The organism is Paractinoplanes lichenicola (assembly GCF_016785085.1).
Lineage (GTDB): Bacteria > Actinomycetota > Actinomycetes > Mycobacteriales > Micromonosporaceae > Actinoplanes > Actinoplanes lichenicola.
Window position 1 is genome coordinate 109,849 of sequence record NZ_JAENHO010000014.1, and the last position, 57,671, is coordinate 167,519.

A 57,671-nucleotide genomic window follows, 5' to 3' on the forward strand; every position below is an offset into this window, starting at 1 on the left:
GCGTCCCGCGCGTCGTCGCCCTCGGCGAGCCGGCGGAACTCGGCGATCTGCTTGTCGGTGGCGCTGCGCTGATCGAGCAGGGACTGCGAGACCGGGCCGGTGGCGGCGAGGTATTCCACGCTGAACAGCCGCTCACGCTGCAGCTGGCCGACCAGCTCGATGCCGGGGTTGCCGACGTTGTCCAGCACCGTGCGGGCGGACAGCAGGTTGAACGCCGGTCCGGCGGTGAGCGCCGTCGCGAAGAGCCACAGCGCCAGCAGGGCCGTCAACGGGACGGCCGCCAACACGATGATCTTCGAACGGATCGACCAGTAACGCTTCTTCATCAGGCTCCGCTCATCTGCGTACGCCCTCGGGAGAATACGTAAAGACTTCGGAGCGAGCCACCACGGCGGCGTACCTAAAAACTCGCTTAAGTCCTTTTTAACCGGTGAGATTGGCATGCATCGGCCGGTCGTGCTTATGACACTGTGACCAGGCGGTTACCGAGCGGAACTCAGGATCGCCCGCCCGGCCGGACTCGGGATCAGCGAAACCGGATCCGCGGGAGGGGATTGACGGGACCCGGTGGGTGGGAATACCGGAGGGCGGAAAGAGGAGGCCCGATGTCCACCACAGCCACGATCATCCTGATCGTCGTCATCCTGGTTGTGATCGCCGCGGTCGTGTACGGCGTCCAGGTCGTACGGCGCAAGCAGCTGCAGAACACCTTCGGACCGGAGTACGACCGCGTGGTCGCCGACTCCGGGAGTCGCACCGAGGGCGAGAAGGAGCTTCGCGAACGCGAGAAGAGGCACGCCTCGCTCGAGCTGAAGCCGCTCTCCCCCGAGGCGCAGAGCACGTACGCGGCGAACTGGGAAGAGGTTCAGATCCAGTTCGTGGACAACCCGTCGGAAGCCGTCACCGCGGCCGACGAACTGGTCACCCGGTTGATCGCCGAGCGGGGCTACCCGACCGGCGAGTACGACGAGCGGCTGGCCAACCTCTCCGTCGAGCACGCGCGCACGCTCGAGCACTACCGCAAGGCGCACGAGATCAGCCGGCGCAACAGCGCGGGCGAGACCACCACCGAGGACCTTCGGCAGGCGCTGGTGCACTATCGGGCGCTCTTCGCCGACCTGCTCGGAACCGACCCGGTGCCGTCGATCGGCACCACCTCTCCGGCTCCGACTGGTACTACTACTCCCACGTCCACTTCGGACGACCCGGGCGCCGCTCCTCGCACGGCTCCCGCTCCTCGCACGGACGCCGACTCCCGTACGGCTGCCGGCGAGCCCGACGCCCCCGCCCGCGACACCAGCCGCTAGGAGAGCCACCGCGATGAAGTTCTTCTCGAACGAGAAAGAGAACGAGACCCAGGAGATCAACGACCGCGACCGGGCGGCGACGGATCCGGCGGTCGTGCCGCCGCAGCGCGCCGGGTCGCCGTGGAGCGACGCCCCTGGCGAGAGCGCCCCCGCCTCCGCCTCCGCCTCCGCCTCCGGGGACACGTCTACCGACGCCGTCCCGGCCTCCTCCACCCCGGCCGATCGCGACGGCTTCGACGAGTCGTCGAAGACCGCCACGACGTACGGGCCGGACGGGACCGTCGTCGAGGACGGCGACTACCGGGGCACGCACGCCGGCGACTCCGACAGCACCCAGGTGATCAGCACGGCCGACTCGGCGAAGACCGACGACGCCAAGGTCGACGAGGACAAGGTCGACGAGGACAAGGCGCTCAAGGACGACGGCACCTTCGACAGCCCCAAGGCGGTCGACCCGGCCACCGACCTGCCGCTCGACGACGGCAAGGCGGACGACTACCGCGACGGCGAGGAGTTCCAGCCCACCGCCACGCCGGTCGCCGCGGCCGCGGCCGTGCCGGCGACCACCCCGGCGGCCTCTGCCCCAGCGGCCTCCAGCCCGGCGGCTTCGGGCAAGACCGGCGAGCGGCTGCTGCCGGACGGCGACTCGTTCGCCGAGCGGTTCCGCGACATCCAGCTGCGCTTCGTCGACGAGCCCAAGGAGGCCACCGCCGAGGCCGCCCAGCTGGTCGAGGAGGCGGTCGACAAGCTGACCAGCGCGCTCAAGTCGCAGCGGGACAGCCTGGGCGGCAACGCCGACGACACCGAGAAGCTGCGGGTCGAGCTGCGCGCGTACCGGGACATCATCAACCGCCTGACCGCTCTCTGAGCAGACCGTGAACCGAAGGGGGAGCCGCCGGCTCCCCCTTCGGCGTTAGCGTTCAGGTGTGCGCGCCGACCGTCTGCTCTCGCTCCTGCTGCTGTTGCAGACCCGTGGGCGGATGACGGCGCAAGACCTGGCCGACGAGCTCGAGGTCTCGGTGCGCACCGTCTATCGCGACGTCGAGTCGCTCGGGGCGGCGGGCGTGCCGGTCTATGCCGACCGCGGCCCGGCCGGCGGCTATCAGCTGCTCGACGGCTATCGGACCCGGCTCACCGGGCTGACCTCGGACGAGGCGGGCACGCTGTTCCTGGCCGGGATGCCCGGTCCGGCCGCCGAACTGGGCCTCGGGTCGGTGCTGGCGGCGGCGCAGCTCAAACTGCGGGCGTCGCTGCCGGGCGAGCTCGCCGACCGGGCCGACCGCGTACGGGAAAGGTTTCATCTCGACGCACCCGGGTGGTTCCGCGGCGACGAGCCGACCCCCTACCTGTCGGTCGTGGCCGACGCGGTGTGGAGCGGGCGCGTGCTCGAGGTCCGCTACCGCCGCTGGAAGACGCCGCGCGAGGTCACCCGGACGCTGCACCCGCTGGGCGTCGTGCTCAAGGCCGGACGGTGGTATCTGGTGGCCGCCGCCGGCGCCAGGACCACCGCCTATCGCGTGTCGAGCATCCTCGAGGCGGAGCTGCTGGACGAGACCGCGTCGCGGCCCGCCGACTTCGATCTGGCCGGCTTCTGGCGGGAGTGGACCGAGCGCTACGAGCAGAGCGTCTACACCGCGACGGCCACCGTCCGGATGACGGCCGCGGCGCTGACCCGGATGGCGTACGTCTTCCCGCCCGAGATGTCGCGGGTCGCGCGGGCCGAGGCCGGGCCGCCCGACGACTCGGGCCTGCTGGTCACCCGGGTGCCGATCGAGTCGATCAAGCACGGGCACATCGAGCTGCTCAAGCTGGGCGCCGAGGCCGAGGTGCTCGACCCGCCCGAGCTGCGCGAATGCTTCGAGGCGACGGCCCGGGGGCTGGCCACGACCTACTTGCCGGAACGCTCGCCGGCGAAGCCCGCGTAGGTGCCGTCCTCGTCCGGGACGTCGTCGCCGGGCGTCGCGGGCGGGCTCGTCTCCTCGTCGACCGGGGGCTCGGTGGTCTCACCGGTCTCGGACGGCTCGCTCGTCGGCTCCGTCGTGGACTCGGTCGGCGGGTAACTCGGCGTCTTGGTCGTCGTGGTCGGCTCGGCCGCCGGCGACGTGGTGGACGGCGCCGGCTCGGAGCTGGCGCTGGGCGACGGCTTGGCCGAGGGTGAGGTGGTCAGCGGGATGACGTGGCCGCGTGGCTCGGTGGCCGGGCTCGTGCCGGTCTGCTCGCCCGCGCCGGTGCCGCCCAGCAGCTCCTGGCCGGTCTTCTCGGTCGTGCCCTGCTCACGCACCACGGGCGGACGGACCGGGCTGTCGCCGTCGATCGCGCCGAGCTGGACGCCCATCCACAACGCGGGGCCGAGTCCGACCGCGACGATCGCGCCGAACAGCGCCAATGGCCCCCGGTCCATGTCTGGCCTCCCCGCCTCATTGGGATCATCCCGCCGGCTTCGGGATTTTCTCTACCCGTTATCGGGAGCGGTAAAGCGAACGTTCCACATGGATATTGTGACCTCACGTGACGAATCGTTCACTCTTTGGTCGCCTATGCGACCCCGCCCGCCAAGTAGCACGGACCGCCGGCGCGAGCAGTTCACTTTGATGATGGGCGGGCTCAGCGGGTGCGAGTGAGGAACGCCACAGCGTCGTCGAGGGCGGCCCAGCCGCCGGGCAGCTCCTCGGAGTCCAGAGTGGAGCGCACGGTCAGGGTGCCGCCGTCGCGCAGGTTGATCTCCCACGAGCGGCGGCCGTTGCGGGTGGCCGAGGCCGTGGCGACGTCGGCGAACGGCACGAACCGGTTGTCGGTCTTCTCCAATGTCGCCGTGGCGGTGGCGGTGGCGGCCGGAGCGGGCTCGGGGGCCGGGGAGCCGTCGGGCAGGACGCCGTCGGTGGCCAGCCGGGTCAGCCGGCGCTTCGACTCGTGATGGCGGGTGCGCGGCAGCGCGGGCACGAGCAACAGCCCGGTCTCGAGCACCAGCAGGTCGGTGCGGGCGCCGTCGACCTGCACGCCGACCACACCGCCGAGCACCGGGACGCGGGCCGAGTGGTGACGCGCGGTCGACGCCGACGCCGTGAGGTCGACCCCGATCGAGGTCAGCCAGGCCCGGACCTCCCCGACCGTGGCCGGGTCGCCGGCGGCCTCGGCGGGCTCCTGAAGCTCCAGATAGGACCCGTCGATCACGACCAGCTCGGCCGTGCCCGTCCAGCTGTGCCGCCAGCGGGCCACGCCGCTGTGCAGGGCGGCCAGCGCCAGCAGGAGCGCGATCAGGTCGGTGATCCGCCCGGACACCTCGTCGGCCGGCAGGTCGTCGAAGACCGTCTCGGCGACCTTGCGCAGGCGGCCGTCGGCGGCCAGGTCGAGCACGTCGGCCGCCCCGGTCACCGGCGCGCCGGCGGCGCGGGACAGCGCCCGCAGCGACGCGTCGGCCTCGCGCTCCATCTCGGCGATGCGGGCCACGCCGAAGAACTCGTCCCACCCGACGACGGCGCGGGCGCCGACCGGGAACGCGACCGCCTGCAGCGCGCGGCCCAGGCCCGGCAGGTCGGGCACCAGCTCGCCGGCCGGCCGGCCGGGCTGCTCCGGCCCCTCGGGGGTGATCTCGGCCAGCGCGGCCAGGCGCTCGGCCAACGGCGGATGCGGATCCCACTCCCCCGGCGGCTCGGGCTCACGGCCCCGCAACGCGGTCATGTCGTCGCCGCGGGCGGCCAGCATCCGCAGGAAGCCGCCGAAGACGTCGTCGGGCACGAGACCGGTCTGCCAGCCGGGACTGAGATATTCGGCGTGGAAGAGCTGCTGCATCGCCTCGAGGGCGGGGCCGTCGCGGAGCACGGCGGCCGCGGCGTGCGGACCCGCGAAACCGGCCGCGACCCGGTCGGCGGCCAGCTCCTGCGCGTGGCTGAACGGGGTGTCAACCGCCCTGTACCACCGGGCCCACGCCCTGAGCAGCGGGCCGGCCGGGCTGCGGCGCGGGATGCGCGGGACGATCCGGCCCAGGGCCAGCCGGCCGCGCCGGGCCATCGGGGCGAACCGGCCCCCCAGCGCCGGTGAGCCGTGGGCCAGCTCGTGGGCGACCACCGCCCGGACGCGGGACTCGTCCCACGCCTGCAGCAGCGGCAGGCCCAGATAGAGCTCGCGGGGACCGCCGGCCAGACCGCCCAGGCGCAGCCGTTGCGCGACGGTGGCGGTGGCACCGGCCACGATCGTCACGCCCGCGGGCGGCTTCACCCCGGCGGCGAGGGCGGCGTCGTCGATCATCGTCCACAGGGCGGGCGCGTGCTGGCGCAGCACGGGCACCCCGGCCGGGAGCGGGCGGCGCAGCCGCAGGGCGCGCACGGTCGCCCACCAGAGCAGGCCGGCCACGGCGATCACCAGCGGCACCGCGACCTGCAGGGCCAACTCGCCGGGCAGCGGCTCGAGCACCAGCAGCACGACCACCAGGACGGCGGCGACCTGCGCCCAGGCCACCGCCAGGAAGCCGGCCAGCATCGCCGCGGACCTCAAGCCTGGTCGCACCTTGCCCCCATTTCATCGACGCGCGCCTAGGTCCTGTCTCGCAGTTGGGGTGGGTGCGAGGCCGGGTCCAGATTTCGTCTGGTGGTGGCCCGGGGAAGCCTGGCTCCCGGTGTTGGAACCTGGCTTTCCCGGGACGCCGCCAGGCGGGATCTGGGCCCTGCCGCAGCCCCGCCCCAACTGCGAGACAGGGCCTAAGGGTAGGACGGCCCTCCGACGGAAACCGCAGACGCGGAGTCCGACAGCGGGAAAAATAAGGAAGATTTTTGAGCCTGTTTCGCGCAGTCACGCGGGGGGATACGGACTGTATGGCGCTTCTCGACCAGACCCTGGCGTTCGGGACGAAGGGGTATGCCTGGCTCCCCGACCTTCGCCGCCGCAGCCACGGCCGGCCCGTGCCGATGCGGTTCGGCGGGCAGCCCGCCGTCGCGATCAGCGGCCCCGACGCGGCCCGGTTCTTCTACGACCGCGGACACCTCGAGCGGCACACAGCCCTGCCCGCCCCCGTGGTCGACACGCTGTTCGGCCGGGGCGTGCACACGCTCGACGGTGAGGCCCACCGCACCCGCAAGGCGCTGTTCGTCGAGCTGCTGATGCACGAGGACGGCGTCGACACGCTGGCCTCGCTGGCCGGCAAGATCTTCGACGAGGCGGCCGACGGCTGGCGCGGCGGCGGCCCGGTGTCGCTCTTCGACGAGACGACCCGGGTGCTCGCCGACGCGGCGGCGCGGTGGACCGGCGTACCGGATGATGATGGGCTGGCCGGTGACCTGGTGGCCATGGTCGACGGCTTCGCGACGCTGGGGCCCCGTCACCTGCGGGCCCGGATCGCGCGGCTGCGTCGCGAGCGGCAGCTGGCCAAACTCATCGACACCGCACGCCGGCAGGAACCCACGGACAACCCGGTGTCGCGGATCGCCCACCACCTCGAGAACGGTTATCTGCTCGACTCGCGCAGCGCGGCCGTCGAACTGATCAACATCATCCGCCCGACGACGGCCGTGGCATGGCTCGTGGCGTTCGCCGGACACGCGCTCGACCGCTGGCCCGGGACGCGGGCCCGCCTTCGGGCCGGCGACGAGGACTACACGCTGGCCTTCGTGCAGGAGGTGCGGCGGTTCTATCCGTTCGCGCCGTTCCTGGGTGGTCGCGCCCGCCGTGACCTGCACTTCCAGCGTACGGAGATCCCGAAGGGCACGCTCGTGCTGCTCGACGTCTATGGGCAGCACCACGACCCGCGGGTCTGGCCCGAGCCGTACGAGTTCCGGCCGGAACGCTTCCTCGACCGGCCGGTCGGGGAATTCGAGCTGATCCCGCAGGGCGGCGGCGACCCACGGGCGGGCCACCGCTGCCCGGGCGAGAAGATCACGGTCGCGGTGCTGGGGACGCTGGCGCAACGGCTGGCCAAGCTCGACTACTACATGCCGCCGCAGAACACGGGCATCGACCTGAGCCGCGTGCCGGCCCGCCCCCGCAGCGGAATCGAGATCGTCGTCCCCCAATAGGCCCTCCCCACCGCACCACAGGGGGCTGGCCAAGAAAATACGCCCCGCAAACCCGGCAAATCGACTTATCCACAGGCGTCGGGCCGTGATTTGCGGGACATTTTCCGAGTCGATCTCGCCGCTGCGGGATCCAGGCGTGATCGCAAACCATGAGCCGACCTCGCGGCCGTGCGACCCCCGGCGTGATCGCGAAACCAAGAGCCGACCTCGCAGCCGCGCAACCCCCGGCGTGATCGCGAAACCAAGAGCCGACCTCGCAGCCGCGCAACCCCGGCGTGATCGCGAAACCATGAGCCGGCCGCGCGACCAGGCGTGATCGCGTACCGCGCCGATCTCGGGGCGGCGAGATTTGGGCACGGTCGCGAGCCGGGCTACTTCCAGTCGATCTCCGGGGAGCGGTGGAAGTTGACGCCCTGCGCCGCGAAGCGGGGCCCGAACTCGGCCAGCCGGCTGCGGAACGACGGCCAAGAACGGTCGGCCCGGGGCGTCCAGCCGATCTCGGCGATCGCGGCCAGGCGCGGGAACGCCATGTACTCCACGTCGGCCAGGCTGCGCAGTGTTTCGGACCACAGCGGGGCCTCGACGCCGAGCAGTGACTCCTCGCCCACGCCGGGCAGGCGGTCGGCCGGGTCCCACTCGTACGAGCGCTCGACCCCGAGCAGGCCCGCCCAGTCCAGGCCGAGCGGGCTCGACTCGTCGTACTTCATGTCGAGGTAGCTGCGGTCGGCCGGCGACATGATCACCTGATGTCCGCTCTCGGCGGCCCGGGCGACACCGTCGTCGGCGGGCTCGATCCGCCAATACTGCGGGACCGCGCTGGGCGGCAGCTCGACCGCGGCCATCTCGTGCCAGCCGATCGCCCGCTTGCCGTATTTTCCGGCCAGCGGCAATACACGCGTCATGAACGTCCGGTAGTCCTCGGCCGTCGTGCTCAGCGCCTCGTCGCCGCCGATGTGCAGGAACGGGCCGGAGGTCAGGCCGGCCACCACCCGGATCACGTCCTCGACGAAGGCGTACGTCTCCTCCTTGTCGGCGCACAGCGAGGAATAGCCCACCTCGGCGTCGGTGCGCGGCTGCACGGGCTCGCCGTCGCAGGTCAGCTCGGGGTAGGCGACCTGAGCGGCGTTGACGTGACCGGGCAAGTCGATCTCGGGCACGATCGTGACGAACCGCGTTTCCCCGTACGCCACCAGGTCCGCATACTCCCGAGCGGTGAGGAAACCCGGGCCCTGGCCGTCGATCCCGGTGCCCTCGCCCCCGCTGACCTCGGTGAGCCGCGGCCAACCCTCGATCTCGAGCCGCCAGCCCTGGTCGTCGGTGAGGTGCAGGTGCAGGTGGTTGATCTTGAACTGGGCGATCGTGTCGATGTAGGACCGGATGTCGGCCGGGCCGTAGAAGTGCCGGGCCAGGTCGAGCATCGTGCCGCGGTAGGCGAAGCGCGGCTCGTCCTCGATCCGCCCACCGGGCAGCACGACCTCGACCTGGACAGCCGTCTCGGGCAGCAGCTGGCGCAGCGTCTGCAGGCCGGCGAACAGGCCCTGCGCGGCGGGCGCGCTCAGGGTCACGCCGTCGGCCGCGATGTCGAGCCGGTACGACTCCGGGGACTTCGCCTCGTCGACGGTCTCGTCGAGCCGCAGCCGGATCGCGCCGTCCTCGTCGCGGGGCACCGGGAAGCCGGTGACCCGGCGCAGCAGCCCGGCCAGTTCGTCGGCGACGGCAGCGGCCGCGGGGGCGGCGCTCACCGACACACCGGCGGTGACCCGGAAGTCGGCGGTCGCGTCGGGCCGGACCGACACGGGCAGCGGAATGACGTCACCGAGTTGTCTCATCGTGGGAGCGCTCACGATGACGAACAATAAACTGTCTTTCCATGTCGATCACGACCCGTCGCGCCGGAGATGCCGACACCGAAATGCTGCACGATCTGGCCGGACGGACATTCGGCCTGGCCTGCCCGCCCGGCACCCGGCAGGAGGACATCGACGCGTTCGTCGCGACCCACCTGTCAGTAGCGAGCTTCCAGGGCTATCTGGCCGACCCGGGACGCGTCCTGCTGCTGGTGCTGCGGGACGGCGTACCGGTGGGCTATTCGATGCTCGTCAGCGGCCCGATCCAGGATCCGGACGTGGCCGCGGTGATCGACGACCGGGTCAGCGTCGAGCTGAGCAAGTGCTACGTGGCGCCGGAGCAGCACGGCTCGGGCACCGCCGCCGCGCTGATGACCGACACCCTGGCCGCGGCGGGCGAGACGGGCGCCGCGTTCTGCTGGCTGGGCGTCAACCAGCAGAACGTACGGGCGGCCAAGTTCTACGCCAAGAACGGCTTCGAGATCGTCGGCACCAAGCGCTTCCTGGTCGGCAGCGAGTGGCACAACGACCACATCCGCCGCCGGGCGCTGCCCTGATTCACGCCGGGCTGACGTCGGCCCAGTCGAGAAACTTGCCCGTACGGAAGTCGCCGGACGACTGCCCCCGGATGCGGCGGGTGAGCCAGGGCAGCACGTGCTCCCGGTAGTAGCGAGCCTCGGCCAGCACCCGGCGCGCCTCGGCCGGGCCCGGATCGATCACGTGCGCGGCCCGCTCGTAGCCCAGCGCGTTGAGCACCAGGCCGGCCACCCGGGTGTGCCCGGCCGTGTTGAGATGCAGGCGGTCGGCCGACCAGTAACCGGGCTTGCGGAGCTCGGCGTCGTGGAAGGCGTCGACGAGCGTGATGTCGTACCGCTTGGCCAGCGCGATCGCCGACTGGGTGAGCTCCTCGCCGCGGCGGCGCATGCGGTTGCCCATGGGCAGGCGGTCGGACGGGTCGGCCCCGCTGAGCAACACCATGCGCACGCCGGCCTCGGTGCAGCGCCGGACGGCCTGCTCGGTCAGCCCGGCCAGCCGTTGCATGTCGCCACCGGGTCGCATCATGTCGTTGCCGCCACCGGCCAGCGTCAGCATCGTGGGCCGCGGCGACAGGGCCAGCGCCGCCTCGAGCTGCTCGTGAACGATCGGCCCGAGCAGCCGGCCCCGGATCGCCAGGTTCGCATACTGCACCGTCTCACCCGTCCCGGCAGCCAACCCGGCGGCGACGAGGTCGGCCCACCCGCGCACCGAGCCGTCGGGCTGCTCGTCGCCCACACCCTCGGTGAAACTGTCCCCGATCGCCACGTACCGCATCCCGCCGCACCTTTCCGCCGCGACCCGCCCCCGCGAACCGCTCCCACTACGCATCGCCCCGGCCGAACTCACCCGAGGCACATCGGCCGAGGCTATCGAAACTCTTCGTGCCGAACCCGCCTTCGCGACCAGAGTCATACCCACCCGTGCACCCCGGCCCCGACCACCCGAGCCGCACGCGGGTTGACGGGGTGGCGCGGGTGGGACGCCCCGTCGGCCGAGCAGCGCGACCGCCGCCGCGGACCATGTGCAGCTCGCGCCGGTCGGGCAGCCATGGGCGCGGCCGCTATGCGGACGGGGCTCAGCCGACCAGGGGCTTGACCTCCTCGGCGACCCAGCGGGCGTAAGCCGCGGGGTCTTCGCCGGGCACCGGCTGCAGGATCACCTTGCTCGCGCCGGCCGCTGCGAACTCGGTCACCCCCGCCGCGATCTCGGCCGGTGAGCCGGACAGGCCGGGATAGTCGGTTTTGTAGACCTCGGCGTCGCGGGCCAGCTTCTCGGCCGCGCCCGGGCCGGTGAGCGCCGGGACGAACACGACGATCTGCGCGTCGGGGGCCGCCTTGGCCGCCTCGGTGACCTTGGCCGGGGTGGTGCCACCGGAGAGCACGACGGCGTCGCCCACCTCGCCGGCCAGCGCGATCGTCTTGGGGCCGCCGGCCGCGATCGAGAGCACCGGCGGCACCTCGGGCGGCCAGTCGAGCCGGACGTTGTCGAGCTTGACGTAGCGCCCGTCGACCGTGACCGTCTCGCCGGAGAGCAGGGCGCGCAGGGCCGTCGCATACTCCCGCAGGAGGGTCAGCGGCGACGCCGGGCGGGCCCCGACCTGGCCCATCCACTCCTGAACGCCGTGGCCGATGCCGGGCAGCGCCCGCTCACCGAACATGCGCCCGAGCGTGGCCAGCTCCATCGCCAGCGAGGCGACGTTGCGGAACGGCACCGGCATGATGCCGACGCCGACGCGCAGTCGCTCCGTCGAGGCGAGGGCGGCGGTCATGGCGGTGAGGCCGCCGTTGAGAAAGCAGTCCTCCCAGATCCACAGCTCCTCCAGGCCGGCCTGATCGGCGGCCTGGGCGACGGAGCGCAGGATCTCGGGTGGGTTGCTCGGCAGGAAGATCGCACCGATCGTCGTCATGGGCCAGATTCTGCCCGGACCCCCTGACATTTTCCGGCCGTCCCGGCCCACCAAGATATCCGTCAACTCTTATATAGGTCTCGGCTTATGCGGCTCGGAAAAGTGTCGGAGGGGACCGATAGCTTCATTCATGCGGATCGGCGCCACGGGGGCGCCGATCCGTCCAAAGTCGTCGCGCCGGACACCCGCGACGGCAGAGATGGCAGGGCGCGCGTGGCGGCGACGCGGAGAGATGCTCGGCGGCTGGGCGTGTCGCGGCGGGGCCGGGCTGGACTGGGCGACGTGACGCGGACGGGGCTAGGCGGCTTCCGGGGCTGTGGTGGCGCCGCGGAGCAGGGTTTCGGCTGTGGTTCGGATGCTGTCGCGTAGTTCGGCCGGGGACTCGACGGTGAACGGCACGCCCATCACGCCCAGCACCATGACCGGCCAGCCGAGGTCGTCCGTGTTCATGTGCATTCGGCAGGATGTGTCGGTCAGTTCGTCCACCGCGCCGTATTGGCCGACGAAGGCGCGCAGCGAAGCAGCCGGCGTCTGCAGCACCACCGAGACGTCGTACCGGGCCGGGATTTTTGACATGCGGGAGCGCAGCCAGGCCGCCGGGTCGCCGCCGGGGATGTCGCGGGGGCGGAAGCGGGCGCCGGTCAGTTCGGGTGCGGCCATGCGGTCGACGCGGAAGCTGCGCCAGTCGCCGCGGTCGAGGTCCCACGCCACCAGATACCAGCGGCGGCCGATCGGCACGAGGTGGTGCGGTTCCACGTAGCGCGTCGACGACGAGCCCTCGCGCGGCGTGTATTCGAAGCGCAGCCGTTCCTCGCCCCGGCAGGCCATCGCGAGGGTGGTCAGCACGGCCGCGTCCAGGGTCGGGCCGCCGCCGAAGGCGCCGGGCGCGGTCACCGCACGCAGCGCGTCGATGCGGCGGCGCAGCCGGGGTGGCAGCAGCTGGATCACCTTGGCCAGGGCCCGTACGGAGGTCTCCTCGAAGCCCGCCACCGCCGACGTGCGCAGGCCGACCGCGATCGCGACCGCCTCGTCGTCGTCGAGCAGCAGCGGGGGCACGGCCGCACCCGCCTGCAGCTGGTAGCCCCCGGCCACGCCGCGGCTGGCGTCGACCGGATAGCCCAGGTCGCGCAGCCGGTCGACGTCGCGGCGCAGGGTTCGCGGGCTGACGTCGAGCCGGCCCGCGAGCTCGGAGCCCGGCCAGTAGCGGTGGGTCTGCAGCAGGGAGAGCAGTCGCAGCATCCGGGCACTCGTGTTCGCCATGACTTCAGACTCCGCCGCATTGAGGTCAGAAAGTGGCCGCAAACGACCCTAGCTTGAAGACATGATTGAGACACAGGGGCTGACCAAGCACTTCAAGGACGTACGGGCCGTCGACGGCATCGATCTCACCGTCGCCCCGGGTGAGCTGGTCGCGCTGCTCGGGCCGAACGGCGCCGGCAAGTCGACGACGTTACGCATGCTCACGACGCTGATACCGCCGACGTCGGGGACGGCCCGGGTGGCCGGGTTCGACGTGGTGCGGCAGCAGCGTGAGGTACGGCTGCGGATCGGCTACATCGGGCAGGGCAACGGCGCGGGCCACAGCCAGCGGGGCCGGGACGAGCTGATCAGCCAGGGCCGGGCGTACGGGCTGGGGGTGAAGGACGCCCGGGCGCGCGCGGCCACCCTGATCGAGTCGCTGGGCCTGGCCGAGGTGGCCGACCGGAAGGTCTCGAGCCTCTCCGGGGGCCAGCGCCGCCGGCTGGACATCGCGATGGGCCTGATCCACGCGCCCGACCTGCTGTTTCTCGACGAGCCGTCGACGGGGCTGGATCCGCAGAACCGGGCCAACCTGCAGGAGCACATCCTCGACCTGCGGGCCCGGCACGAGACGACGATCGTCTTGACCACCCACTACCTCGACGAGGCGGACTCGATGGCCGAGCGGGTGATCGTCGTCGACCGGGGGCGGATCATCGCCGACGACAGCCCCCAGCGGCTCAAGGCCGAGCACGTCGGCGATCTGATCACGCTCGGGTTCGGCCACGAGGCGGATGCCGCGAGCGCCGCGTCGACTTTGAGCGGGCTTCATCCCGTACGGGAAGGAACTCGGCTTTTGATCTCGACTCAGGGGGCACCGCGGCGGGTGACCGGAATGCTGGACGACCTGCGGGCCGGTGGCAGCCCGGCGGTCGAGGTCGAGGTGACCCGGCCGACGCTCGACGACGTCTTTCTCAAGCTGACCGGTCGCAGCCTGCGCGAGGGCGGCACCGCCGAGACCCGCGAACTCGTGGAGGTCTGAGCCATGACCACGCTGATCACCGACACCCGCACCGTCTTCAGCCGCGAGCTGCGCCCGGTGCTGCGCGACCCGTTCACGATCACCTTCGCGATGGTGCAGCCGCTGGTCTTCCTGGGGCTGTTCACCCCGCTGCTGCCGGACGACTCGTTGCAGTGGTTCGTGCCCGGCATCATCGTCATGTCCTGCCTGTTCGCGTCGTCGATGACCGGCTCGAACCTGCTCTTCGAGATTCAGACCGGCTCGCACGAGCGGATGCTGGTGACGCCGCTGCGGCGGCCGGCCCTGCTGATCGGGCGCGCGCTCAAGGAGATCGTGCCGATGTTCGCGCAGGCCGCCCTGATCGTGGCCGTCTGCGTGCCGTTCGGGTTCCGGTTCAACCTGGCCGGCGCGCTGCTGGGGCTGATCATTCTGGCCGCGTTCTGCATCGGGCTCGGCGCCCTGTCGTACACGCTGGCCTTGGCCTCGAAGAACCAGGAGTGGTTGTTCTGGACCGTGCAACAGACCCTGATCTTCCCGTTGCTGCTGCTGGCCGGGGTGTTGCTGCCGATCGAGAACGGGCCCGGCTGGCTGCGGGCGCTGGCCAAGGGCAACCCGCTGAGCTACGTCGTGGATGCCGAGCGGGCGCTGTTCGGCGGCGACATCTGGACCTCGGCCACGCTGGCCGGTGTGATCGCCGCGGGCGCCACGGCAGCGCTCGGGTTGTGGGCGGGCGTACGGGCGATGCGCAACTCGGACTAGGACCGCTAGTTTCGGCGGATGCTCAAGCTCCTGGCGCGGATCGTCTCGCCCCGCCCGGCCGCCGTCGACCGGCCACCGCGTCGCCGCAATCCGGACGCGGTGGTCGACTGCGCCATCTATCGCGCCGGGCTTCGCAAACCGGGCGCGGTCCACTTCGCACAGGCGAAGCGGCATCGGGGCGAGTTCCTCTGGCTCGGGCTGCACGAGCCCGACCTGGCCACGATGCGCACGGTGGCCGGCGTCTTCGGCCTGCACGAGCTGCTGGTCGAGCAGGCGGTCGAGGGCGGGCACCGGCCGGCGGTCGAGACGAACGGCGACGTGACCCGGCTGGTGTTGCGCACGGCCCGCTACGTCGAGCACGCGGAGCTGACGGCGACGAGCGAGGTGATCGACACCGGCGACGTGACGCTGCTGATCGGCTCCTGGTTCGCCATCACCGTGCGTCACGGCGCGGCGGGCGCTCTGTGGCCGGTGCGGCAGGAGATCGAGAAGCGCCCCGACCTGCTGCGGGCCGGGCCGTGGGCCGTCGCCTACGCGGTGGCCAACCGGCTCGTCGATGCCTATCTCGACGTGTCCATGCAGGTGGAGCACGATCTGGAGCGGCTCGAGGAGGAGACCTTCGCGACCCGCCACTCCGCCGATATCGCCCATTTCTATCAGCTCAAGCGGGAGATGGTCGAGCTCAAGCGGGCGGTGCTGCCGCTGCAGGAACCGCTGGCCCGGCTGCTCGACCTGACCGTCGTGCCGGACGGCCTGCGGCCCTACCTCGTCGATGTCCGCGGGCGCCTGGCCAGGGCAGTTGATCGTGTGGCCGGTTTCGATGACTTACTTAACTCGATCTTGCAGGCCCGGCTGACCCAGGTGACACTCGAGCAGAACAACGACATGCGCATGATCGCCGCGTGGGCCGCCATCGCCGCCGTCCCGACCGTGGGCGCCGGGATTTATGGGATGAACTTCACGAATATGCCCGGCATCGACTCCCGCTATGGGTTCTCGGTGACGATTGTGATAGTTGTTCTCGTCTGTAGTGGCCTCTTCTGGCGGTTCAAACGAGCGGGTTGGTTGTGATGATCCACGTCACGCACTGTGACAGTCGATCTTTGCGAAAGTGGCGGATGATTCATCTGGGACCTCACCGGCCCCGGACATCGACCGAACGGCCAACCGGATCCGCCGCTTCATTGATCGTCCATACCGGACGGTACGCGAAGATTCGGCCACTCTCCCGTAGCCATCCAAACCGGCGAGTAACTACTGTTTCCTCGTCGTTCCATGGGGAGGCTTTGTGACCGCGACCCAGGTCGCCGCACCGCAGGGCTCGGTTCAGCCGGCCAAGAGGCGCAGCGCCATCCTGACCGCCCTCAAGGGGCACGTCGACCTGTTCCTGAACGCGGGTTCGCTGATCGCCACCACGGCGATCACCTCGCTGTTCGGGTTCGCCTTCTGGTGGGTCGCCGCCCGCACGGCGTCGCCCGAGGCGGTGGGTCAGGCCTCGGCGGCGGTCTCCGCGATGACGCTGATCGGCACCATCGGCATGTTCGGCATGGGCACCATGCTGATCTCCGACCTGTCGCAGCTGCGCGGCCCCAAGTGGGAGCTGATCACCACCTGTCTGCTGGTGGCGGGCAGCGCGGCCACGGTCGGCGGCATCGTCTACGTCGTCGTCGCCCAGCTGTGGATCCCCGGCCTGCAGGAGGCGCTCGGCGGCACCCTCGGGACGGTGCTGCTGGTCATCGGCATCGCCCTCAACTCGATCACCCTGGTGCTCGACGAGGCGCTGGTCGGCCTGCTCAAGGGCCCCCTCCAGCTGATGCGCAACGCCTGGTTCTCGGTGATCAAGCTGGTGCTGCTGGGCGGCCTCGCCCTGGCCCCGATCACCCTCGACGGCAACCTCCTGCTGCTCACGTGGGTGGCCGGCATCGTGCTGTCGACCGCCATCCTCAGCGTCGCGCTGCGCCGCCGCCGCATCATCGACTCCGCGCGGCCGCGGTTCTCGCTGCTCAAGGGCCGGGGCAAGTCGACCTTCGACCACAACCTGCTCAACCTGGCGACCTACCTGCCGCGCGCGTCCCTGCCGCTGGTCGTCACCGCGGTGCTGTCGGCCGAGGCCAACGCGTCGTTCTACACCGCCTTCATGGTGCTGTCGTTCCTGGCGATGGTGCCCGGCAACGTGGCGCTCACGCTGTTCGCGGTGGCCAGTGGCGACAAGCGCGCGCTGACCTCCAAGGTCCGCGTCGGCCTGATGATCTGCCTCGGCGGCGGCGTGCCGGTCGCGGCGCTGGTCTTCCTGCTGGCCAACCCGATCATGTCGGTCTTCGGCGCGCAGTACGCCGAGACGGCCAGCGACGCGCTGCGGCTGCTCTCGCTGACCTACATCCCGTTCGTCTTCCTGCACTTCTTCATGGCGATCTCCCGGGTGCAGGACAGGGTGCGCGGCGCCGGCATCTTCTCGCTGTTCGCGGGTCTCGCCGAGCTGGGCGCCGCCTGGTACGGCGGCACCACCGGCGGCCTGACCGACCTGGTGATGTGGGTCGCCATCGTGATGGGCGTCGAGACCGTGCTGGTCGCCCCGACCGTGCTGCGGGTCGTCTTCGGCACCTCCAAGCGCCGCGGGGACAGCGCCAACACGACGGTCATGACGCTGCACGAGCGGGCCTGGCTGCCGCTCGAATACATCCGCACCGTCGGCCCGCTGTACGGCGTGACGGTCGACGGCGTACGGCGGGCTTTGATCGGTCTGCACGCGGCCGACCCGAAGCACCGGGCCGTGTCGAAGCTCGACCGCGTCGGCGCCCGCTGGGAGCACATGAACGGCGCCGAGTTCGCGCAGTTCGTGCATCGCGCCGTGCAGGACTCCGGCGACTGGTCGCTCGACATGGACGGGATGACCCGCAAGCTGCAGTCCGAGCCGCGCGGCATCCACCCGATCCGCATCCTGGTCGGCGCGGGCTACATCGCGATCAAGGTGTCCCACGCGTACGGCGACGCCAGCCCGGTCAACTCGCTGGTGCACGAGCTGGTGCTGGCGGCCAGCCAGGGTCGCGCCGCGGTGATCCCGCCGCTCGAGCGCAACCGGATGGCGCTGCCCAAGGCCTGGTGGAAGCAGTTCGGCACCAAGCCCGCCCGGTGGAAGGAAGGCATCAGCTTCGCCCGCCCGCCGGAGCCCGAAGAGACCCGCATGCGCAAGTGGCAGCCCAACCTGACCGTACGGTCGGCGCGCTCGGCATCCACGCTCAAGCTGATGCGCAAGTGGCGCGACGAATACTCCCCCGGCGTCACCACGTCGGCGATCACGTTCGCGGCCTTCACCGCCGCGCTGCACCAGCTGGGCCTCAAGCCCGACACCGGCGGCGCGACGTTCCTGGCCGACGGCCGGCGCTTCCTCGACAAGGACGTCCGGATCGACAGCAACTTCTGCATGGGGCCCTACCTGTCCCCGCAGAACATGATGGACCCGGCGTCGATCAACACGACGATCAAGAACGAGCTGGCCACCGGTCGCATCCTCACGATGATGGTGCTGCGCGAGGGCAAGATCGCTCTGGACGGCGCGCCCGGCATGCCCGACCCGTATCCGTCGGAGCTGGCCATCCCGCCGCGGCCCCGGCTCACCTTCAGCAACCAGGGCCGGCACGACCTGCTCGGCGACCTGCCGTGGTCGGTCGGGCCGGAGTGGCGGGTCAACCTGAGCGTCCCGACGCTGAACAGCCCCGAGGGCGTCTGCCTGACGACCAGCGAGATGAACGGCGTGCTGCACCTCGAGGCCACGTTCCACGCGTCGACCTTCGACCCCAACCTGATCTCGAAGGCGATGGAGATGGTGCTCACCGACCCGTCCGCGCTGATCATGAACGCGCGCCGGGAGTCGGACGAGGCCACGCAGGCGCTCGCCCTGGCCTGAGCTCTCACTACAGCGGCGCCCGGCCTTCGTGGCCGGGCGCCGCTGTGTTTATGTGCGGCGATCGGGTCGCCGTTCGTCCTGGGCGGGCCTGAGCCGCCCCGCGTTCATCAGGCGCGGGTTCGTTCTCCGCGCCCACTATGTTCCGGCGCCTGGTGCGCCGCTGTCTTCCCGCGCCGGCGCTCAGGCCCGGACGGGCAGCATGAGGTCGGTGCTCTTGGTGTATGTCGGCGACTCGTCGGTGCAGTCGGTGTAGCTGATCTTGGTGGTGATCAGGGCCCACGAGTCGCGGTCGTAGTCGGCCTCGACCCGGAACGCGGTGAAGTCGGTCTTGCCGCGCTTGAGGGTGTCGCCGCGCGAGAACGACGTGAAGTCCCGGTCCCCCGGATAGTCGATCTCGATGTGCCGGTTGTCCCGGACGGTTACCTTGACGTCGCACACCTTGACGTCGGTCTTCCACCGCACCTGCACCCACGACGACTCACCGGCGTCGACGGCCTCCAGCATCCGGCTCACCGGCCGGGGGCCCTTCGCCTTCTTCTGCGCCTCGGTCTCGCCCCGCGTGGCGGCGCCGGCGGCCGGCGTGGTGACGGCCAGCAGGCCCAGCGTCGTAGCGGCGATGATTCCGAATCGGCGGCCCGTGCTCATATCGGTCCCTCCCGTAGGCCAGCCGCACCCCTGTACGCGGCCGCGACCGTTGATCATGCTATAACGCCGATTTCGGACTCGTGCTGATAAAGAGCTTTCAAACCATTTCGTACGACCTAGGACCAGTCCTCACTGAGCAGTCCCGCGCCGTCTGACCTCACGGCCGTAGACCCGTTCCGGCCAGAGCGTTCCCTCACGCTCATCCGCCCGGCTGGTCGCGGGACGGGCCCCGGCTCACCGACACAATCGGTGGCCCCGGAGCCCGGCGGTGCGAACCGGTGCTAGTTGTTGCCCCGGTCGTTGTTGCCGCCGTTGCCACGGTCGCCGCGGTTGCCGCCGTTGCCGCCCTGGCCGTCGCGGTCACGGTCGCCGCCCTGGCCGTTGCCGTTGCCGCGCGTCCGGGTCGGGCTCGCCGTTGCGGTCGGGCTCGCGGTCGCCGTCGGGCTGGCGGTCGCGGTCGGGGTGGTCGACGGCGTCGCGGTCGGGGTCGTGGGGGCCGGGCTGTTCGGGCGCGGACCGTCGGGACGACCCGGTCCGTCGGGGCGACCGGGACCGTCGGGACGACCCGGACCGTCGGGGCGACCGGGACCGTCGGGACGACCCGGACCGTCGGGGCGGCCAGGGCCGTCGGGACGACCCGGGCCACCGGGGCGGCCGGGGCCGTTGTGGCCGATGCCGCGCAGCACCGGGAGGGACAGGGCGAACGAGCGGTACTGGGTGCGGTCGCGGCGGCCGCACAGGTCGTACGAGATCGTGGCGCGCAGGCGGGCGATGCCGGCCCGGTCGAAGTCAGGGTTGACCTCGACCGCGGTGAAGTCCGTGCGGCCCGGGCGCAGCGAGTCGCCGCGGGTGAAGGACGTGTAGCGGCGGTGACCCGGGTAGTCGACGTCGACGTCGCGGCCGTTGACGCGCACCTCGACGTCGCAGATCGGACGGTCCGTACGCCAGTAGATCTTGACCCAGCTGTCCGCGTCGGCCCGGACCGCGCCCAGCCAGTTGGAGACCGGCTCCGGTCCCCGCGGTGCCGCGGAAGCAGGCGCCGTAGCGGTCACCGTGGCCATGCCGACGGCCGCGGTGGCCATGGCCACGAGCGCGCCGATACGTCGACTGTTCTTCATCGCATTCCTCCAGTGACTGTTGAACTGACCGGCCGGGCTCCACCCGACAAACCGGACAATATGACTACCACCGGATCCTGCCGCCCCTACGCCACGCCCTTCCGGACAATTTCCACTTTCCTGTACAAAGTGTTTAGCCCCCATAACCGAAAAGTTGACGTTGGTCAGCCATCAGTCCAGCCCACCCACCGAAACACCCGATCCCCACAGAATTAGGCCGGGAGCGTGCGCGCTATTCAAGATCGAATTCGCCAGAAAATGCTCGTCATGCAGGGGTTATAGACATTCTCAAGAGCGAAACCATCCGAGCCAGCCCGGACGCCGCGGCGCGGGACGGGCGGCGCGGGACGGGCGGCGCGGGACGGGCGGCGCGGGACGGGCGGCGCGGGACGGGCGGCGCGGGACGACGGCGCGGAGTGGCGGGCGCGGGACGGGCGGCGCGGGCGGAGTTGCGCGGACGGGGCGGTGCGGCCCTGGGCGGTCTGGGACGGCGCGGGCGCCGCAGCGCGGGGGGCATGGCAGCGCGGGCGGCGCGACACGGGCGGAGCAGCGGGACGGCACGGTGTGACGCGGGCGGTGCGACGCGGGCGGTGCGGTCAGAGCGAGCGGCGCAGGGCGGGCGGAGCGGGCGCCGTCAACGGTGCTGACGGCGCCCTGCCCGAAGTGCTGGGTGGTGCGGCGGTGGCCGGCGGTGCGGTCAAAGCGAGCGCCGCGGGGCGGACGGCGCGGGCGGAAAAGCGGGGTGCGGTGCGGGCGGGTGGGGCGGAGCGGTACCGGCGGGGCGGCGCGGTGTTTGGTGCGGCGCGGTACCGGCGAGGTGGCACGGGCGAAACGGGCGTCGCGGTGCGGCGCTGCGCGGTCCGGGGCCGGGCAACGCGGGCAGCGCGGGGCGGGGTGGCGGGGCTGGGGTGGGGTGAGTTGCAACCACGCGAGACTCGCGCATCGGCCCGGTGTCGCGACTGGGTCGCGCGAAGCGGCGAGGGCCGCCCCATTGCGGTTGGAGCGCGGCCACAACTCGTACGTTCAAGGGGTTGGTCTTTGGATGTTCTGGCTGGTTGGGGCGGGTCTCTGCGGAATCATGGGGGGCATCCGGAGAGGGGAGACATCGTGTCGCTCAGTGGGGCGCACCGGGCGGCGTTCCGGCGGGAGGCGGCCGGGGAGGGGCGTGTCTATGCCATTCGGGATGACGGTGGGCTGGCGGCCCCGAGTGTGGGGGCGGTGTGGGCGGTGCCGTTCTGGTCTAAGCCGACGCGGGCCGGGCGGGTGGTTGATCAGGTGGCGGCCTATCGGGGTTTCGAGGTTTTCGCCGTCGACGTGGATGAGTGGCTCGAGGATTGGCTGCCGCGGTTCGAGGTGGACGGGATGCTCGTGGGTGTCAATTGGGCGGGCGCGCGGGCGACCGGCTACGACTTGACGCCCGCGCAGGTCAGGCAATGGTTTGAGGACGAGCCCGCGGAGAGCGGGAATTCCTCCGCCCGGGCGTAGTTGCCGCCGCCGCGTACCCCTATGCTTGCGGCACAGCAACCAAAGGGGCCCTTCGTGCGCAGCCTTCAGATCCTCGTCGTCGATGACGATGACGCCGACGCGCTCATGATTTCCGAGGCCCTGGAGAACGGGGAGACCCGGGCGAACGTGGAGCGGGTCGTCGACGGGCGGGAGGCCCTCGACTATCTGCGCCGCGAGGGGGCTTATCCGCAGGCCAGCCGGCCCGATCTCATCCTGCTCGACCTGAACATGCCGCGGATGGACGGGCGCGAGACGCTGGCCGCGATCAAGTCGGACGACGGGCTCAAGGCCATCCCGGTGGTGATCCTGACCACCTCGGGCGCCGCGCCGGACATCGTGGCCAGCTATCAGCATCGGGCCAACGCCTATGTGACCAAGCCGTTCGGGCTGGACGACTTCGAGTCGACCGTGCGCCAGATCAACCGGTTCTATCGCGAGGTCGCGACGCTGCCCGGGCCGCGGCAAGCTTAGGCAGGCCCACCTGGGGGTACGGGTGGGGCATGACCACGAACGAAGCTCCCGAGGACCTCGGCGCTCCGGTCGCCTATCTCGTGCTCAAGGACGGCACACCCGTCTTCGACGAGTCGGGCGCGCGCGCCGGTGAGGTCGAGCATGTGCTGGCCGACGACCAGACCGATCTGTTTCACGGGCTGATCGTCGAGACCCGCGAGGGTCACCGGTTCGCGCCCGCCGACAAGATCAGCGGCCTGTTCGAGCACGGTGTGATTCTCACCGTGCCGGCCGCTGACCTGCCGGAACCCAGCGAGGACCCGTCGGCGCGAGTGGCCGACGAGGGCCTGCAGGACACGCTCAAGCGGGCGTGGAACTGGCTCATCCAGCCCCGTTAGGACCGCTTGGCGCCGCCCCAGCGCATCAGCGAGGCGCCGACCGACATGCCGCCGCCGAAGCCGGCCATCAGCACGATGTCGCCGTCCTTGAGCGCGCCCTTGCGGTTGGCCTCGTCGAGCGTGACCGGCACCGAGGCGCTGCCGACGTTGCCGTAGCGGTCGAGCGTGAGGTGGGTCGTGGCCTCGGTCAGGCCCGCCTGCTCGACCAGCTCGGCCAGCATGATGCCGTTGGCCTGGTGCGGCACGAAGTGGGTGACCTCGTCGACGGCGACGTCGGCCCGCTTGAGCAGGGCCTCGAGCGCCGGCGGGACGCCGCTGTTGACGAACTCGCGCACCCCGCGGCCGTTCATCTTGAAGTAGTGGTCGCCGTTGGCCACCGTCTCGGCCGTGGCGGGCAGGCGGCTGCCGCCACCGGGCACGTGGATCAGGTTGCTGGCCTCGCCGCGCGACACGAGCTCGGCGTCGAGGAAGCCGTAGCCCTCGGCCACCGCGCCGACGACCGCGGCGCCCGCGCCGTCACCGAAGAGCACGGCCGTGCGGCGGTCGCCGAAGTCGAGGATGCGCGAGTAGATGTCCGACGCGATGACCAGGACCTTGGCGGTCGGGTTCATCGAGACGAGGCTGTTGGCCAGCGCGACGCCGAAGACGAAGCCGGCGCAGACCACGTTGATGTCGAAGCAGGCGGCCCGGTTCGCCCCGATCTTGTCCTGCACCAGGGTCGACGTCGGCGGTTGCGGAGAGTCACCGGTGGAGGTCGAGACGATGAGGTAGTCGATGTCGACGGCCTCGAGCCCGGCATTTTCCAGGGCCTCGCGCGCGGCCTCCGCGGCGAGGTCGGAGGCGGCCTCGTGGGGCGCGGCGAACCGGCGCGCCTGAATCATCGTCTTGCGGCTGACCCACTCGGGGTCGGCATCCGGCACGAGACGCACCAGATCGGTGTTGGTGACCACCTCGGCCGGCAGATAAGAGCCGGTACCCAGGATGCCCACGCTCATTGTTGCCCCCACTCGATCGAACTCTCCCGCTGTCCCGCGAAAGAGGCTATCCGGTTTAGGCTATGACAGGCAGGCAAGATCCCGCGCCGTGCGGGCCCCTCATATCGGCCGATCGGACCACTGGGGGAGAACTCGGAAACGGACCGGTAACAACTGGCCGACAAATGCGACGACTTCGATCGCTCCGTGGAGATCATCATTACTCCGCGTCACGGGACGTGCGAAAATTCACCTCGGGTCACAAGTCGGCAACCGTCTTCAAATAGAGAAAAGGCCGACCCCTCGGGCGGGGCCGGCCTTCTGTCGGATATCAGCAGTCAGCGCTGGGAGCGGTCCCGGTACGTCCAGGAGCCCGAGCTGAGCCCGCCGCCGCCCATGGTCGTGCCGGGCCCGGCGGCCGCCTCGCGGCGCTGCGCCAGGGCGGCCGCCTCCTCGCGGCGCTGCGCCAGATAAGCGGTGGCGGCGCGGTCCTCCTCGGTGGGGGCGGACATCAGCGCGTACGCCAGGCCGATGATGCCGAGCACCACGGCGAGCCCGATCGGCACCAGCATGCCGCTCGCGGTCGCGCCGGGCAGCTGACCGCTGGACGGGTGCGTCTCGACCGACATGGCGGTCATGCCGGTGAAGTGCATGCCGTTGACCGCGACGCCCATCACCAGCGCGGCGGCGAAGATCACCAGGGGGCGGCGCACGGTGACGGCGAGCCAGAGCGCGACGGCCGCCGCGACGACGGCGATGCCGATCGACAGGCCGACCCGGGTCATCCCGTACGTCACCTCGCCGTTGAGCTTCATGGCGGCCATGCCCGTGTAGTGCATGCCCGCGACGCCCAGACCGGCCACGACGCCGCCGGTGATGATGCGGACGTTCTGCGCGCCCTTACCGAGCAGCGCGATCGCCAGGCCGACGCCGACGGCGATCACGGCCAGGAGCGCGCTGGCCGCGGTCAGCCCGACGTCGTAGCGGATCGGGGTGCCGACCACGGCGAAGCCCATCATCGCGACGAAGTGCATGCTCCAGATGGCGGTGCCGCCGATCGAGACGGACCCGAGCACCAGCCACCAGATGCGCTCGCCCCGGCCGGCGGCCGTACGGAACCGCACGGCGCACGTCAGGCCGAGCATCGACCCCAGAACGGACAGAACGTAGCTGACGACAGGGGTGATCAACCCATGGTCGAAGTGATGGATCGGCGCCATCGCGGTTTCTCCTTCTCGGCTCCCCGCCCGGGAAACTGCATCATGCACTGCCCGATGCGATCCCGCACCGGACACGAACCGGCCTTAGCTGGTAAAACACCGCGAATCGACTGACGAATCTCGAAGTCTCGCTGGTCCGCCGCCGATTAGATCCCTCCCGACCGGTCCTGGTGATCACCCGACGGTCCGCAGCCCGCTGTCCGAACAGACACTCGACATGTCCGCGGCGGCAGCCCCGACGGCGGCCACGGCATCGGGCTCGCCCTCGGTGCCGGCCGAGGAGATCGCTTTCCCGTACGCGGTACGGAGGCGCTCGGCCGCGTCGGCGACCGGGGCGTCGGCAGTCCCGCTGGCCCGGACGATGCCGTCGACCACGCCCGCCGTCATCAGCGAGGAGTCCTCGATCGCCTGGGCCAGGGCGGCGCAGGCCTCCGCACCGGGCGGGTCCTCCTCGGCGGTGCTGGTCGCGGTGCTCGGCGCCGCGGGCCTAGCTGGAGGCGCCTCATGATCGTCGCTGCAGCCGCCGACCAATGCGATGGCCAACGCCAGGGCCAGGAATCGGGACATTTTGTCAGATTATGCGCTGCTACCGGCGTACGGCAGTAAAAAAGCCCGGCCGCTGAGGGCCGGGCTTCGTCACTCGAGGAGCACTCAGAGGTAGGACCCCTTCTTGTACTCCTCCCAGCTCATGTTCCAGTCCGTCCAGCCGTTGCCGTTCTTCAGCTTCTCCTCGGTGCCGGTGACGGTGATCGGGTCACCCATCATCGTGCGGTCGAAGAGCCAGGCGCCCATCTTCTCCGAGACGTTGACGCAGCCGTGCGAGACGTTGACCTTGCCCTGCTTGCCCTCGGACCACGGCGCGGCGTGGATGAACTGGCCGCTCCAGGTGATCCGCTGGGCGAAGTCGATCGGGGTCTTGTAACCCTCGCCGGCCGGCAGCTCGTCGGTCGTGTCGAAGATCGTGTGCTTCTTCTTCTCGATCACGACCATCGTGCCGCTCGAGGACGGGGTGCTCTTCTTGCCCAGGCTGACCGGGATGGTCTTGATGACCTTGCCGTCCTGCTTGACCGTCATCTGCTTGGTCTTGTTGGAGACCGTCATGACGAACGAGCGGCCGACCTTGAGGTCGACGGTGAGGTCGGAGCGGCCGTAGTAGCCGTTGCCCAGCGGAACGCCCTTGAGCGCCACCTTGTAGAAGACCTTGGACTGCGACTTCCAGTAGACCTTGGGCCGGTAGTGCACCTCGGTCGGGCTGGTCCAGTGCCAGGTGCCCTCCTGGGCCGGGGTCGCGGTGACGTTCATCCGGCGCTCGACGTCGTCGCGGTAGCTCTCGGGGATCGCCCGGCCGAACCGGATGATCAGCGGCATGCCCACGCCGACGGTCTGGCCGTCGCCCATGAAGCTGGTGACCCGGATCTCCTTGGACGGCTTGGCCATCGTGGTGAACGAGCTGGTGACCGTGTTGTTCTTGCCCTCGGCCTGCGGCCCGGTGACGGTCACGGTGTATTTCGTGCCGTACGCCAGGGTCTTGGCCGGGGTGAACGTCTTGGCGTCCTTGTCGAGGGTGCCCTCGATCTCCGCGCCCTTGGCGTCGGTGACCTTGACCTCGGTGCTCTCCGGGTCCTCGCTCGTGAACTTGATCGGGCTGATCGCGACGACGTTCTTCGCGTCGGCGGCCGGCTCGGTCACGGCGACGGTGCTCGGCAGGGCCTCCGTCTTCTCGGGCGTGGCCCCGGCGCTGCTGCCCGGCGAGGCGCCGCCGCCCTCCCACGAGGACGACTTCTTGTCACCGTCGCCGCATGCCGACGTGAGCAGCAGGCTCGCCGTGGCAACCACCACCGCGGTCTTGAATCCCCAGGTCTTCATGGTCCCCTCACGGCGTCGGATCGTCCCGGCGCCCAATACTGCCTTTATCTTCCCCGGTCACCAATCCCGAAATCGTGCCGCGCACTTTTCAGATAGTTCACTTTGGTCCGTTTTGCAGCAATTGTCACTTCAGTGCCGCGGGCACCGGGAGGGCACTGCCCTTGATGTATTCGGCCCAGCTCAGATCCCACGGGGTCCAGCCGTTTCCGTACTCCAGCTTGTCCCCCGTGCCCTTCACGGTGACCGGGTCACCGATCAGGGTCTTGTCGAACAGCCAGCGCGCGTTGCCGGGTGACACGTTCACGCAGCCGTGGGACACGTTGGTGCGGCCCTGCGAGCCCACCGACCACGGGGCCGAGTGGATGTATTGCCCGCTCCAGGTGAGCCGCTGCGCGAACTCGATGTCGGTGACGTAGCCGTCGGCGCCGTCGGTGTCCGTGGTGTCGAAGACGGTCGCCTCCTTCTTCTCCATGACGACCATCACGCCGCTGGAGGAGGGGGTGCTCTTCTTGCCCAGGCTCACCGGCATGGTCTTGACCGTCTTGCCGTCCTGCACGACGGTCATCTTCTTCGAGGCGTTGTCGACCTTCATCTCGAAGGAGCGGCCGATCTTGACGGTGGCCGAGCGGTCCCGATCGCCGTAACGCCCGCCACCGGTCGGCAGGCCACCGACCGCGGACCGGACCGCGATCGTGGTGCCCGGCTTCCAGAACTCCGGGCCCCGGTAGTAGGCCTGGGTGCCGCTCGACGTCCACGACCAGACGCCGGGCTGGGCCGGGGTGGTGCTGACGAACAGGCGACGCTGCACGGCGGCGCGGTCGGCCTTCTTGACGCCCGGGCTGAACTCGACGACGACCGGCATGGCCACGCCGTACGTCCGGTCATCGAACAAGTAGAGGCCGGTGCCGGTCTTCTTGCCGGGCTTGCCCATGGTCGTGAAACTCGTGGTCTGCGTCGTCGTCTGCCCGTCGTCGGTGGTGGCGACGACCGTGGCGGCGTACTTCTGGTTGGGGCTCAGGGTCCGCCCCGGAATCCAGGACGTGCCGTCGTCACGCAGCTTGCCCGGGACGGCCGTGCCCTTGGCGTCCTTGAGCGTGACGCCGGTGACCTTGCCGCCGGCCAGCTTGACGCCGATCTCGGTGCTCAGCGGCACGCCAGTCTTGCCGGTGGCCGGGGTCAGCGCCAGGCTGACCGGCACCGTGGCCGACTCGGTGACCGGCTCGGCGTCCTTCGCGGGGGCACCGGCCGACGCCGTCGGCGAACCGACCCACGCCGAGTCCTGCTTGTCGTCCTTGCCGCACGCGGCGAGCGCGACCGGCGTGATCACCGCCATCGCCATGACTGCCACGAGCGTGCGTCGCATGCTGGACCTTCCCCTTCTGAAGTTCGCGGGGACATCCTGCCTCATGGATGCAAGAGATCGAGTCCTCCGTACGGGTGGAGGGGGCCGATTTCCAAGATCATGCAGGGCCGTGCTAACGTTTTCTTCGTTGCCGACGAGCGCCGCTAGCTCAACTGGCAGAGCAGCGGACTCTTAATCCGCGGGTTGTAGGTTCAAGTCCTACGCGGCGCACCAAAGCACCACAAAAGGCCGTACAGCTTCTCGCTGTACGGCCTTTCTTCTTGCGCCGGGAGTACGCCGAGCCCCGCTCATAGAGCGACTTCTCTGCGGTGGCGTCGATCACCGCGCGGCTTGACGACGCCGTTAGTCTGTTCGCATGGCTGTTGCGGCGGCCTGGCCGTCGGGAACTCCCGGATCTAGTTTCTATGGCGGCCGAACTGTTGACAGCTCTCCGCAGCGCCGGTTCGTACTGATGGTCGACATCTGGCAGATCTCAAAAGCCGCTGGCCGGGTAAAGCGGAGCGGAGATGCTCATGCCCTCGTTCGGCCTGGTCACGCTGTCCAGTGCGGTGTTCCGCCCACTGATCGTGGCGATCGCGCACATCCCCATTCTGATCATTGTGTGCTCCACAACCCCGCTGTGGATGATGGCGGTAGTGCGTCCTTCCACGCACGGTGAGTTCGGCCTGAAACTGCTGCGCGAGCTGCGACTGTGGAGCCACAACGTGGTCGATGCGACTGGTGGGATGCGGCAGCGGTGAACCGGCCCATCCGTCGGCGGCGCATGTTCACCGGTGAGTCGTACCAGCAGGCATTGGCGGCGATCGGGCTGCTTGAGAACGGCCAGCGCCTGATTCCCGACGCGACCGATAGCGAACAGCAGCGGATCGAGGCGGTCCTCCTGCAGCGCATGCTGCAGAGCTGGGCTCGACATCCCGTCGCGATGGCTGCTACGACGATCTTCGGCGTTCGGGCGGTGCAGCCGTCTGTCACAGGTCTGGCCCTCCTCGTCCCCGCCGGCGCGGAGTCAGAGTTCGCCAAGTCGCTGATGGCAGGCCAGGATGTTCCCGCCACACGGCACGCAGTCGACGCCATCGCGTTCCGGCGCCGCAATGGCCGCCTTGTGTCGATAACCGCTTCCGGCATTGCGGCCGAGGTCAATCTGACCTGCTCGTGGAGTCATCTCCGGGAGGCTCTTGCACCAGGCGGCGCTCAGGAAACGGCTTCAGTGACGACTCTTGGCGCAACGGCCGGACCGGCGCCGGCCCCCGCCGACCGTCCATTGCTCAGCGCGCTGCTGCGCCGCCTCATTCTGTTCAACCGCGAAGATCACTTCCAGTGGCTTGTGGCTTGGTACATACACTCATCACAGGAAAGACCGAATCCGTCGCCACCTCCATCCGCGGAGCTGGCCGCCCTCTTGACCGACCCGCATCTCGGCGTCCCGCAGCCCGCCTTGGACACAATCCATCTCGCCTCGCCGACCCGCCGCAGACGAAGTCCTCTCACCACGAGTGTCGCCGTCGCAACGACACGGTCCATGCGCTCCCCCGACCTGGCCGATGACATGGCAATTGGTCGCCGTGTCGCGTATTGGCGCGGTCGGCGAAAAATGTCCCAACAGGTCTTTGCAGACCGGCTGGGGAAGTCCAAGAGCTGGGTCGACAAAGTGGAGCGAGGGGTCCGCCGAATCGACAAGCTCTCCGTCGTCTACGACATCGCCGATGTGCTCCAGGTCGACGTCCAACTGCTGCTCGGCAAGGACGTAGAGCGGCGACCTGAGGCGCAGAGCGGCATCGATGACATCGCGTTGGAGGAGATTCGCGAAGCTCTGGAGCGTTATGACCAGATGAGTGCGTTCTTCGAGAGGCCTTCGCACTCGCCGCCGTTGCCAGAGCTTCGCAAGGCGGTCAGTCACGCCTGGCTGACCTACCAGCACGCGAAGTACCGGATGCTCGCCCGCACGCTGCCGACCTTGATGCGTGATGCTCAGGCGGCAGACAGCGCGTACGCATCCGGCGCCAAGGCCAAGGAGGCCGCCCACCTGCTGGGCCAGGTCTACCAGATCACCTCGTCGGTCCTGCGCAAGGCGGGCGAGCACGAGTTGTCGTGGCTGGCCGCCGACCGCTCGATCGCCGTCTCGCAGCGGGCCGACGATCAGCTCCTGGCCGGGCTCGCCAGTTATCGAGTCGGGGACGCTCTGCTCGCACTCGGTCGAGCGCACCCCGCCCTTAATGTCAACGTCGACACGGCAAACAGGCTGGCCTCAGGGAATCAGAACCGCCGCCGGGAACGACTCAGTATCTACGGGATGCTGCTGGTCAACGGCGCAATCGCGGCGGCTCGGATCGGCGAGAGCACCACCGTCCGAGACTTGATCGCCGGAGCCGAGGAGGCCACTCGAGAGCTAGGCGGCGACCAGAACCACTACTGGGCCGGCTTCGGTCCCACGAACGTGCAGTTGCACCGGGCGAGTACGGCGGTCGAGCTTGGTGACGGAGGTAACGCGGTGGAGTATCACGAACGGCTCGACCAGGCGGGCTTCGCGGCCTTGCCGTCTGATGAGCGCGCCCGCCACTACCTGACCATCGCCCGCGGCTATATGCAGATGGGGGACAGCGAGAAGGCCGGCGAAATGCTGCTGGAAGGTGACCGGCTCGCGCCGTCGGAGATTCGGTGCCGTCCGCTGGCCCATGAGGTCCTGTCCGACGTCCTGCGACGCACGCGGGGTACGCCGCCGGCACCCATCGCGGAGCTGGCAGAACAGATGGGGGTATAAATCCACGAGCGCGAACAGGCTCACCGGCTTCATTCGATGCCTGCGACACTGAGCCGTGCTGACCCTCGGAGTTGACCTGGCCTCGGCCGACGAGCGGACCGCGATGGCGCGCGTCGAATGGTCGGGCGGGGTGTCCACCGTACGGGATCTGCGGCTCGGGGTGTCGGACGGTGAGCTGCTGGAGGCGATCCGGGCGGTCGACAAGGCGGGTGTCGATTGTCCACTCGGGTGGCCGTCCGCCTTCGTCGAGTATGTCGCCGGGCCGCGGAAACCGGTGGCGGCCGATGCGGCGTGGCGGCGTACGTTGGCCTACCGGGTCACCGACCAGGTCGTCCGGGCCGAGACCGGCATCAACCCGCTCAGCGTGTCGGCCGACCGGATCGCCTACGTGGCGTTCCGCGGCGCCAACCTGCTGGCCCACCTAGGCATCGACGACCGCAGCGGTAATGACGTGGTGGTCGAGGTCTACCCGGCCGCGAGCCTGCGCCGCTGGGGCCTGACTCACCGCGGCTACAAGGTGTCGGGGCATGACGCGCTGCTCGACGAGTTGCTGGCCGCTGCGCCGTGGCTCGACCTTGGGCCGTACGGGGAACTCTGCCGCACCAGCCATGACGCGTTCGACGCGGTGATCGCCGCCCTGGCCGCCCGTGCCGCCGCCCTGGGCAAGTACGTGGCCCCGGCGCCGGCCCAGCAGGAAGCCGCCCGCGTCGAGGGGTGGATCGCACTCCCGCTCGGCGACCTGAATGACCTGCGATAACGATGGAGTTCCGGTGGGGTGCCGGGCGCTTTTCGGCCTGCGGCCTGCCCTCGTACGGGGGAAGGTCGTTGATCTCATGACGGCGTGGCCCGCGGCGGCCGGGCTGCGGCGTGAGGGCTCGCTCGACGGGGTCGAGAAGGCGTTGTCGCCCGAGCCGCCGAGCCCGGCCCTGCTGCGATGTGAGCGGGCCGTGCACACGCTCGAGGCCGACCCGTTGCGACCGATCGCCGAGCTCGCGGCCTCCCTGGACATCTCGCACGGGCATCTCGACCGGGAGTTCACCGAGATCGTCGGGCTCGGGCCGCGGGTGTTGTCCCGGATTCTGCGGCTGCGGGCGTTGCTGGCGGCGATCGACGTCTACGCGCCGGTGGATTGGCCGGGGCTGGCCACCGCGTACGGGTGGTTCGACCAGAGTCACTTCATTCGCGACTTCCGGCGGCACACGGGGGTGACGCCCTCGGCCTACGTCAGGGCCCAGCGCGCCGCGTTCACGCCCGACCAGGCGGCGCCCGGGTTCACCCCGGAGATGTGAAAAACGTCCAAGACGCGGTCGTGAGGATAAAGCCGTGACCACTGCTTTCACCGCCGCCGCGACCATCGACCGCCCCGCCGCCGAGGTGTGGGCCCGGCTGACCGACTGGGCCTGGATACCCGATGTGGACAGCGTCCGGGTGTCCGGGTCCGAGCTGACCTTCCGCGCCCGCGGCCGGGACCGTACGGGCCGGGTCGAGGTGGTCGAACCCGGCCGTACGGTGGTCGTGCACTCGGCCCAGGGCGGGGTGACCGCCGCCTACACCTACACGTGCGAGCCCGACGGCGGCCGGACGCACCTCACGGTGACCGCCGACTGCCGGGTCACCGGGGTCATGCGCCCGTTCGCCGGTCTGCTGCGGGCCGCGATCCGCCGGGCCGACAGTGGTCAGCCCGGCGCGCTCAAACGGGTCATCGAGGGCCGTTGACCTCGCGGATCGCCGACTCGATCTCCCGTACGCGGTCCGCCAGCAGCCCGACCGCGCCGACCGCTCGCACCATCGGGTCGTCGTCGGCGCCGCCCAGGGCCTGCTCGCGGCGGTACGCGGCCTTGACCTCCTCCCACCGCGATTCCTGCGCGGGGGTCAGCCGGTCGCGCAGCGCGGCCAGCTTGAGCAGGTTCGCCTCGGCGCCGGCGGCCAGGGTCTGGGCCTCGCCCAGGTAGTGGTCGTCGATCACCGTCTCGAGCTCGGCGTCGTTCATCGCCGGGACGATGCGCTCGGCCAGCTTGTTCATGTTGCGATAGGAGCCCTGCAGGCGGAACGGCGGCTCGACCCGGGCCGCGTCCGACTGGGCCGCCGAGGCGATGTACGCCTGGTTGTTGCGCAGCACCACCCGTTGCGCCCGCTTCATCTTGCGCAGCACCGACAGCACCTGCTCCAGCTCGGCCGCCGAATACGGATAGGACAACCTGTCAGCCCGTACGGAGTCGTCGCCGTCGGCCAGGCGCAGCAGCAGCGGCAGGTCGGCCCGGTCGCGCGCGGCCAGCGGGGCCAGGGTCGTGTTCGAGGTGAGCGCGTTCTCCAGGTAGGACAGCTCGAACAGGTCCTCCCGGCCGGCCAGCACGTCGCCCAGGTTCCACACGTCGGCCCGGTTGGCCAGCATGTCCGGCACCCGGAAGCGGCGGCCGGTCTCCGTGTACGGGTTGCCGGCCATGCACACCGCGAACCGCTTGCCCCGCAGGTCGTACGTGCGGGTCCGGCCGTCCCAGACGCCCTCCATCCGGCGCTGGGCGTCGGTCAGCGAGATGAACTTCTGCAGCAGCTCCGGGTTGGTGTGCTGGATGTCGTCCAGGTAGAGCAGCACGTTGTTGCCCATCTGGAGGGCGAACGAGATCTTCTCGACCTCCTGCCGGGCGGTGGCGTCGGGCGCGTCGGCCGGGTCGAGCGACGTCACGCCGTGCCCCAGCGCGGGCCCGTTGACCTTCACGAAGATCAGGCCGAGCCGGTCCGCCACGTACTCCATCAGCGTGGTCTTGCCGTAGCCGGGCGGTGAGATCAGCAGCAGCAGGCCGGACTGGTCGGTGCGCTTGCCGTCGCCGGTCGCGCCCAGCTGCCGGGCCAGGTTGTCGCCGATGAGCGGCAGATACACCTCGTCGAGCAGGCGGTTGCGGACGAACGCGGTCATCACCCGTGGCTTGAACTCGTCGAGCCGCAACCGGTCGCGTTCGGCGGCGGCCAGGGCGGCCCGCTGCTTCTGATACGCGCGATAGGCCGGCATCCTTTGTTCACGGAGCTGCCGGGTCCGAGTCAAAAGATCATCCAGCCGTACGGTCAACGCGCCCCCGTCGATGCGCGGATGCACACCGAGCAGCCCGGTCACGGTCTCGCTGAGCGACGCCGACACGTCGTAGCGGGGGAGGTCCCGGGCCACCTCGATGGCCACCGCCTCCACCAAATCCGCCATGTCGCCCGAATCCGGTTTGGCGGCCTGGAACGCGGTCAGCCAGGCTTGCACAAGCTGCTTACGCGCGTCCACGTCGCTGTCGAGGGCCCGCAAGTCGGCCGCGTACTGCCGCCCGCCCGGGGACTGTGCGCCACCCAGCTCACGGTGGAACCGGTCGAGCAGCGTACGGGCCCCGGCGCTGGTCGCGAACCCGTCCGGCGCGGCGGCCAGCTCCTCGGCCAGGTATTCGCCGCCCGGCCCGAGTTCGGCGCAGAGCTCGTCCCAGGCCGCGCCGGCCGAGCCGAACATCTCCCGGGCGCGGGCCAGCGACGCCGCACGCAGTGTCCACGACTCGCGCTGTTCCGGGGTGGTGTCGAAGGCCCAGAAGAGCTGCGCCGCGGCCCGTACGCGGGGCTCGTAGCGCAGCAGCCCGGCCCCGGCGTGCAACCGGATCAGGGCGCCCAGGATCAGCGTGGCGTCGGCGTCGTGCACGCCCCGCTCGTAGCCTTCGTCGTACCGGGCCTCGGCCCCCCGGCGTACGAGGTCGCGCAGTGTGTCGTCGGCGAGGGCCGTCGGATGGTCGGCGAAGATCGCCGCGGCCAGGTGCTCGCCCCGGTAGACCTGCTCGTCCTCGGAGACCAGGGGCTGGTTCCAGAACGGCTTGGTGGCCAGGAACGCGTCGTCGCGGATCGGCCCCCGATAGTCGGTGCCGGTGATCGCGAAGGCCAGCTCGTTGTCGTGCGGCACCAGGGTGAGGTCGATCGCGCTGGTGTTGACGGCGAACGCGTGCCGGCCCAGCCGGATCGTGCGGCCGCCGTCGTCGTAGAGGTCCTGCCGGTCCCGCAGCGAGCGCCCGGCGTCCTGCCGCGCGGCCTTGAGCTGGCCGTCCAGCTCCTCGGCGCGGACGCTGTCGCCCAGCTCGCGCAGGTCACCCGTGAGCGAGCGCAGCTTGGCCACCATCGGGTCGGTGGCGAAATACGTGTTGACCTGGTCGGCGTCGGTGAGCGTGCCGGTGCGGCGGCGCACGGTGTCGAGGATGCGGCGGGCCGAGTCGGCGAGCCGGTCGGCCCGGCGGGCCTGCTCGTCCAGCAGGGCCTGGCGGCGACCCGAGATCGCCTCGTAGACCTCGGTGCGCTTGGCCCCGAGCTGCTCGGCGAAGTCGGCGAACTCGCCGAACCGGGTCTCCAGCGTCTCGATCTGCGCCATCAGCCGGGTCAGGTGCTCGTCGCAGCGCTCCGGCGTGTCGGCGGCCGCCAGCGCGCCGCTGACCGCCTGCCCGAACAGGGCGAACTCGGCCGCGAACTCGGCCCGGCCCTCGAGCGCGGCCAGCTCGCGGCGGCGGCCCTCGACGGTGGCCCGGGCCCGGTTCAGCCCGCCCATCACCGTGCCGAGGCGTTCCAGGATCCCCACCCGTACGGTGGCGTCGGCGATGTCGAGACCGCCCACGACCTCGGTGACCGCTTGCAAGCCGTCGAACTGCTCGGCGATGCGGGCCGTGACCGGCTCGGCCTCGGCAGTGGTGGCGATCCCGGCGGCCGAGGCGACCAGGTCCTCCACCGTGGACTCGTAGTCGGCGAACGCGTCCGGCCGCTGCAGATGCTCGACCGCGCGCCGGGCGGTCTCGTCGACGGCGGTGGCCAGGCTCGCGTCCACGGCGTCGATCCGGGCCGGGTCGGCGTAGCGCATCTCGCGCAGCCCGGCCAGCCGGCCCTGCTCCTGGCGCAGGCCGCCGAGCTGGGCCACCCAGCCGCCGGTGGTGGTCGGATTCTCGGCGCGGGCCTTGCCGATCAGCGAGGCCGCGTTGCTCTCGGCCGCCGTCACCGCGCCGGCCGCCTGCGCGGTCAGCACCTGCACCGACTCGAACTCGTCGAGCACCTGCTCGGCCGTGGCCCGCACCTCGGACAGCGGCTCGCCCAGGTTCTCCAGCTCGGGGTCGTCGAGCCAGTGATAGCTGTCGGCGACCCGGGCGCAGGCCGCGATGATCGCCTCGAAGACCGGCCCCGACGGGCTCATCTCCTCGACCATGCGGTCCACGGCGAGCGCGTCGGCAATTCCCCGTACGAGGTCCGCGTTACCGATCCGGTCCAGCGGGCCGTCGCCGGCCGGTCGGGACGCGGCGTGCGTGTCGGACTCGTACGGGGTCTGCCACACCTGCATCGGGTGCACGCGGGCCGGCTCGTCGGTGGTCGTGCGGAAGACCACCAGGGTGCCGTCGTCGAACAGCGAGTAGCCGTGGCCGACGATCGGGGTGGCGACCTCCTTGCGGATCACGTTGTACGGCAGCAGCAGGTAGCGGCCGGCGGCACGGGCGTGGAAGACGTACAGCACGTCCTCGCCGTTGACCGAGTGGATCGCCCGCTCGTACTCGAGGTCGGTGGTGTCCGCGTCGAACGTCTTGGCGACCCCGGTGGCCAGGTAATAGCCGCCGGGGAAGATCACGCCCTGGTCGTCCGGCAGCCGGCGGCAGGCCTGCCCGATGCCGTCGAGGCGGCGCACGTCCTTGGTGCGGGTGTTGAAGACCAAGAAGCGATAGACCGTTTCCTGGTACGGCAGGACACGCAGCAGAATCAGCGGCCCGACCCGGGCGTACGAGATCTCGGCGTCGGCCAGGCTCTGCAGCGGCTCGTCGACCGGCTCGGAGAAGATGCCCTCGCCGTCCTCGGTGTTGTTCTCCACCTTGACGGTCAGGCTGCCCCCGACCGCCTCGACGAACACCTCGTCCTCGATCGACACGTGCGGGTGCCGGCCCAGCACGTGCTGCTCGCGGCCGGTGACGGTCCACTCGAAGTCGTGCTGCGGCGGGAACACGTGGTCGCGCTCGCCGCGGTTGTCCTGGTAGGAGACCGTGCCGTCGGTGCCGACCTGCCAGCGCAGCACCTTGAGGTCGTCGCCGCGGGCCCCGGTCTGGAAGACGGCCAGCAGCAGATTCTCGACGCGGCGCAGCTGCAGCAGCTTGGTCTGCTTGTAGTAGCGGTAGAGCTCGGCGAAGTCCCGCTCGAACTTCGGGTCGTCGAGCAGCCCCGGCAGCGTGGCCGCTTCGAACGTGCCGTTGAACCGGTGCACCGCGAAGACGTCGGACACCGAGGTCTCGGTCTTGAGCCCGATGAACACGTTGTAGCCGAACAGCATGACGCCGCCGACCTGCGCGATGTCCCGCGGCACGCAGTTGTTCTCGGTGCGCACCCGGTCGGTGTGCAGCAACCGGGTCTGCTGCCCGCCGAAGGTCTCGATCCGGCGGGCGTTCAGGGTCTCCGCGCGGCCGGCCAGTTCGCGCGCACGCGCACCGAGCCGGCCGCGCAGCACCTCGTAGGTGCCGGCGTCAATGGTCTCCGCAGTCACCGGGTGGCCGGTACCTTCCCGTCGGCGATGCCCATCTCCTGCGCGGCGGCCAGCAGCTCACGCAGCTTGCCGGCGTCCTTGCCGCCGTTCTTGATCTGCTGGGTCAGGAACGCCGCCAGCGTCACGTTGGCCACGTCGCCGGTCGACACCGAGCCGACCACGCGGCCCAGGTCGTCGGCGAAGTTGGCCGTGCCGTCCAGGTAACGCTGGCCGATGCCCTGCGCCACCGACGAGTGCTCGACGAAGCCGTCGACGCTCTTGCCCAGGGTGATCGAGCCGATCAGCTTGTCGAAGAACATCGAGTCGCCGCCGACGATGTCGATGTCGGCCTTCTCCAGCCCGGCCGCGAGCACCATGGCCTGCGCCTCCGCGACCTCGCGGTGCACGTTGATGCCGGCCAGCCGGATCTCCTTCTCCATCTCCAGCCGCAGGCGGTACTCCTCGTGCTCGCGGGTGGCGTCGTCGAGCGCGGCCATCGCGCCCGCCTTCTCCTGCAGACCCTCGGCCTCGCCCTTCAGCTTCTCGCGGATCGCCTCGGCCGCGACCAGCGCCTTCTCCCGCTCGACGGCGGCCTCGGCGCGGCCCGTCTTCTCGATCGCGTCGGCGCTGCGCTCGCGCACCAGCACGTCGGCCAGGCCGGACGCGGCCGCCTCGGCCTGGGTGCCCTCGGCCAGCCGGATCTTCGACCGGGCGTCGAGCTCGGCCGCCTGCTGCCGCGCCTCGGCCAGCAGCACTTCCTCGCGGGCCTTGAACTTGGCCGCGGCCTCGGCCGCCTCGGCCGCCTTGATGTCCTTGACCAGGGCCTCCTGCGCCTCGGCCTCGGCCTGGATGACGACCGCCTGACGGGTGCGCTCGGCCTCCTCGACCGTACGCAGGCGCTTGATGTTCTCCTCCTGCTCGGCGACCGTCTTCTCGACCGCGATCCGCTCCCGGATCACCTCGGCCATGAGCCGCTTCTCCGCCTCGACCTCCTTGTCCTTCGAGATCGTGGACAGCTCGGTCTCGCGGTCGCGGCCGATCACCTCGAGCATCCGGTCCTTCTCGATGCGCTCGGTCTCGATCGCGATGACCCGCTCACGGTTCTTCTCGGCCACCGCGATCTCGCGGCGCTTGTTCTCCTCCTGCACGCCGAGCTGCTGGTCGGTCTTGAGCCGGGCGCCCTCGGCGCGCAGCCGCTCCTCGGCGTGGGCCAGGGCGATCTCGGCCTCCTCGCGGGCCCGCATGGTCTCGATCTCGCGGCGCTGCTTGATCTCGGCGTCGGTCTGCCGGCGCTCCAGCTCGAGGATGGCCTCCCGCGCGTCCACGTTCTGGCGGGTGATCTCCTTCTCCTCGTTGCGCCGGAAGTCGTTCGTGCGCACGGCCTCGATCGCGGTCAGCTCGGTGATCTTGCGGATGCCCTGCGCGTCCAGGATGTTCTTGGGGTCCATCGAGCCCAGCGGCGTCTGCTCGAGGAAGTCGATCGCCGCGTCCTCCAGGCTGTAGCCGTTGAGGTCGGTGCCGATCACCTCGATGATCTGGTCGCGGAAGTCGTTGCGCCGGGTGTAGAGGTCGACGAAGTCGAGCTGCTTGCCGACCGTCTTGAGGGCCTCGGAGAACTTCGCGTTGAACAGCTCCTGCAGCGTCTGCTCGCTGCTGGCCCGGTCGGTGCCGATGGCCTGGGCCACCTTGATGACGTCCTCGGTGGTCTTGTTGACCCGCACGAAGAACGTGATCCGGATGTCCGCCCGGATGTTGTCCTTGCAGATCAGGCCCTCACGCCCGGTCCGGGTGATCTCGATCGTCTTGACCGAGATGTCCATGATCTCGGCCTTGTGCAGCACGGGCAGCACCACGGCGCCGGTGAACGTGACGTCGACGCGGCGCACCTTCGACACGATGAGGGCCTTGCCCTGCTCGACCTTGCGGAACATGCGGCTGATGAAGAACAGCACACCGATGGCCACGAGCAGGACGACGGCGATGAGGATGCCGAACCCGGTGGAGACAACGTCCATCAATGACCCCTTGTTGCGATATCGGTGGGAACGACCCAGAAGAACTCGCCGTCCGGGTCGAAGTCGTAGAGAAGCGCCTCGGACCCGGCGCGCAGATCGTCGGTGCCGGCCTGGCGCACCTGGACGACCGCCGACGAACCGTCAGGCGCGTGCACCTCGGCCTGACCGAACGTGTCGGTCACCCGTCCGGTGCGGATGATGCAGGTGAGCCCCACGAAGTCGGCGCGGGAGGCGTCCGGGCCGTCCGGGAGCATCTTGCGCAGCGGGATCACCAGAATGCGGGTGAGGATCCAGGCCACGGCGAGCGCGGCGATCAGGACGGCCCAGAGGGGGATCGGGCCGTGGAACTCGCCACCGGCCAGGCTGGCGAACCAGGCGAAGGCGATCAGCAGGGAGAACGAGATCGGTGCGGGCACCCCGCCCAGGCCCGCGAAGTCGAGCGGGCCGCCGTCACTGGCCTCGGAACCCGCGTCCGGGTCCGCGCCGCCCACGATGACGACAAGCCAGAAGCCGACGACCACAACCAGCAAGGGAGTGAAGAGAACGGTCGGAAAACTCAGCGCAGCGTCGACAAAACCGCCCATGCTCAGACCGTCCCCCGTCCCATGATCGTGTTCTCATGGTGACAGCCGGTGTCCACCCCACGATTCGCCCGCACATTCTGCGGCCCGACCCCGGTCGCGAGCCACCCTGCCTGCGCTTTTTTCGCGAAACCGTCATACGGCTGCGACGGCTACTACCCGCCGTCTCAGCCTTCCGGCGCCGAACGGGACCCGACCGGCTGCTGCTAGGCGGCGACCAGGTGAGTGATCGAGCGCAGCGGAATTCTCAGCCAGCCCGGGCGATGGCGAGCCTCGTAGGCGGCTTCGTAGACCGCCTTGTCGAGCTCGTATGCGGCGAGCAAGGCGTCTGTGACTCTCGGGTCGACCCCACTGGCCTGGGCGTATCCGTCGCAGAAGGCGGCGCGGTTACGGTCGGCCCAGTCCTGAGCCAGGGCGGCCAGCGACTCGTCGTCCTGGTCGCCCAGCAACTGGTATGACGCGTACTCGTAGCTGCGCAACATCGCGGCCACATCCCGAAGCGGTGAGTCGGGCAGACGACGTTCGTAGAGCGGACCGCCCGGCTCGCCCTCGAAGTCAATCAAGAGCCAGTTCGCGGGTGTCCGCAGCACCTGACCCAGATGAAGGTCGCCATGCACGCGCTGGACCGTCACGGGCTCACCGGTCAGGACGCGGAAGCGCTCCTCGATGGCCGCGACGTGCGGTTTGATCTCGGCGACCTCGTTGGCCGTCGCATGCAGCCGGGCGAGCACGGCCACCAGGGGGAACGGCGCCGGGTCGGATCCCATCGCCGTCGCCAGGTCAGCGTGCACCCGGGCGACCGCCTCGCCCAGCCGGTACGACTCGCTCGCGAAATTGTCCGGGCCGCTCACGCCGGCGAACAGGTCCCGGGCGGCGGCCGTGGCCATCGCCCATCCTTCCGTCGAGTCCGCCGCGTACTCCGTCACCATGCCCAGGGGGCACGGCTCGCCCGCGATGGTCGTCTCGAAGGAGCCGAGCAGCTTGGCCACGTGCGGGTTGCCCGCCCGAGCCAGCACCCGATTGAGCTCGATGTCGGGATGGATCCCGGTGGAGACCCGCCGGAAGACCTTGAGGATCGCCTCATCCCCGAAGATCACGCTGGTGTTGCTCTGCTCCGAATCGAACAGTCGCGGTGCCGCCGTGCCCGGGAATCGCGCCCCCGGCTCCGGCTCGAACACCAGGTCGCCGACCGGGCGACCCGCCTCGACCAGGGCAAGGAGGCGGTGCGCGGCGTCGCTGTCGTACAGAGCGTCGTAACCGGTGCGGCCGCCGGCCGCGCCGATCGTGGCCAGGCGCCGGTGCTCGACCTCGCGCTCGCCGCCCGAGGCCACCATCACCTGATACAGCTCGGAGCTGCCGTCGGTGTACTCCACGTCCACCAGCACGAGGTCGAGAACATCGTCGAGCGACGTCGATGCCGCGCAGGTGACCGAGAACGGCGTTCGAGAACGGCCCGCGTACCATCGCTGCTCCGGCAGCCAATCGGCGAAGGGCAACTTCCGGACGGCGTGCGCCGGTGTACGACCGTCGTCCCGGTCCGGCTCATGACCACGCCTGCGGGCGGAGTCCGGCGCGGCGATGGTCGTCCGCCCCACGCCGAAAACGGTGGCGGCGAGCTCGGCAGGAAGACCGCAGTCCTCGGTCCGCAACATCTCCCTCAGCCGCTCGGGCGGTCGTGGTCCGCGATCACTGCCGGGACGGCCTCGCAGAACCCAGTCGCTCCAGGCGCCCAGCCATCCACGTTCGTCGTCCGACCGGAAAACGGCGGCCCGGCGCAGGAGCGCGCTCAGCACTCGTCGGTCCTGCGGGCTTGCCAGCTCCGCGAAGCGAGGAACGGCCAGGCGCACCTGCCCGGTTTCGGCGTCGAAGCCGTCCCCTTCGGCCCTTGCGCTTCTGCTCAGTTGTGACCACGAGCATCGAAGAAGCACCAAGCCGTTCCGCCCGTCCGCACTCACCTCGACGCGGCTCGACCCCTCGCCCAGCACCAAGGTCTCGGTGGGGCGCCCGGCCTCGACCGCCGCTTGCGAGGCGGCCAGCAAGAACGTGGCGAGATCGCGCGTGGCGTCTTCCGGAGGTGTGATGCCCAGGTCGTGCTGCGTCGGCTGAACCGACTCCACCAGAAACTGGCGGGCCCGTCCGTCGCCGGCCAGGCAGTGGAGGACTACCGCCTCCAAATCGTACTGATGCTGCTCACGGGCCTCGGGGATGACCGGGCTTCCGGGTGGCAGTTTGCGAATGGCCTGGAAGGCCTGCTGATAGGTCTCGCCGGTGTATTCGAGGCGGAGCCGAGCGCCCTGCTGGTCACGGGTCTTACGCATGGTCCCGCCCCCGGACCGTGGTGGTCAGTTCGGCGCTCCAGGACTGCAGGCAACCGAGGAACGCGAGGGCGAGGTCGCCGTGCGACCGGGGTCGCAACCCGGCCAGGATCCAGATCGGCGCCAGGAGGACCACCACTAGGAGGAGCGGCAGATGAATCACGGCTACGACAAGTGGCTTCGCCAGCGCGGCGAAAGCGGGGGTCATGGTGAGCGAAGGCACGATCTCTCCCGTCCCGCTGCCCGGCCAGCTTGATCGAGATAAGACGTACCTAGAGATTCTCAGGTCTGTGCTCGCCGATGGACTCGTGTCCTTCAGCTACCCCTCGGATCTGTGCCGGGAGATCCGGGCAGCTCGGCTAATCGCGACAGCCAAGCGCAACGTTACCCACATTCACTCACGTCTCAAACCTGGTCACGTGAATTCGATCCGCGGGTGACACCTCAATCGAGCGTGGCCCAGGAGTTTTGTTCGACGTCCTCGTCGACCACGCCCTCATAGAGCACGAACAGGTAGGTGCCCTCGATCGCCTCCGGGGTGCCTGCGAAGCGGATGACGTCGGCGGCCGGGCGGGTGCTGTGCGGGGTCGCCGTGACGGTCTCGCTCAGTGGGCCCTCGGTGGCGCCCATCAGGGTGGCGACCCGGAACTCGTACGTGTGGCCGGGGATGAGTTGCCCGACGTGGACCATGCTGGAATCGAAGGCCACGGGCAGGCGGGCGAAGTGGGTCTGCCCGGCGGTGACGTCGCGTTGATACACCCGATAGCCCGTGACCCGGTCGATGTGCCGCCAGGACAGGTACGCGTGGTCGTCCTTCGCGGTCACGGTCAGGTTTCGTGGCGCGGGTGGCGTGGTGGATCGGGGCCAGAACGGCCACCCGGCCTCGGCCTGACCGCCGTACGAGATGATCAGTTTGCCGCGGGCCGGATCCGCCTGCACGGTCAGGGTTTCGGGGACGGTTCCGTGGTGATGCGGTCCGTCGAACGGGCCGGTCGGCGACAGCGCGGTGTAGGCCACCAGCTGAGTGTCGGACGGCAGGTTGTGCTCGCGGGTGACCAGCACGTACAGCGGGGGCAGCTTGAGGACCGCGAACGAGGCGCCGACCCCGCTGAGCAGACGCGCCGACTCCCCCGGCTCGGCCGACCAGGTCGTACCGGTCCAGTACTGCCGCTCGCCGCCGGACTGCGTCCGTGACACGTGCGCGAACGTCATCCGGCCGGGCGCGCGCTCGGTGCCGTACCCGTACGTGTAGTCACCGTCCTGCAGCACGGCCGATTCCCAGTTCACGGCTGGATGATGTCACGCACCCGCACCCGGGCCAGCACCGTCGCGGCCGCCAGCGCCGTCAGCGCCGCCACGCCCCAGGCCAGCAGGCTGGTGGTCGCGTCGGCCAGCAGCAGCAACGCCGCCGTGCCGATCGCCGTGCCCAGTTGGGCGGTGGTGTTGGCGATGCCGGCCGCCGTCGCCCGTGGCCCCTCCGGCACGTCAGTGGCCAGCGACGTCGTGGCGACCGAGGCCAGCCCCAGGCCGAGACCGACGACTGCCATGCTCGCGGCGAGCAGGACGGGCTGGCGCGGGGCGAGCAGCGGCGCCGCCACCCCAAGAGCGATAAACCCGAGCCCGTACGCCGCCACGCGCTCGGCGGGCCGACGCACGATCAGCCGCGCGGCCAGGGCCGAGCCCGGGATGACGGCCAGGCTCAGCGGCAGCAGGGTGGTCGCGGCCTCCAGGGGCGTACGGCCGAGGCTGGTCTGCAGATAAATCGTGATGAGCGTGGCCACGGCGGTGGTCGCGGTGTTGAAGAACGCTCCCCCGGCCCCGCGCCGCAGCCGGGTCAGCCGCAGCACGTCCGGCGGCAGGATCGGCGCCGAGGACCGCCGGTCCGCGAGCACGAAGAGGACGGCGGTGCCGACCGCCCCGGCCAGCAGGAACAGGCCGCCGCCGCGGCGGGACGCGCCGACCACGACCAGCATGACGGTCGCGGTCAGCAGCACCGTGCCGGCCAGGTTGAGCGAGGGCTTCTCAGTGGCTCGCGCTCGAGCGGGGACGAACATGAGGACCGCGACGGCGAGCCCGGCCGAGACGGCCAGGAGCCCCCAGAAGATCAGCCGCCAACTGCCGGCCGCCGAGACGAGCCCGCCCACGACGAAGCCGGACGCCCCGGCCGCCGCGCCCGCGGCACTCCAGGCGGCCACCGCGCGGGCCCGCCGCCGTTCGTCCCCGGCCACCGCCGTCAGCAGCCACAACGCGGACGGCACGGCCACCGCCGCGGCCGCTCCCTGCAGGCACCGGCCCGCCGTCAACGCCGGCGCCGACCCGGCCGCGGCCGTCAGCAGCGAGCCCGCCGCGAACACGACCAGGCTGCCGAGGATGCACCGCCGATGGCCGAGCCGGTCGCCCAGCCGGGCCCCGAACATCAGCAGGCCGCCGAAGAACATCGCGTAGCCGGTGGCCACGATCGCGTCGTCGCTGGGCGCGGCCCCCACGTCGCGCAACATGGCAGGCAGCGTCGTCACGACGACGGTCACACCCATCACGTCGACGAACTGGATCAGGCACAACGCGGCCACAGCCCCCATGCCAGGTGCCTACCCGGCGGGCGGGGCGGTGGAACGTGCGGGCCTAGCTCTCCGAGGTCCAGATCCGCCCGACCGCGACGTAGCCGGCGTCGGCCCGATCCACCACCAGAATCGTCTCGCCCGTCCGCTGCGTCCGCGGCGTCGGATGGGCGCACAACTGTCATGACGAGCCGTCCCTGAGCCGCATCCTCGACGAGTCCGAGACCGGTGTACCAAACGGTCGAACTCCGCGTCTCCGGCAACCCGAGCCCCGGCGAGACTCCATCGACCCGGATCGTTGACTTTTCGGTCACATATCTGAAACCTTGAATCCCTGCTCACGAAAAAACTTGGCAACAAGTTGAAAGATTGTGGCAGGGAAGTCCCCCCATCCCCGGTGGTCGTCGAGACCCCGAACCTCGGCGACCCCGCGCACACCCGAAGAGGGACCCATGAGAGGACGAAGACTCGTCACCGGCATCCTGGCGACCGCCCTGGTCACCGCCGGGATTTCCGCTACCCCCGCGCACGCCGCCGGTGGGCCGAACCTGGCTCAGGGCAAGACCGCCACGGCGAGCGGCAGCAATGGCCCGTACGGGGCCGGCAATGTCACCGACGGCAACGCGAGCTCCTACTGGGAGAGCCCGAGCAACGCCTTCCCCCAGTGGGTGCAGGTCGACCTGGGCAGTGCCGTCGCCGTCGATCAGGTCAAGTTGAAGCTGCCGCCGCCGGCCGACTGGGCCACCCGCACGCAGACGCTCAGCGTGCAGGGCAGCACGAACAACTCGACGTGGAGCACCCTGTCCGCGAGCGCCGGCCGCACCTTCAACCCGGGCAGCGGTAACACGGTCACGATTGACTTCACGGCGGCCACCGTCCGATATGTCCGCATCAACGTCACCGCCAACACCGGGTGGCCGGCCGCACAGCTCTCCGAACTGGAGATTTACGGGGTGGCCGGGCAAAATCCAGACCCCGAGCCGCCGACGGGCACCAACCTGGCCGCGGGCAAGACGATGGAGGCCTCGAGCTCGGTCTTCGGCTTCGTCGCCCCCAACGCCAACGACAACAACCTCGCCACCTACTGGGAGTCGAACGGCTTCCCGGCCACGCTGACCGCCAAGCTCGGCGCCGACGCCAACGTCACCGGCGTGGTCGTCAAGCTCAACCCGGACTCGGCGTGGGGTCCCCGCACCCAGAACATCCAGGTGCTGGGCCGGGCCGCGGGCGCGTCGGCGTTCACGTCGCTCAAGGCGCGCGCCGACTACGCGTTCGGCAGCGGCAACACGGTCACCATCCCCGTGACGGGCCGGGCCGCCGACGTGCAGCTGCAGGTCTTCAGCAACACCGGCGCGCCGGGCGGTCAGGTCGCCGAGCTGCAGGTGCTCGGCTCGTGGGCGCCCAACCCGGATCTCGTCGTGACGGGGCTGACCTGGTCTCCGACCACTCCCGACGAGGCTTCCACGATCACGATCACGGCCACCGTACGCAACCAGGGCAGCGCGGCCGCCGCGGCGACCACACTCGACGTACGGCTGGGCGGAAACACCGTGGGCAGCGCGAACGTCGGGGCTCTGGCCGCCGGCGCCTCGACCACCGTGACCGTGAACGCCGGTCGCCGGGCGCAGGGCTCCTATCAGGTGTCCGCCGTCGTCGACCCGGCCGATGCGGTGGCCGAGACGGACAATTCCAACAATTCACTTACCGCCGCCGCGCCTCTTGTCGTCGCACAGGCACCTGGCCCCGATCTCCAAATCGCGAGCGTCACCCCGAATCCGACAAATCCGGCGGCGGGTGCGGCGGTCACCTTCGCGGTGGCCGTGAACAACCGGGGCACAAGCGCCGCCGCGGCCAGCGTCACCCGCGTGGTTGCCGGCTCGACGACGCTCAACGTGAACACCGGCGCGATCGCGGCCGGCGCCACGGTCACGGTCAACGCCGGCCCCTGGACGGCGACCAGCGGCGGCGCGACAGTCACGGCCACCGCCGACGCCACCAACGTCGTCGCCGAGACCAACGAGAACAACAACTCCCGTACGCAATCGATCGTCGTCGGCCGGGGCGCGGCCACGCCCTACGTGTCGTACGAGGCCGAGGCCGCCCGCTATCAGGGCACCCTGGTCGAGGCCGACCCGCTGCGCACGTTCGGCCACACCAACTTCGGCACCGAGTCGTCGGGCCGCAAGTCGGTCCGCCTCACCAGCACCGGCCAGTTCGTCGAGTTCACTTCGGTCAACCAGGCCAACTCGATCGTCGTGCGCAACTCGATCCCGGACGCCCCGGGCGGCGGCGGCCAGAACGCGACGATCAGCCTGTACGCGAACGACCAGTTCGTGCAGAAGCTGACGCTCTCGTCGCGCAACAGCTGGCTCTACGGCACGAGCGACGACACCGAGTCGCTCTCGAACACGCCGTCGGCCGACGCGCGCCGGCTCTTCGACGAGTCGAACGCGCTGCTGTCCCAGTCGTATCCGGCCGGCACCCGCTTCAAGCTGCAGCGGGACGCGGGCGACACGGCGTCGTTCTACGTCATCGACATGATCGACCTGGAGCAGGTGGCCCCGGCGCTCAGCCAGCCCGCCGGCTGCGTGTCGATCACGACCTACGGCGCGGTGCCGAACGACAACATCGACGACACGGCGGCCATCCAGCGCGCGGTCACCGACGACGAGAACGGCGTGATCCCCTGCGTCTGGATCCCGGCCGGCCAGTGGCGCCAGGAGCAGAAGATCCTCTCGCCCGACCCGAACCGCGGCCAGTGGAACCAGAAGGGCATCCGCAACGTGGTGATCCGCGGCGCCGGCATGTGGCACACGCGGCTCTACACGAACACCGAGCCGCAGAACGTCGTCGGCAACATCAACCACCCGCACGAGGGCAACGTCGGCTTCGACATCGACGACAACACGCAGATCTCCGACCTGGCGATTTTCGGCATGACGACCAACCGGGCCAACCGCGGCCACGGCATCAACGGCCGGCTCGGCAAGAACACGAAGATCAGCAACCTGTGGATCGAGCACGTCAACGTCGGCGCCTGGGTCGGCCGCGACTATTCGGACACGCCCGCCTATTGGAACCCGGGCGACGGGCTCGAATTCAGCGGCATGCGCATCCGGGACACGTACGCGGACGGCATCAACTTCAGCAACGGCACCCGCAACTCGCGCGTCTTCAATTCCACTTTCCGCACCACCGGTGACGACTCGCTGGCCGTCTGGGCCAACCCGCGCGTCCGCGACACTGCGGCCGACTCCGCGAACAACAACCATTTCGTCAACAACACCGTGCAGTTGCCGTGGCGGGCGAACGGCATCGCCATCTACGGCGGGTCGAACAATTCCGCCGAGAACAACCTGATCTACGACACGATGAACTATCCCGGCATCATGCTGGCCACCGACCACGACCCGCTGCCGTTCGGCGGGACGACGCTGCTCGCCAACAACGGCCTCTACCGGGCCGGCGGCGTCTTCTGGAACGAGGACCAGGAATTCGGCGCGATCACGCTGTTCCCGTCCGGCAAGGACATCACCGGCGTCACCATCCGGGACACCGAGATCGTCGACTCCACGTACGACGGCATCCAGTTCAAAACTGGCGGCGGCAACATGCCCAACGTAGCCGTCACCAACGTCCGCATCGACAAATCCAACAACGGCGCCGGCATCCTCGCAATGAGCGGCGCCCGCGGCAACGCCATCTTGAACAACGTCACCATCACCAACTCGGCCGACGGCAACATCGTCATCCAGCCGGGCTCCCAATTCACGATAAGCGGCAATTAACCTTCTAATGGCGGTGTCCTCTTTTCCGGGTTTCTTGGGGGCACCGCCAAACCTTTTCCCGTACGCGACGTGCCAGTTCACAAACGCACCACACCCGTCCCGGGCGCGCCTCGCGATCAGCTGCAACACCGGGCCATAGCGCGGCCACCGGCCGTGGCGGGTGGCCAGGCTCAGGCCGCCCCGCTGATCCCAACCGTCCACCCGGCTCATCCGCTGACCAGCCTGCTGATCCGCCGCCCGTTCCCCATAGCCATCCGCCGACGGTTTTCCCGGGCGATCCGCCGCCCGCCTGATCCGCCGCCCGCCTGATCCGCCCGCCCTGCCGAACTACAACCGTGCACTCGGCTTATCCGCCACCCCGCCCTGCTGAACCGCCAACCGTTTACCCGGCTCGTCCGTTGGCCTGCCTGCTGATCCGCTGACGGTTACCCCCAGCCGTCTGCCGCTCGCCCGGCTCATCTGTTGACTGTTTGTCCGGCCGCCCGTCGGGTACCCGCGCCGTCCACGATGAAGGGACGGAGCGATCGCCATGACCCAGGAGCACGCCATCGGCCGGGGCGCCGCCGAAGAGGGCGCCGACAGCCCGCTCACCCCGACCGAGGTCGAAGCGAGCCGCCGGCCGCCGTCCGAGCCCGACCCGGAACACCAGCCGCACGGTGAGGGCGCCCGGACCGAGGACGGCCGTGGCGAGACGAAATAACCTCGCATCCGGGGCGCTGCTCGGCCTGGGGATCGCGGCGTTCATCGACGAGACGGTGTTTCACCAGTTGCTGCACTGGCACCACTTCTACGACAAGTCGACCCCGGCAGTCGGCCTGGTCTCCGACGGCATCTTCCACGCGGTCAGCTTCTTCGCCGCCGTGGCCTCGCTGTTCCTGCTGGCCTCACTGCGCCGCACCGGCTCATGGCACCCCCGCGCGTGGTGGGGCGCCCTGCTCACCGCGGCCGGCGTCTTCCAGCTCTACGACGGCACAATCCAACACAAACTCATGCGCCTGCACCAGATCCGCTACGACGTCGACCTCACCGCCTACGACTGGACGTGGAACATCATCGCGGTCGCCCTGATCGCCACCGGCCTCGTGCCGCTGACCCGCTCCCGCCACACCGCGGCAACCCCGTGACGGCAGCCGCCCGACCGCCGGCCATCCGGGAGGCGACGACAACCGCACCACCGGCCGCGCAGGTGACCGTTGGGCCGCAAGCTGACCGGGTGACCGTTGGGCCACAAGCTGACCGGATAACCGCTGGGCCGCAAGCTGACCGGATAACCGCTGGGCCGCGAGCTGGCCGGAGCTCGACTTGATCGGGGGGCTGATCGCCGCTGCCCTCGTCTATGCGGTGGCGGTCTTCCGGCTGCGCCGCCGCGGGGTCGACTGGCGGCCGGGTCGCGCGCTCGCCTGGTATGTCGGCGTCGCCGCGGCCGTCGGTGCCGTGGCCGGGCATGAGCACACGTTTCGCGAGCACATGGCCGGTCATCTCGTGCTCGGCATGGGCGCGCCGATCCTGCTCGTGCTGGGCCGGCCGGTCACGCTCGCGTTGCGCGTCCTCCCCGTGCGACCGGCCCGCCGACTGGCCCGGGTGCTGCGCAGCCGTCCGATCGCGGTGCTGACCCATCCCGTGACGGCGGGGGTGCTCGACGCCGGCGGCATGTGGCTGCTCTACACGACCGGCCTGCACTCCGCCGGCCCGCTCGTCCAGCTGCACCTGCTGCTGGCGGGCTACCTCTTCACCGCCGCGATCATCGGCCGTGACCCGGCGCCGCACCGGCCGGGACCCGCCGTCCGGGCCGCGGCGCTGATCGCCTTCGTCGCAGTGCACGGCATCCTGGCCAAGCACCTGTACGCCCACCCGCCGCCCGGAGTGCCCGCACTCGAGTCCGAACCAGCCGCCCAACTGATGTACTACGGCGGCGACCTGCTCCACCTGGTAGTCATCGTGCTGCTCTGCCGCGAGCTGTTCCCCTCCCCCGCCCGCGCCTGGCGACTGCCGACCGCCCCCGCACGAGATGGCTTCCAGACGCCGTCCGCGTGAACTGGCCCCACCCGCAGCACGTTTTTGGTGGGCCTGGCGGGGAACGCGGCCCTCATGCAGCCTGAGATGCCGACGCGCCCCCTGCCGATCGCTCGCGTGAATGTGGGGATGTCTGTGGCCGACTCGGCCGGGGAGGAAGTCGGGACGGTGACGGCCGTGCAGATGCCGGGCACCGGCGCGGAGCCTGACCTCGACGCTGCGGTTGCCGAGCGGCTCGTCGCCGTCGGCTATCTGCGGATTGATGGCGCGGGGCTGTTCGGTAAGGACGTCTTTGCGGGCGGGGATCAGATCGCGGGGTCGGTTGAGGGCGAGCCTGCCACTGTCACGTTGAACGTCCTTCGGGAAGACCTCGCGCGCGCCTGAGTGGGCACCCGCCACGGCCGGAGCCCGCGCTATGGCCGGAAGTTGGCACACGCGGGCGAGGCGCGCCCGGAACGGGGCCGATGCGGTTGTGGATGGTCACGTCGCGTACGGAATCGGAAGTGGCGGGCCCACCCAGGGGTGCCTTCATGACATATCGTGCCGGAGTGACTGCATCGCGTTACTTCGGAGGGGTGATCGTGCGCCGGTGGCATGGGGTGGCGTTGGCCGGTCTCGCGGTGTTCGCGCTGGCGTGCGAGGCGGGTGCGGGCGGCGCGGGCGGCGGAGATCCCGAACCGACCGGGGCGCCGCCGAAGGGCTACCCGTCGTCGATGGCGGCGCTTGGCGATTCGATCACGGCGGGGTTCGGCAGCTGCGGGGCGTTCCTGGTGTGCGGGCGCAACTCGTGGGCCACCGGCACGGCCGACGCGGTGGACAGCCACTATCGGCGCATCCTGGCCAAGAATCCGCGGATCAAGGGGAAGGCGCGCAACTTCGCGCGGCCGGGTGCGCGCGCCAGTGACCTGGCCACGCAGGCCGCCCAGGCGATCGACATGAAGGCGCAGTACGTGACGATCCTGATCGGGGCGAACGACGCGTGTGCCGGGTCGACGGCCGCGATGACTTCGGTGGCCACGTTCCGCAGCCGGATCGATCGCGGGCTCAACCGGCTCAAGAAGGGCCTGCCCAAGGCCAGCGTGATGGTGGCCGGCATTCCGGACGTCTATCGCCTGTGGCAGCAGGGTCGCAAGGACGATCGCGCCGTGCGGGCCTGGCAGCGGTTCGGCACGTGCCCGTCGATGCTGGCCGATCCCACGTCGACCGATGAGACGGACGATCAGCGTCGCCGGGACGTGCGCGCGCGGATCAACGACTACAACGACGAGCTGGCCGAGGCGTGCGCGAAATACGGCAGCCGGTGCCGCTGGGACGACGACCCGCACGAGGCCGGCTTCAGCCTCGACCTCGTCAACCAGGTCGACTATTTTCATCCGGACGCCGAGGGCCAGGCCGAGCTGGCCGACCTGACGTACGGATTCAAATAGCCCTGCAACCCTTTACGTCCCCCGCGCCGACATAGAGGCAACAGGACGGGGAGGGACCGGATGCGGGCCGACGAGGATCGGGAGTACGTCGATTATGTGGGGGTGCGGTTACCGCGCCTGCATCGAACGGCGTACATGCTGTGCGGGGACGCGCATCAGGCCGACGACATCGTGCAGGCCACGCTGACCGCGCTGTATGTGCACTGGCGCCGGGCCGTGGCGGCGGACAACCTCGACGGGTACGTGCACCGGATCATGGTGCGGCGCTATCTGGACGAGCGTCGCCGCCGGTGGTCGCGGGTGCTGCTGGGCGATCACGTGCCGGATGCGGCCGAGGCGGCGCCGGGGGCCGACGACGGGTTCGGGGAGCGGGACGCGTTGACCGCCGCCTTACGGGCGCTGCCGAAGGGGCAGCGGGCCGTGGTGGTGCTGCGCTACTTCAGCGACCTGACCGTCGAGCAGACGGCCGAGGCGCTGGGCTGCTCGACCGGCAACGTCAAGAGCCAGTGCGCGCGTGGGCTGGCGACTCTCCGCGGAGCTATGGCCCGGGTGGCCGAAAGGGAGCGGTCGTGAACGAGGACGAACAGCAACTGAGGGAGGGGCTCGAGGCCATCGCCGCCCCGCCGAGCCGGCTCGAGGCGGAGACTCTGCTGGAGGCGGGCCGGCGCCGGGTGTTTCGCCGCCGCGGGTGGCAGGCGGCGGGCGGGGTGGCGCTCGCGACGACCGGGGTCGTGGTGGCGGTGCCCATGGTGATGCGGGAACCCGCGCCGCCGGCGGTCATCACCGTCGCGTCACCGCCGTCGTCGTCGGCTCCGGCAGTTCAACGGGGCTGCACGGCCACCGCCCTCAAACTGCCCCCGGGGGCGAAGGACGCGAGCGCCGACGGTGTCGACCCCACCGGGCGCTACATCTTCGGCCACGACAGTGTGGGCCAGGATTTCCGCCCGATCCTGTGGACGGACGGCGTGCCCAAGCGGCTGCCGCAACAGGAGAAGTCGGTTCAGCTGACCACCGTGAACTCGCGCGGCGTGGTGGCCGGGCTGGCGACCGAGGGGAACAAGGAATACGTCTTCCGCTACGAGAACGGCCGTTACACCCGCATGAAGACGCCGCCCGGCCGGTGGCACGTCTATCCGTGGCCGCTGATGAACACCGCCGGCGACATCGTGATCAACGCGGAGCCCGAGGGCAACAGCGGGGGCAAGGACAGCATCTCGCTGTTCTGGGCGGCCGGCACGAGCACGGCGGTCAAGCTGCCGCTGCCGACCGAGGCCAACGTCTACGACATCACCGACGACGGCACGATCGTGGGCGGCACCTACCTCGACGGGGTGGGTCAGTACGCGTACGCGTGGGACCGCACCGGGAAGGGCCGCAAGCTGGCCGTCCCGGCGGGCGCCAAGACGCTCGCGTACGCGGCCGAGGGCGACTGGGCCACCGGCGGCATCTGGCGTGGCAAAGACGCGGCGAAGGCGGCCCTGTGGAACCTGAAGACCGGCGCGGTCACCGAACTCGACGGCGAGGGGCCGGGCGACAGCGTCAACGGCGACTCGTGGGTGGTGACCACTCAGCAGGTGTTCCGCAACGGCAAGCCGCTCGGCCTGGCCGCGCCGAACGGGCAGGAGGTCTTCCCGCGCGGGGTCTCGAACACGGGCCTGGTCGTCGGCCACTCCCGGGTTCCGAACACCAACGGCGGCCCGTCGACGCCGCGGATCTGGCAGTGCTAGCGACGGCGTGACGAGGGCGGGGCCGCCCAGACGAATCGGGGGGCGGCGGCCGGGAGGGCCAGAGCGCGGTAGCTCGGCTCGACCGGTCGGCCCCTGTCCGGCGGGCGCCAGATCGGCGGCGGGCCCCACCAGATGATCCGCTCGCCGGCCGGCTGGGGCAGCACGGGCAACGGGGGTGCGCCCAGCGCGTGCCGGGGGGCCTGCGGCGGCAGGGCCTTGGCCGGCTCCTCGGCCGGGGCGCCCTCGACGTGGGTGGCGTGGGTGGCGGGGGCCGTGGCCAGCACGACCGCGGCGCCGACGGTGAGGGCGCAGGCGACCCCCGCGGGCAGCAGCCAGCCGTCGCGGACGGTGTCGCCGAGGAAGACGACGGCCACGATGGACGGCGCCATCACCTCGGCCGTCCAATGGATCGCGGTGACCGGCCCGACGTCGCCGTGCTGCAGGGCATGCGCGTACAGGGTCATGCCGGTGCCCGCGAAGACCAGCAGCGCGGCGGTCAGCGGCTCGGTGAGCAGGGTGAGCGCGGTCTCGCCGGCGCTCGCGCCCTCGGGGATCGGCAACGACCGGCCGACCAGGGCCGCGCCGCCGAGCGAGAGGCCGGCGCAGGCCGCGATGATGCCGCCGGGCGCGTCGACCTTGACCGCGCCATAGCCGACCAGCACCATCGCGGCGGCCGCGCCGCACAACGCGAAGCGCAGCTCGCCGGGGGTGTGCACCTCGTGCTGCGGGGCGGCCGACAGAGCCAGGAACGTCAGCGAGACGATGGTGACGAGGATGGCCGCCGAGTCACGCTTGCGCAGCCGGGAGCCGAGCCAGATGCGCGCGCCGAGCACGGTCAGCGCGAGCGACCCGGCGAGGATCGACTCGACGACGTAGACCGCGAGCGACTGCAGCGCGATGATGGCGCCGACCCAGGCCAGGATGTCGAAGAAGATGCCCGCCAGATAGAGCGGGTGGGCCATCGTCTGGGCCGTGCCGCGGCTGCGGCGGGCGCCGACGGCCTGCAGGATCGAGGCGGTCGCGTAACAGAGCGAGCCGAAGATGGTGATCGCCAGCGCGAACCACCCGGCCCCGGTCATTGCCGGGACCAGACGCCGTGACGCTGAGTCGATCGAGCAACCACGAATCGATGATATGCGTGCCGGGCGGTTCTAGATAGTGGCCGTGGCCAGAACCTGTCCCGCGTAGGTCTCGACCTGAACCGCCGCCACGTCGGCCGGGGCCACCAGCGCGCTGCCGTCGACCGTCGTGCCCTCGCTCGCGCCGGCCTCGCTGACCAGCCAGCTTCCGGCGAACTCGCGGCGCCCGTCGCTGGCCACGACGAACAGGCGGCACTGCGAGCCGGCCGGCACCCCGGCCACGGTGGCGCTGAGCCGGACCCAGCCCGCGGCCGGGGTCATCGTCACGTTGACGGCCGTGCCGGTCGTCTTGTCGAGCGCGGTCAGCACCCGGGGCGCGGCCGCACTGGCCGCCGCGACGGTCTGCGCGTCCGTTTCGGGGGCGGTCGTGCGGCCGGCATACAGGCCCCCGGCCAGCGCGATCACGGCCGCCGCGACCCCGGCCAGCGTCCACAGTGCGCCGCGCCGCCGATCGTGGCCGCGGCCCTCGTCGCGCACCTGCCGCAGGGTCTTGTGCAGCAGCAGCTCGCCGTCCGGGGGCGGGCCCTCGAGGAACGCCTCGGGCGGGATCTCGCCCAGCCGCTCCTCCATCTCGCGCAGGTCGCCCACCTCGCGACGGCACTGCGGGCAGTCCTCGACGTGGGCGTGCACGGCCGCCCACTCGTCGTCGTCGAGAACACCCAGGGCGTAGGCCCCGAGCTGCTCGGTCTGGTGCCCGTTCATGTGACTCCCGTCGGTTCGGCGGCGCGCAACGCCTCCCGCAACCGGCGCAACGCCTCATAGCTGCGGGACTTCACCGTCTCGGCCGGGAGACCGAGCGACGCCGCCGCCTCTTTGACGTCACGCCCCTGGAAGTACAACTGGTTCAATACCTCGCGTTGTTCGGGCGGAAGGGTGCCCACGGCGACGAGCATCTCCATCGGCCCGGGCGGCACCGCCTGCACCCCGTGCTCGGCGGCCACGGTGCGCACGATCGGGAGAAGATGCGCCCGTACGGCCCCCCTGTCCTCGCTCAGCGCGGCGCCCTGCGACCAGGCCCGCAGCAGGGTCGCGCGGACGATCTCCTCGGCCCGCGCGCGATCACCGCTGAGCCGGGTCGCGTACGCCAGCAGGGCCGCCCCGTGCTCGGCGAACAGCCGCCGGACCAGCACCTCGCCGGCCGTCCGGTCGCGTCGGCTCACTACTGCCCTACTTTGAGGACGGAGATCGTGTTGTCGCCGCCGTTTGACACGTACGCCAGGCGGCCGTCCGGCGAGACCCCGACCGTACGGGGGCTCTTGCCGACTTTGATCGTCGAGACGACCGTGCCGGTGCGGCCGTTGAGCACCGAGACCGTGCCGTCGAACTCGTTCACGACGTATCCGTACCGGCTGTCGGTCGAGAAGGCGACGCTCTGCGGGTCGCGGCCGACCTTGAACGGGCCGGTGCGCTTGAGGGTGACCGTGTCGATCAAGTCGGCCGTGTCCGCCTCGTAGCCCGCGACCAGCGCCATCCGCCCGTCCGGGGAGACCGCGATGCTGTGCGGCGCGCGCGAGACCGGGATGTTGCCGATCACCGCGTTGGTCCGCATGTCGATCACCGAGACCGCGTTGGACTCGTGGTTGGCCGTGAACGCGCGCATCTGATCGCCCGAGAAGCCCACCGCGTGCGGGTTGGGCCGCACCGGCAGCTCCGATTCCATGCGCAGCGTGCCCGACGTGAAGATCTCGAGCCGGCCGTCGCTGTGGATCGGCACCCAGAGCTTGTTGTCAGGGGCCACGGCCAGCGTGTACGGCATGTGGCCGGTGTCGAGGTAGCGGACGACCTTGCGGCTGCGCGCGTCGACGACCGCCACCCCGCTGCCGGTGTGCTTGTCGTCCTCGTACATCGAGACGAAGACCGTACGGCCGTCACGCGACACGGCCACGAAGCGCGGCGTGTTCCGCAGGGGAACCGAGGACACCTTGCGGGTCGCCGCGTCCACGACCGACAGGATCCGGCTGTTCTGATTGGCCACATAGACCGTACGGCCGTCGGGCGAGACGACCACCCCCTCGGGCTCGGCCCCGACCCGGATCGTGCCGATCACCAGGGGCCGGGCGACGCTCTTGACCCGCGCGGCGGCCAGCGGCACCTTCGAGATCGCCGGGGCCGGAGTCTCCTCGAGCTCGGCGTTCGTCTGCGCCTGGGTGCTGGTCTGCGGCGCGGCGACGAGCGGGGCGGCCGGGGCCTGGCCGTCGTCGAGCAGGGTCATCGCGACCCCGGCCCCGCCCAGCACGACCAGCGAGGTGAGGATCGCGACGAGGATCGTGGTGCCGATCTGGCGCCGGGCCGGGGGCGGCGGCGCGGGCAGCACGGTGACGCGGGCCGGGCCGTAGCCGCCGGCCACCATGCCCCCGTCGTACGTGCGCAGGCCCTCGGGCTCGCCGCCGCGGGACGTGCCGTAGTCGTTCTTGGGGGCCGGCGCACCCACGGCCGCGAACGGCGCGGCGGCGTTGGCCACCTGACCTGTGACGCGGACGTCGGCCCAGCCCGCGGGGCCTCGTACGGTGACCGAGCCGTCCAGCCAGTCGGAGCGGGGCAGCCACATGATCCGCAGCGTGCGGTCGTGGATCATCGCGCGCAGGCCCGGGCCCGAGACGGTGACCGTGGCCCCGGCCACGGCGAGCGGCGGCCCCTCGACCCGTACGTCGGCCACCAGGCGCGGCGTCTCGGCGGCGACCGTGCCGAAATCGATGCGCTCAGGATCAAGCCGTACAGAAGTCCGCTCGAGCGCGGCAGTCGCGGCGGCCGAAACCGCCCGGCTGTCGTCCTCGGTCATCTGCTGCAGCGCCTGC

Annotated in this window: 50 protein-coding genes and 1 tRNA gene (2 of these 51 only partly in view); 26 read left to right on the forward strand and 25 right to left on the reverse strand. The window is 70.5% G+C overall.

The window, feature by feature from the left end; all coding sequences use genetic code 11:
• Positions 1-326: the beginning of a nitrate- and nitrite sensing domain-containing protein gene (locus JKJ07_RS39655; RefSeq protein WP_202997161.1), read on the reverse strand. 2,608 nt of this gene lie to the left of the window's left edge; only the first 326 of its 2,934 coding nucleotides appear in the window; it begins with the start codon at positions 324-326; the stop codon falls past the left edge of the window.
• Between the two features lie 279 nt (positions 327-605).
• Between JKJ07_RS39655 and JKJ07_RS39660 the strand changes: the two genes are divergently transcribed.
• The 3 genes from JKJ07_RS39660 to JKJ07_RS39670 are packed head-to-tail and all read left to right on the forward strand — an operon-like array spanning position 606 to position 3,232.
• Positions 606-1,307 (forward strand): hypothetical protein, encoded by a 702-nt coding sequence (locus tag JKJ07_RS39660; protein WP_236030677.1) that lies wholly within the window; start codon positions 606-608, stop codon positions 1,305-1,307.
• 13 nt (positions 1,308-1,320) lie between these two features.
• The gene (locus JKJ07_RS39665) at positions 1,321-2,175 is read left to right on the forward strand and encodes a hypothetical protein (RefSeq protein WP_202997162.1); all 855 of its coding nucleotides are present in this window, start codon (positions 1,321-1,323) and stop codon (positions 2,173-2,175) included.
• 58 nt (positions 2,176-2,233) lie between these two features.
• Complete coding sequence (locus JKJ07_RS39670; RefSeq protein WP_202997163.1) at positions 2,234-3,232, forward strand: helix-turn-helix transcriptional regulator; 999 nt, start codon at positions 2,234-2,236, stop codon at positions 3,230-3,232.
• Here the strand turns inward: JKJ07_RS39670 and JKJ07_RS39675 are convergent.
• Positions 3,196-3,708 (reverse strand): hypothetical protein, encoded by a 513-nt coding sequence (locus JKJ07_RS39675; protein ID WP_202997164.1) that lies wholly within the window; start codon positions 3,706-3,708, stop codon positions 3,196-3,198. The genes JKJ07_RS39670 and JKJ07_RS39675 overlap by 37 nt on opposite strands.
• 203 nt (positions 3,709-3,911) lie before the next feature.
• Positions 3,912-5,798, reverse strand: coding sequence for a M48 family metallopeptidase (locus JKJ07_RS39680; protein ID WP_236030678.1), 1,887 nt, complete (start codon positions 5,796-5,798; stop codon positions 3,912-3,914).
• A gap of 317 nt (positions 5,799-6,115) precedes the next feature.
• Between JKJ07_RS39680 and JKJ07_RS39685 the strand changes: the two genes are divergently transcribed.
• Positions 6,116-7,312: a cytochrome P450 gene (locus JKJ07_RS39685; RefSeq protein WP_202997165.1), complete on the forward strand. Its 1,197-nt coding sequence runs from the start codon at positions 6,116-6,118 to the stop codon at positions 7,310-7,312.
• A 371-nt stretch (positions 7,313-7,683) separates the two neighbouring features.
• Here JKJ07_RS39685 and JKJ07_RS39690 read toward each other — a convergent pair whose 3' ends face one another.
• Positions 7,684-9,156 (reverse strand): beta-N-acetylhexosaminidase, encoded by a 1,473-nt coding sequence (locus tag JKJ07_RS39690; protein WP_307834643.1) that lies wholly within the window; start codon positions 9,154-9,156, stop codon positions 7,684-7,686.
• 26 nt (positions 9,157-9,182) lie between these two features.
• On the opposite strand from JKJ07_RS39690, the gene JKJ07_RS39695 reads away from it, so the two are divergent.
• Positions 9,183-9,716 (forward strand): GNAT family N-acetyltransferase, encoded by a 534-nt coding sequence (locus JKJ07_RS39695; protein WP_202997166.1) that lies wholly within the window; start codon positions 9,183-9,185, stop codon positions 9,714-9,716.
• 1 nt (position 9,717) lies between these two features.
• Here JKJ07_RS39695 and JKJ07_RS39700 read toward each other — a convergent pair whose 3' ends face one another.
• The 3 genes from JKJ07_RS39700 to JKJ07_RS39710 all read right to left on the reverse strand — a co-directional run bounded on the left by JKJ07_RS39700 (position 9,718) and on the right by JKJ07_RS39710 (position 12,862).
• Complete coding sequence (locus JKJ07_RS39700) at positions 9,718-10,470, reverse strand: SGNH/GDSL hydrolase family protein (protein WP_202997167.1); 753 nt, start codon at positions 10,468-10,470, stop codon at positions 9,718-9,720.
• A 301-nt stretch (positions 10,471-10,771) separates the two neighbouring features.
• Entirely contained in the window at positions 10,772-11,602 is an 831-nt protein-coding gene (locus JKJ07_RS39705) for an LLM class flavin-dependent oxidoreductase (protein WP_202997168.1), read from the reverse strand.
• A 297-nt stretch (positions 11,603-11,899) separates the two neighbouring features.
• Entirely contained in the window at positions 11,900-12,862 is a 963-nt protein-coding gene (locus JKJ07_RS39710; RefSeq protein ID WP_236030679.1) for a helix-turn-helix transcriptional regulator, read from the reverse strand.
• 61 nt (positions 12,863-12,923) lie between these two features.
• Between JKJ07_RS39710 and JKJ07_RS39715 the strand changes: the two genes are divergently transcribed.
• From JKJ07_RS39715 to JKJ07_RS39730, 4 genes are all read left to right on the forward strand, one after another.
• Positions 12,924-13,883, forward strand: a complete 960-nt coding sequence (locus JKJ07_RS39715) for an ABC transporter ATP-binding protein (RefSeq protein ID WP_202997169.1) — start codon at positions 12,924-12,926, stop codon at positions 13,881-13,883.
• 3 nt (positions 13,884-13,886) lie between these two features.
• The gene (locus tag JKJ07_RS39720) at positions 13,887-14,621 is read left to right on the forward strand and encodes an ABC transporter permease (protein ID WP_202997170.1); all 735 of its coding nucleotides are present in this window, start codon (positions 13,887-13,889) and stop codon (positions 14,619-14,621) included.
• 18 nt (positions 14,622-14,639) lie between these two features.
• Entirely contained in the window at positions 14,640-15,692 is a 1,053-nt protein-coding gene (locus JKJ07_RS39725; protein WP_202997171.1) for a magnesium and cobalt transport protein CorA, read from the forward strand.
• Between the two features lie 217 nt (positions 15,693-15,909).
• Positions 15,910-18,525 carry a lipopolysaccharide biosynthesis protein gene (locus tag JKJ07_RS39730; RefSeq protein WP_202997172.1) on the forward strand — a complete coding sequence of 872 codons (2,616 nt, stop codon included), beginning with the start codon at positions 15,910-15,912 and terminating at the stop codon, positions 18,523-18,525.
• 180 nt (positions 18,526-18,705) lie between these two features.
• Here the strand turns inward: JKJ07_RS39730 and JKJ07_RS39735 are convergent, their stop codons facing one another.
• Positions 18,706-19,170 carry a hypothetical protein gene (locus JKJ07_RS39735; protein WP_202997173.1) on the reverse strand — a complete coding sequence of 155 codons (465 nt, stop codon included), beginning with the start codon at positions 19,168-19,170 and terminating at the stop codon, positions 18,706-18,708.
• 281 nt (positions 19,171-19,451) lie between these two features.
• Positions 19,452-20,288: a hypothetical protein gene (locus JKJ07_RS50630; RefSeq protein ID WP_236030764.1), complete on the reverse strand. Its 837-nt coding sequence runs from the start codon at positions 20,286-20,288 to the stop codon at positions 19,452-19,454.
• 1,107 nt (positions 20,289-21,395) lie between these two features.
• On the opposite strand from JKJ07_RS50630, the gene JKJ07_RS39745 reads away from it, so the two are divergent.
• From JKJ07_RS39745 to JKJ07_RS39755, 3 genes are read left to right on the forward strand one after another with little or no spacing between them, the layout of a single operon-like run.
• Positions 21,396-21,773 carry a DUF2750 domain-containing protein gene (locus JKJ07_RS39745; RefSeq protein ID WP_202997175.1) on the forward strand — a complete coding sequence of 126 codons (378 nt, stop codon included), beginning with the start codon at positions 21,396-21,398 and terminating at the stop codon, positions 21,771-21,773.
• Between the two features lie 54 nt (positions 21,774-21,827).
• Positions 21,828-22,265 (forward strand): response regulator, encoded by a 438-nt coding sequence (locus tag JKJ07_RS39750; protein WP_307834644.1) that lies wholly within the window; start codon positions 21,828-21,830, stop codon positions 22,263-22,265.
• A 29-nt stretch (positions 22,266-22,294) separates the two neighbouring features.
• On the forward strand, positions 22,295-22,642 hold the full coding sequence (locus tag JKJ07_RS39755) for a PRC-barrel domain-containing protein (protein WP_202997177.1): 348 nt from the start codon (positions 22,295-22,297) through the stop codon (positions 22,640-22,642).
• Here JKJ07_RS39755 and JKJ07_RS39760 read toward each other — a convergent pair.
• From JKJ07_RS39760 to JKJ07_RS39780, 5 genes are all read right to left on the reverse strand, one after another.
• Positions 22,639-23,637 carry a 3-oxoacyl-ACP synthase III family protein gene (locus JKJ07_RS39760; RefSeq protein WP_202997178.1) on the reverse strand — a complete coding sequence of 333 codons (999 nt, stop codon included), beginning with the start codon at positions 23,635-23,637 and terminating at the stop codon, positions 22,639-22,641. The genes JKJ07_RS39755 and JKJ07_RS39760 overlap by 4 nt on opposite strands.
• 317 nt (positions 23,638-23,954) lie before the next feature.
• Positions 23,955-24,836 (reverse strand): MHYT domain-containing protein, encoded by an 882-nt coding sequence (locus tag JKJ07_RS39765; RefSeq protein WP_202997179.1) that lies wholly within the window; start codon positions 24,834-24,836, stop codon positions 23,955-23,957.
• 174 nt (positions 24,837-25,010) lie between these two features.
• Entirely contained in the window at positions 25,011-25,403 is a 393-nt protein-coding gene (locus JKJ07_RS39770; RefSeq protein WP_202997180.1) for a hypothetical protein, read from the reverse strand.
• 84 nt (positions 25,404-25,487) lie between these two features.
• Entirely contained in the window at positions 25,488-26,702 is a 1,215-nt protein-coding gene (locus JKJ07_RS39775) for a L,D-transpeptidase (protein WP_202997181.1), read from the reverse strand.
• A gap of 124 nt (positions 26,703-26,826) precedes the next feature.
• Entirely contained in the window at positions 26,827-28,065 is a 1,239-nt protein-coding gene (locus JKJ07_RS39780) for a L,D-transpeptidase (RefSeq protein ID WP_202997182.1), read from the reverse strand.
• Positions 28,066-28,202: 137 nt separating this feature from the next.
• On the opposite strand from JKJ07_RS39780, the gene JKJ07_RS39785 reads away from it, so the two are divergent.
• The 6 genes from JKJ07_RS39785 (at position 28,203) to JKJ07_RS39810 (ending at position 32,539) form a co-directional block, all read left to right on the forward strand.
• A tRNA-Lys gene (locus tag JKJ07_RS39785) sits at positions 28,203-28,278 on the forward strand.
• A 299-nt stretch (positions 28,279-28,577) separates the two neighbouring features.
• The gene (locus JKJ07_RS39790; RefSeq protein ID WP_202997183.1) at positions 28,578-28,805 is read left to right on the forward strand and encodes a hypothetical protein; all 228 of its coding nucleotides are present in this window, start codon (positions 28,578-28,580) and stop codon (positions 28,803-28,805) included.
• A 779-nt stretch (positions 28,806-29,584) separates the two neighbouring features.
• The gene (locus JKJ07_RS39795; protein WP_202997353.1) at positions 29,585-30,823 is read left to right on the forward strand and encodes a helix-turn-helix domain-containing protein; all 1,239 of its coding nucleotides are present in this window, start codon (positions 29,585-29,587) and stop codon (positions 30,821-30,823) included.
• Between the two features lie 55 nt (positions 30,824-30,878).
• On the forward strand, positions 30,879-31,580 hold the full coding sequence (locus JKJ07_RS39800; RefSeq protein WP_202997184.1) for a DUF429 domain-containing protein: 702 nt from the start codon (positions 30,879-30,881) through the stop codon (positions 31,578-31,580).
• A gap of 76 nt (positions 31,581-31,656) precedes the next feature.
• Positions 31,657-32,112, forward strand: a complete 456-nt coding sequence (locus tag JKJ07_RS39805; RefSeq protein WP_202997185.1) for a helix-turn-helix domain-containing protein — start codon at positions 31,657-31,659, stop codon at positions 32,110-32,112.
• A 34-nt stretch (positions 32,113-32,146) separates the two neighbouring features.
• On the forward strand, positions 32,147-32,539 hold the full coding sequence (locus JKJ07_RS39810; RefSeq protein WP_202997186.1) for an SRPBCC family protein: 393 nt from the start codon (positions 32,147-32,149) through the stop codon (positions 32,537-32,539).
• Here the strand turns inward: JKJ07_RS39810 and JKJ07_RS39815 are convergent.
• The 7 genes from JKJ07_RS39815 to JKJ07_RS39845 form a co-directional block, all read right to left on the reverse strand.
• On the reverse strand, positions 32,523-37,334 hold the full coding sequence (locus JKJ07_RS39815) for a DNA repair ATPase (RefSeq protein ID WP_202997187.1): 4,812 nt from the start codon (positions 37,332-37,334) through the stop codon (positions 32,523-32,525). The genes JKJ07_RS39810 and JKJ07_RS39815 overlap by 17 nt on opposite strands.
• A complete protein-coding gene (locus JKJ07_RS39820) occupies positions 37,331-39,328 on the reverse strand; it encodes an SPFH domain-containing protein (protein WP_202997188.1) in 1,998 nt (665 codons plus the stop codon). The genes JKJ07_RS39815 and JKJ07_RS39820 overlap by 4 nt, the downstream gene beginning before the upstream one ends.
• Positions 39,328-39,849 (reverse strand): hypothetical protein, encoded by a 522-nt coding sequence (locus JKJ07_RS39825; protein ID WP_307834662.1) that lies wholly within the window; start codon positions 39,847-39,849, stop codon positions 39,328-39,330. Before JKJ07_RS39825 ends, JKJ07_RS39820 begins: the two co-directional genes overlap by 1 nt.
• Before the next feature lie 266 nt (positions 39,850-40,115).
• Positions 40,116-42,227 carry a maltokinase N-terminal cap-like domain-containing protein gene (locus JKJ07_RS52055; protein ID WP_307834645.1) on the reverse strand — a complete coding sequence of 704 codons (2,112 nt, stop codon included), beginning with the start codon at positions 42,225-42,227 and terminating at the stop codon, positions 40,116-40,118.
• On the reverse strand, positions 42,220-42,447 hold the full coding sequence (locus JKJ07_RS39835; RefSeq protein ID WP_202997190.1) for a hypothetical protein: 228 nt from the start codon (positions 42,445-42,447) through the stop codon (positions 42,220-42,222). The genes JKJ07_RS52055 and JKJ07_RS39835 overlap by 8 nt, the downstream gene beginning before the upstream one ends.
• Before the next feature lie 221 nt (positions 42,448-42,668).
• Entirely contained in the window at positions 42,669-43,511 is an 843-nt protein-coding gene (locus JKJ07_RS39840) for a fibronectin type III domain-containing protein (protein WP_202997191.1), read from the reverse strand.
• Positions 43,508-44,803 carry an MFS transporter gene (locus JKJ07_RS39845; RefSeq protein WP_202997192.1) on the reverse strand — a complete coding sequence of 432 codons (1,296 nt, stop codon included), beginning with the start codon at positions 44,801-44,803 and terminating at the stop codon, positions 43,508-43,510. The genes JKJ07_RS39840 and JKJ07_RS39845 overlap by 4 nt, the downstream gene beginning before the upstream one ends.
• Positions 44,804-45,234: 431 nt before the next feature.
• Between JKJ07_RS39845 and JKJ07_RS39850 the strand changes: the two genes are divergently transcribed.
• From JKJ07_RS39850 to JKJ07_RS39885, 8 genes are all read left to right on the forward strand, one after another.
• Positions 45,235-48,570: a CARDB domain-containing protein gene (locus JKJ07_RS39850; RefSeq protein ID WP_202997193.1), complete on the forward strand. Its 3,336-nt coding sequence runs from the start codon at positions 45,235-45,237 to the stop codon at positions 48,568-48,570.
• 529 nt (positions 48,571-49,099) lie between these two features.
• Positions 49,100-49,270 (forward strand): hypothetical protein, encoded by a 171-nt coding sequence (locus tag JKJ07_RS39855; protein ID WP_202997194.1) that lies wholly within the window; start codon positions 49,100-49,102, stop codon positions 49,268-49,270.
• Entirely contained in the window at positions 49,254-49,694 is a 441-nt protein-coding gene (locus JKJ07_RS39860; protein ID WP_202997195.1) for a DUF2243 domain-containing protein, read from the forward strand. Before JKJ07_RS39855 ends, JKJ07_RS39860 begins: the two co-directional genes overlap by 17 nt.
• A gap of 178 nt (positions 49,695-49,872) precedes the next feature.
• On the forward strand, positions 49,873-50,604 hold the full coding sequence (locus tag JKJ07_RS39865) for a cytochrome c oxidase assembly protein (protein WP_236030682.1): 732 nt from the start codon (positions 49,873-49,875) through the stop codon (positions 50,602-50,604).
• A 54-nt stretch (positions 50,605-50,658) separates the two neighbouring features.
• The gene (locus JKJ07_RS39870) at positions 50,659-50,967 is read left to right on the forward strand and encodes a hypothetical protein (protein WP_236030683.1); all 309 of its coding nucleotides are present in this window, start codon (positions 50,659-50,661) and stop codon (positions 50,965-50,967) included.
• 194 nt (positions 50,968-51,161) lie between these two features.
• A complete protein-coding gene (locus JKJ07_RS39875; RefSeq protein ID WP_307834663.1) occupies positions 51,162-52,010 on the forward strand; it encodes a GDSL-type esterase/lipase family protein in 849 nt (282 codons plus the stop codon).
• A 60-nt stretch (positions 52,011-52,070) separates the two neighbouring features.
• Positions 52,071-52,583, forward strand: coding sequence for a SigE family RNA polymerase sigma factor (locus tag JKJ07_RS39880; RefSeq protein ID WP_202997197.1), 513 nt, complete (start codon positions 52,071-52,073; stop codon positions 52,581-52,583).
• On the forward strand, positions 52,580-53,737 hold the full coding sequence (locus JKJ07_RS39885) for a hypothetical protein (protein WP_202997198.1): 1,158 nt from the start codon (positions 52,580-52,582) through the stop codon (positions 53,735-53,737). The genes JKJ07_RS39880 and JKJ07_RS39885 overlap by 4 nt, the downstream gene beginning before the upstream one ends.
• Here the strand turns inward: JKJ07_RS39885 and JKJ07_RS39890 are convergent.
• The 4 genes from JKJ07_RS39890 to JKJ07_RS39905 form a co-directional block, all read right to left on the reverse strand.
• Complete coding sequence (locus JKJ07_RS39890; protein ID WP_202997199.1) at positions 53,734-54,816, reverse strand: hypothetical protein; 1,083 nt, start codon at positions 54,814-54,816, stop codon at positions 53,734-53,736. The genes JKJ07_RS39885 and JKJ07_RS39890 overlap by 4 nt on opposite strands.
• Before the next feature lie 72 nt (positions 54,817-54,888).
• A complete protein-coding gene (locus JKJ07_RS39895) occupies positions 54,889-55,578 on the reverse strand; it encodes a zf-HC2 domain-containing protein (RefSeq protein ID WP_202997200.1) in 690 nt (229 codons plus the stop codon).
• Positions 55,575-56,036 (reverse strand): sigma factor-like helix-turn-helix DNA-binding protein, encoded by a 462-nt coding sequence (locus tag JKJ07_RS39900; RefSeq protein WP_202997201.1) that lies wholly within the window; start codon positions 56,034-56,036, stop codon positions 55,575-55,577. The genes JKJ07_RS39895 and JKJ07_RS39900 overlap by 4 nt, the downstream gene beginning before the upstream one ends.
• Positions 56,036-57,671 carry the 3' portion of a YncE family protein gene (locus tag JKJ07_RS39905; RefSeq protein WP_307834664.1) on the reverse strand. It continues 107 nt past the right edge of the window, so 1,636 of the gene's 1,743 nt are visible here — the last part of the coding sequence; the start codon falls outside the window, past its right edge; the stop codon is at positions 56,036-56,038. Before JKJ07_RS39905 ends, JKJ07_RS39900 begins: the two co-directional genes overlap by 1 nt.

Excerpts from the sequence above, each read along its gene's own strand:
- JKJ07_RS39660 (WP_236030677.1), top strand. The coding sequence starts at position 606 with ATGTCCACCACAGCCACGATCATCCTGATCGTCGTCATCCTGGTTGTG.
- JKJ07_RS39665 (WP_202997162.1), top strand. The coding sequence starts at position 1,321 with ATGAAGTTCTTCTCGAACGAGAAAGAGAACGAGACCCAGGAGATCAAC.
- JKJ07_RS39675 (WP_202997164.1), bottom strand. The coding sequence starts at position 3,708 with ATGGACCGGGGGCCATTGGCGCTGTTCGGCGCGATCGTCGCGGTCGGA.
- JKJ07_RS39685 (WP_202997165.1), top strand. The coding sequence starts at position 6,116 with ATGGCGCTTCTCGACCAGACCCTGGCGTTCGGGACGAAGGGGTATGCC.
- JKJ07_RS39695 (WP_202997166.1), top strand. The coding sequence starts at position 9,183 with ATGTCGATCACGACCCGTCGCGCCGGAGATGCCGACACCGAAATGCTG.
- JKJ07_RS39700 (WP_202997167.1), bottom strand. The coding sequence starts at position 10,470 with ATGCGGTACGTGGCGATCGGGGACAGTTTCACCGAGGGTGTGGGCGAC.
- JKJ07_RS39705 (WP_202997168.1), bottom strand. The coding sequence starts at position 11,602 with ATGACGACGATCGGTGCGATCTTCCTGCCGAGCAACCCACCCGAGATC.
- JKJ07_RS39710 (WP_236030679.1), bottom strand. The coding sequence starts at position 12,862 with ATGGCGAACACGAGTGCCCGGATGCTGCGACTGCTCTCCCTGCTGCAG.
- JKJ07_RS39715 (WP_202997169.1), top strand. The coding sequence starts at position 12,924 with ATGATTGAGACACAGGGGCTGACCAAGCACTTCAAGGACGTACGGGCC.
- JKJ07_RS39720 (WP_202997170.1), top strand. The coding sequence starts at position 13,887 with ATGACCACGCTGATCACCGACACCCGCACCGTCTTCAGCCGCGAGCTG.
- JKJ07_RS39725 (WP_202997171.1), top strand. The coding sequence starts at position 14,640 with ATGCTCAAGCTCCTGGCGCGGATCGTCTCGCCCCGCCCGGCCGCCGTC.
- JKJ07_RS39735 (WP_202997173.1), bottom strand. The coding sequence starts at position 19,170 with ATGAGCACGGGCCGCCGATTCGGAATCATCGCCGCTACGACGCTGGGC.
- JKJ07_RS50630 (WP_236030764.1), bottom strand. The coding sequence starts at position 20,288 with ATGAAGAACAGTCGACGTATCGGCGCGCTCGTGGCCATGGCCACCGCG.
- JKJ07_RS39755 (WP_202997177.1), top strand. The coding sequence starts at position 22,295 with ATGACCACGAACGAAGCTCCCGAGGACCTCGGCGCTCCGGTCGCCTAT.
- JKJ07_RS39760 (WP_202997178.1), bottom strand. The coding sequence starts at position 23,637 with ATGAGCGTGGGCATCCTGGGTACCGGCTCTTATCTGCCGGCCGAGGTG.
- JKJ07_RS39765 (WP_202997179.1), bottom strand. The coding sequence starts at position 24,836 with ATGGCGCCGATCCATCACTTCGACCATGGGTTGATCACCCCTGTCGTC.
- JKJ07_RS39770 (WP_202997180.1), bottom strand. The coding sequence starts at position 25,403 with ATGTCCCGATTCCTGGCCCTGGCGTTGGCCATCGCATTGGTCGGCGGC.
- JKJ07_RS39775 (WP_202997181.1), bottom strand. The coding sequence starts at position 26,702 with ATGAAGACCTGGGGATTCAAGACCGCGGTGGTGGTTGCCACGGCGAGC.
- JKJ07_RS39780 (WP_202997182.1), bottom strand. The coding sequence starts at position 28,065 with ATGCGACGCACGCTCGTGGCAGTCATGGCGATGGCGGTGATCACGCCG.
- JKJ07_RS39790 (WP_202997183.1), top strand. The coding sequence starts at position 28,578 with ATGCCCTCGTTCGGCCTGGTCACGCTGTCCAGTGCGGTGTTCCGCCCA.
- JKJ07_RS39795 (WP_202997353.1), top strand. The coding sequence starts at position 29,585 with ATGCGCTCCCCCGACCTGGCCGATGACATGGCAATTGGTCGCCGTGTC.
- JKJ07_RS39805 (WP_202997185.1), top strand. The coding sequence starts at position 31,657 with ATGACGGCGTGGCCCGCGGCGGCCGGGCTGCGGCGTGAGGGCTCGCTC.
- JKJ07_RS39820 (WP_202997188.1), bottom strand. The coding sequence starts at position 39,328 with ATGGACGTTGTCTCCACCGGGTTCGGCATCCTCATCGCCGTCGTCCTG.
- JKJ07_RS52055 (WP_307834645.1), bottom strand. The coding sequence starts at position 42,227 with ATGCGTAAGACCCGTGACCAGCAGGGCGCTCGGCTCCGCCTCGAATAC.
- JKJ07_RS39845 (WP_202997192.1), bottom strand. The coding sequence starts at position 44,803 with ATGGGGGCTGTGGCCGCGTTGTGCCTGATCCAGTTCGTCGACGTGATG.
- JKJ07_RS39850 (WP_202997193.1), top strand. The coding sequence starts at position 45,235 with ATGAGAGGACGAAGACTCGTCACCGGCATCCTGGCGACCGCCCTGGTC.
- JKJ07_RS39855 (WP_202997194.1), top strand. The coding sequence starts at position 49,100 with ATGACCCAGGAGCACGCCATCGGCCGGGGCGCCGCCGAAGAGGGCGCC.
- JKJ07_RS39870 (WP_236030683.1), top strand. The coding sequence starts at position 50,659 with ATGCAGCCTGAGATGCCGACGCGCCCCCTGCCGATCGCTCGCGTGAAT.
- JKJ07_RS39880 (WP_202997197.1), top strand. The coding sequence starts at position 52,071 with ATGCGGGCCGACGAGGATCGGGAGTACGTCGATTATGTGGGGGTGCGG.
- JKJ07_RS39890 (WP_202997199.1), bottom strand. The coding sequence starts at position 54,816 with ATGACCGGGGCCGGGTGGTTCGCGCTGGCGATCACCATCTTCGGCTCG.
- JKJ07_RS39895 (WP_202997200.1), bottom strand. The coding sequence starts at position 55,578 with ATGAACGGGCACCAGACCGAGCAGCTCGGGGCCTACGCCCTGGGTGTT.